We start from the raw sequence: 56,950 nt of genomic DNA, 5'->3' as shown, positions 1-56,950 counted from the left end.
GCAACAATCGCCTGCATTTGCGAGACGTCCGCGTACCGGATGCCAATGGTCTCGGAGATACGCCGATTTGTCATTCGCGAAGGGTTTTCTACGGCAATAGTCGTGAAGGTTGCGTTTGGTACATAGAGGGGGCGCTTATCAAAGGTCCGAATGGTTGTAAGCCGCCATCCGATTTGCTCCACAGTGCCTTCAATGTTGCGATCCGGTGAACGAATCCAGTCTCCGACCTTAAACGGCCGGTCCAGATGAATGATGAAACCACCGAAAAAGTTCGCCAATAGGTCCTTAGCGGCAAAGCCCACCGCAATACCACCCACACCACCAAAGGCAAGCACACCTGAGAGGCTATAGCCCAATGATTGCAGGCTGATCAGCACAGCCGTAATGATCACAACGGCCCGTAAAAGCTTACTGATCGCATTGACAGTGGTGAAATCCATGGGCTTTTTCATTTTTACCGGAGAAACAAGAATGCCCTCCACTTCTTTGACCATTCTGAGCAAGGTCCAAACGAAGATAAAAATGAAGCCGACTTTCAGTAAGGTCCCATTCGCTTTGAAAATCTCTGCGGACGAATAGTGATGAGCCACTTCGGCTGCCCAGTAAATCCCTTGCAGCCATACAAAGGCAACGGCCGGCGCGCGGGTGGCATGTAGCAGAGCATCGTCCCAGATATTATTGGTTTCAGAAAACTTGCGCTCCAGCGCACCGATGACATGACTGGCAATATAGGCAACCGTCGCTGTGCCAAGCACCAAGGCAAACACCACGATACTTACGCGCCATGCCTCAGACAGCACACCGAAGTTCTCGATCCAGCCATTAAGCGTGGACATCATTTCTCCGATCATCGGAACCCTCTAGTCAATCTTATTAATTTAGTTTCAACGAATAGTAACCGGCATACCCGTGCAGACACAGTCGAATATCTCAATAACATCCGAATTGCGCATACGAATACAACCATGGGAAAGCGCAAGCCCCATCGGCTCGGTATCCGGAGTACCGTGTATGTAGATAAAACGGCGGAAGGTGTCGACGCCAGAACCACGATTTTTGCCAGATTCCAGCCCGCAAAGCCATAGAATACGGCTCAGAATCCAGTCTCGGTTAGGGTGATTGGCCGCCAGCTCGGGAGAGTATACTTCGCCGGTAGGACGACGGGCGCGGAAAACCGTATTGGCGGGCAGCCCAGCGCCAATCATGGCGCGTATGTAGTGCCTGCCCCTTGGAGTGCAGCCACTACCGTCGCGCTCACCAGCGCCATTGAGACCAGTAGAAATGGCATAGCGCTCAATGACCCTACTATTTTCGTCAAGCAGCGCAAGGGTCTGGTCATCCAGACATACTTCAATCGAACAAACAGTACGGTTGTGATGGCTCACAAAGCTTATGGCTCCCTCCGAGGTATAGAGGGAAGCCTAACCGAGAGGGTCTTGCTCAGGCAACCGGGATGTGGGTTTCAGCGGGCGGAGCCAACAAGGTATCCTGAGCCTGCATCCCCGCTGCAAGGAAGGGCACCAAACGTGCCGCGATTTCCTGAACCGTGGTATCCACGCCCAACTTATTACGCAGTATGTCTTGCAAGGCATCACTGCTAGACATGGTGAAAGCCGTGGCTCCCAGCATAAACTGAATGCGCCAGTATCGGTCAACGGCCGAAAGTTGAGGCGTTGCTTCTTTCAATAGACGCATAAAACGCGCGAAAGGCTCACTGTACTCCTGCTCCAAAAATTTGCGTAAATGCCCCTGCGACTGGGTGTACGCAAGACCAAGCAACCGCATGAAGATTGAGATACCTTTTTCGTTGCGCTGCGGCATGCGCACTGCACTTTCCGTGAGCGCCCAAAGGGTTTGGTTCAGCGTTGGAGGGCTGCCATCGCAGCGAGCTTCAAGTTCATCAAATGCGCTTTCTAGGGTGGCTGAGAAAGGCGTGAGAAAGCGCCCAAAAACAGCATGGATCAGCGCGTTTTTAGAGCCAAAGTGGTAATTCACAGCGGCAAGGTTTACTTTAGCCTTGCTGGTAATCATGCGCAGTGAAGTCTCGGAAAAACCGCGCTCAGCGAAGAGTTCTTCTGCCGCATCAAGAATTCGGTCAACAGTGTCTGGCTGGGCCATTTTATTTTCAGTGCCTCTAACAAACGTCTGTTTGAAACATACGTTTGAAGCACATTTATGTCAAGTTCTCTCCTCCGGCTCCGCCGCAACCGTTTGCCAACCTTGGTCAATTGCCTCCTGATTACCTTCGAAGAATGCTGCTTGCACCCTGCTATAAGCTTTCTCCGCTTCAAGCAAATAGATCAGGTAAAGCCTTATATGGTCCCGGCGGGACAATGCCTGAGGCAGGGATTTCTGCTCCGACAAGCGCAACAGGCTACTGAACCGTGCACTTTTCAACGCAGGGTTAAAGTCGGCCATGCGGGCGCATTGCCAGATCAACCCTTCTTTGCCCTCAAGATGTTCTGCGTGTTTTCTGGCATCACGCATTAAGCGTTGGCGTTTGAGCAGCAAATCCAGATAGGAAGGCGCAGAAGTATAAATACGGCGAACCACCGGTACGCCTAACAGCAAAATAATCACAAAGGCACCAAAACCACCACCTGCAAGCCAGGCAGGCACAAAGCCGGTTAAACCACTGAGAAAAACGACAGCTGCTACAAGTGCGCTAAAAATCCACAAATCCCGGCTTCGGCGCGCCGCCGCAACACTGAAGTTATCCGGCCACTCATTCATGGCCAACAGTTCGAAGTCCATCAACAATACCCTGTCGCATTGGCGCAGCATCAACCTTAACTTGCGCTGACGGGACTCCGCTTGCACCGGCTCCGAATGCTCATACTCCTTAGCGTTTTCGTTTGGTGCTTGTTCTGGCCCGCTGGTGCTGTCTGATGCATGTTCACCAGTGTCGCCATCGCTAGCTGTCAGCGATTCTGCTGGGGATGCCGCTGAAGGAGCTCGTGGATCATTGTCACTTGGCGCTTTTACGGCTTCCGCAGGCACAGGGTCGGCCGCACGCCCGGGCCTTAAAACCGCCCCCTGAGCCGTTCCTGCTAATGCCTGTGCGGCGCTCTGATTCTGAGCCATGAAAATTCATCCAAATCGGTAGAGAGCCTCAGCACGCAAGGCCCTTGTGTCTACAGGGTATCGACAGCACTACCCATATCTTGAGTCCAGTTTTCCCTACATCTCCCAGCGCCTATGCTTGGCAACAGCAACCTCGCTCGCTATCCTTCCCTCCCTATGCTGCACTCCGCTCTCTAATGAGGTCTGCTTATGTTCACAGGTATTGTTCAGGGTATAGCTGTTGTTGAAGAGGTTACCGCAGCGACCGGGTTAAGCACCTTCGCGATTCGCTTGCCTGATAATAGCGCCGAGGGCGTTAGCATTGGTGCATCCGTGGCTATCAATGGCACCTGCCTGACAGTTACCAGACAAACGGGTAACACGCTGTTTTTTGATGCCATGCAGGAAACTCTTCGCCTCACAACACTGGGTGATTTGGAGCCGGGACACGCTGTTAACTTTGAAAGAGCTGCACGAATAGGCGATGAAATTGGCGGCCACCTTCTCTCGGGACACATCCACACCACAGCAAAAGTCATTGAGATATTTCGCCCCGAGAATAATGTAACTATCTGGTTTGAAGTGCCAGACGCGTGGGCTCGATATATCTTCCCGAAAGGCTATATTGCCATTAACGGTGCCAGCCTAACCATTGGCGAAGTAGAGGGCAGCCGGTTCAACGTTCACTTGATTCCTGAAACCCTGCGTGCCACAACCTTTGGCAAAATAGCTGAGGGCATGAAGGTCAACATTGAAATTGACAGTCAAACCCAAACCATTGTCGATACCTTGGCGCGATTGGGTTACGACCGCCCTGCTCCAGCACTGTAAGCTGGGCTAGCATTTGCTAGTGCCCAGCTTCAAAAACAACAAACTTTGGATTGGCATCCAACTGGCGGACCTGCGGAAAAAAATGCCGCAGACTTTTGTGGTAACCCAAATGTCGATTCCCCACCATGATCAGTCGGCCGGTATTCGATAGATTCTGAGCGGCCTGTTTAAACAGTCGCAAAGCAATATGATCTCCCACCACTCCACCTTCGTGGAACGGTGGGTTTAGCAGAATACGCTCGAACGGTCCCTCACCATCGGCAACACCGTCCGCATACAGAAAAACTGGCCGGGCTTCCGGGAACGCAACGCCGGTATTGTGACGAGCGCTTAAAACAGCCTGACTGGACACGTCGCTGAAGGTCATTTCGATATCAGGCCGCTGCGCTAAAGCTCTCAGGCCGAGAACGCCGTTACCGCAGGCGAGATCCAATACACGCGCCCCGGGTTGGCAAGATTCAAGCGCAAGCTTGAGATGGGGCAGCATCAGCCGCGTACCAATGTCCAGCTTCTCGCGGGCGAACACCGCAGGCATAGCTTCAATACGCATACCTTCGGCCTCCAACTCGTAGCCCTTCCAGACCCCCGGCCATGCATCCAACCTTGTCTCACCGCGACCACAGGTTATCAAACGCGCTTTTTTTACCGCTCGGCTTACTGCCTGAACTGTCACCGCTCCGGCAAACACATCCACGCTGCGATCGGGCAAATGTTTGATCATGCCCGCAGCCATTAGCGTTCCGTTGGGCTTGAGTACGCCATCGGCCCAGCGCAGAAGCCATGCTAAATAGTCCGTTTCGCGGGGAATTTTCAGCAAAACCAGATCATATGCGCCAACTGGAGGATTCAGCCAGCTAAAGACGTGCGCTGGTGTCGCATAATCGGGGTTTAAAGCCGCATTTTGCGCGAGTGCAGAACTAAGCTGGGCGCTGTCAGCCACTACCTCGGGAGCAAAAACGGATAACCCCAGCGTCAGCGCGCCGTACTGATCATCAACCACCAAAACACGCGAATCGGGCGAGTCATTTAAATACTCGAAGGCTTCCTGTAGCAGCAATTCATCAGCGGCACTCCAAGCGCGAAGGCTCGGATCCTTGGTGCCGGGACGAGTCAGGGTCAGGCTGCCACCAGAATATTCCAGCACTGCGGTTGTCATATCAGGCATCCAGAGAGGCATTCGTTAAAAAGATGCCATTTTAGGCTGATTACTCTAGAAAATAACCCTATTGTTCGTTTTGTTCACTCTAAAGAAGCTCTATCGGAAGAGAGTTTTCTTTAAATCCTTTCGCGGTTAGCTCCGTTTTTCCGGATGCCAACCTTTTGCCCCTCTACCCCAGGGGCTTTTTTCGTTATTGGCCCCGAAAAGCTCGATAGACAGTGAAGCGCCCGTCTTCGTGCAAGCGTTCCACGCGCCCTATATGGCGTTTAATCAAGGCCTCGTATGGCAGAAAACTATTGGCCACCAACCGCAACTCGCCCCCCGGAAGCAGGTGCCGTTTCACGTCCTGCAGGAACTGCTCGGTCATTGAAGTATCGGTTTTTACACCGCTATGAAACGGGGGGTTGCTGATAACAGCCGACCAATAGCCCTCAATTCCCGCAAGGCCATCCGAAGCGAAAATGGAGCCAGCGGCCTTGTTACTGCGATAGGTTTCTCGTGCGCAAATAACCGCCTGAGATTGAACGTCTACACCATCAACTCCAACAACCGGTAGCCCCCGGGCAGCCCGCCATGCTTGTACCCATGCACCAATAACACCCGCACCGCAGGCGAAATCGAGTACTCGGTCAGCTTTAACTGGGAACTCTGCCAAAGTCTCCAGCAACATCTGGGTACCCTTGTCCAAATCATTCCGGCTGAAAATGCCGGGTAAACCGGCAACCTCAAGGGCTATCCCCGCACACTCAACCTTGCTCCAGCCCAGCCAATCCTGAATCTGGAATCCGGAGGCTGACTCAATCGCGTCTGCACACCAAACCTGACAATGGCGCGCACTGTCTGCTTTTGATGCCTGCGGCGCAATTGCTTTCAATTGTTTGACGGCCCCTGCGATGCCCTCTTTTTTCTCACCGATCAGAAGCAAGCGTGCGTTTGGTTTTGCCAGTGAGCGGGCCAGCGCAAGCCGCATTTCCAGTTCCGCACGGGCTTTGGGTAAAAAAACAACCAGAGTGTCATAGCGGTTTTCGGTGAGTGCGGGGTCATCATAACCAAAGCAGGCCTGCCAGCTCTCATGACGCTCCAATGCACGGAAAACCCCTGCGTGTTCGCTCATGGCAAGGCCGCTGAGAGGAAGTTCGGACAGCAGATGTGCCGATGCTACACCTAAAAGCGCCAGCGAGCCGGATAGCAGGTGCTGGTTTTTAAGCAGCACCTGATGGGAATTAGGTAGGCCGGAGCCAGATATACTCATGGATTGGATGATGCCGTTTGCAGTGAAATCTAAGCTTTTTTCTGACGGCCGGAGCGCACAGGGCGCACAATCAACTCATCAATGCTGTTCTGCTTAACTTGTTCCCAGCTTTCGGCGCTGGATGCAGACAAACCCATATCCCGGAGTATGCCGTCGGCCAAGTCGTATACAAAGCCGTGAACATTCAACCTCTGGCCGCGTTTCCAGGCTTCTTGGACAATGCTGTTCTGGCATACATGCCCAACCTGCTCAATAACATTCAGTTCACACAGTCGATCAGCTTGATCATGTTCGTTCTCACAGTTGCTCAGAACGGACTGATGGCGATCTCGAACGTCCTGCACATGTCTCAGCCAGTTACCGATAAGACCAAAACCCTCGTTGCGCAAAGCCGTTCTGATGCCCCCGCAGCCATAATGACCAACTACAAGAACATGCTTAACCTTCAGCACTTCTATGGCGAACTGCAAAACGGAAAGACAGTTGAAGTCTGTATGCACTACAACGTTGGCCACGTTCCGGTGCACAAAAAGCTCGCCCGGAGGCATATCAACAATTTGGTTGGCAGGCACTCGGCTATCGGCACAGCCAATCCAAAGATATTCCGGCGCCTGCTGGTTCGACAGGCGTTGAAAAAACTGTGGATCATCGGCCTTGATGCCTTCGGCCCAAGCTCGGTTTTTCTCAAGAACGTGGTCAAGTTGCCCCATTCACAGACTCCATTTAGTGATTCCCGATCGCAATTGAACGGGAATCACGGCCTCAGCGCAATACTCAGTTTGTCTGAATCAAGTCAAAAGCCGCATCTGGCTACTCGCTATGAGGCTGATGCAACGTGCTTTGCGCTAGATCCAGCAACTCGCGCAGTGCCACCGAGAACATCGCATACTCCGGTTCCCCTACGCCTTTAAGCTCAGCCAGCATGGACTTCCAGCGCTGGATCATGTGTTCATGCCGTTGTTTCCAGCTTTCTATACACTCCGGCAAGTCCTCTGGCTTTTCCGCTAAATTCAATACGCCTGTAGTTAGTGCCCTTTGTTGCCAGCCCAAGTCTTCACGGAAGCTCTCCCGTGCCAGCGCCTGCCAATGTGAAGCTGGCGTGAGGCTCGCGATCGTAGAGCCAAACCAGTTGAGATCAAGCAGGTCGCCCAATTGGTAGTAAAGGTTTGCAACGGTTTTCAGCGGCATACCTGTGGCCTTCTGGGCCTCGGTAATACCCAGCGAGGAGTAGAGATACCCTGTACCAGCCAATACGGAGGCCAACTCCGCAGGCAGCCCGGCTTTTTCCAGTTCTTTGTTGCGCTCTTCCCATTCTGCCCGTGCTTGGCCCTCTAGGTAGTCTGGCAAGCCAGACGTTATGGCCCATACACTGTCGGCAAAGCGCTCCATGTGCCCTTCAATGCTCAGCTCCGCGCGGCGGTTGCGTAGTAACCATTGCACAGATCTGCGTATCAGGCGCATCAGGTCGCCCATCAGCTCTATTTGCAACTGAGCTGGAATGTGGAAATCCAGATCTTCGATCTTGTCCCACCAGCAGTCAATCCGAAACACGTCTCTGGCAATCAACCAAGCCAAGGCTATGGTTGCCGCATCGGCGCCGGTAGACTGGCTCAGGCGCTCCACAAAGGTAATACCCATGTGGTTGACCATATCGTTTGCAATCTGCGTGGCAATAATCTCCCGCCGTAGCTGGTGTTCTCCAAGCTCTTTCGAAAACTTCTGGGTTAACTCGCGGGGGAATACCTTGTACATCTCTCGGGCAAGTATTGGAATGTCCGGCAAGCTGCTGTCAATGAGCGTTTGCTTCAAATCACCTTTCACGTAGGCAATCATGACCGCCAGCTCTGGCCGGGTAAGCCCCTGCTTGTTCAACTTGCGCTCGTTCAGCGCTTCGTCGTCCGGCAGGAATTCCAGCGCCCTGTTTAGTTTGCCTTCGCTTTCAAAGGTATTCATCAATCGGCGATATTCTTCAAGGCGCGCAGCTGCGTCCTCATTGGCAATACTGATTGCCTGGGTTTGCCGATAGTTGTTCTTGAGCACAAGCGCAGATACATCGCTGGTCATGTCCTCCAGCATAACGTTCCGCTGCTTGGCGGTTAGATCGCCCATGGCAACGCTGCGGTTGAGCAGTATCTTCATGTTAACTTCGTGGTCCGAGCAATCGACACCACCGGAGTTATCAATAAAGTCGGTATTCAGGCGCCCGCCTTTTAGTGCGTATTCGATGCGGCCAAGTTGGGTCATACCCAGATTTCCACCCTCACCGACTATGGTGCAGCCCAAATCGCCACCGTTGATCCTCACACCGTCGTTGGCCTTGTCGCCCACATCACTGTGCGACTCACTACTGCTTTTAATGTAGGTGCCTATGCCACCCACCCAAAGCAAATCGACCTGAGCCTTCAGGATATGGGAGATAAGCATGTTCGGGGGCACCCGATCCGAGTTGATGCCGAGCAGTTTCTTCATTTCCGCGCTAACGGGTATGGACTTTGCGCTGCGGCTGAATACACCGCCGCCTTTGGAGATCAGCTTCTCGTCGTAGTCTGTCCAGGCTGAGCGGGGCATTTCGAACAGCCGCTTGCGCTCTTTGTAACTCTTGGCTGCATCTGGCGACGGATCTACAAATATATGAATGTGGTTAAACGCAGCTACCAGCTTGGTTTTCTCCGAGCTCAATAGACCGTTCCCAAAAACATCGCCAGCCATATCGCCGATACCAATGGCGGTAAACTCATCAACCGCCGGATTGATACCCACTTCACGAAAGTGTCGCTCAACAGAAACCCAAGCACCGGAGGCGGTAATACCCATCTTCTTGTGGTCGTAGCCATTACTGCCGCCAGAGGCAAAAGCATCCCCCATCCAGAAGCCATATTCCGCTGCCAGACCATTGGCAATATCAGAGAACGTAGCTGTGCCTTTGTCCGCCGCGACCACCAAGTAATGATCATCCGAATCATGGCGTACAACACGCTCAGGCGGCTGAATGCCAGCATCCACCAAGTTATCGGTAATATCGAGCAAGCCACGGATAAACGTTTTGTAGGCCGCAACACCTTCCGCTTGGAAGGCTTCACGATCAGAGGAATCCGGCAGTCGCTTGGCAACGAAGCCACCCTTTGCCCCTACCGGCACAATGACCGCGTTCTTAACTTGTTGGGCTTTCACCAACCCTAATACTTCTGTTCGATAATCTTCGAAACGATCTGACCAACGCAGGCCGCCTCGCGCAACTTTACCGCCGCGCAGGTGAACACCCTCCACTCGTGGTGAATACACGAAGATTTCGTAAACAGGCAGCGGCAGCGGCATGTCCGGAATCTTGGAAGGGTCAAACTTCACGCTGATATAAGGTTTTGGCCCGCCAGCGTCGTCCACTTGGTAATAGTTTGTCCGTAATGTAGCCTGCATCAACTCCAAATAAAGGCGCAAAACACGGTCTTCACTGAGGTTCGAAACCTCTTCCAACCCGGTATTGAACTCAATCTCTAGCTTTTGCTGTGCAGCCTCACACTTACCCATACTTTGAAAACGGTCGGGGTTAAATCGTACTTCGAAGTACTCCAACAGGATTCGAGTAAGCTCAACGTGATTTACCAATGTGTTTGAGATAAACGTTTGGCTGTTCGAAAAGCGAATCTGGCGCATATAGCGTGCATAGGTTCGCAGCAGCGCAATCTCCCGCCAGCTCATATACGAGGTTATGAGCATCCGGTTAAACGCATCATTTTCTGCTTCGCCGTACCAAACCCGATGGAACAGTTCTTCGAATATTGGCCGAATACGGTGAATATCAATGACCGTCCCGCCATGGGCGTAAAGCGTGAAATCGTGAATCCACACGGTTTTATTGTTGCGATCGATAACTTCAAATGGGTGCTCGCCCAACACTCGGAATCCCAAGTTATCAAAGATGGGCATAACGTCAGACAACGGTAACGGCTGATCCGGGTAGAACAGCTTGAAATGCAGCGTGCTCTCATCTTCCTCTAATGCCCGGTAGAAGCTCATCTTCAAGTCGTTGTTAACGGCCGATGCGGAGATGTGTTCTAAATCGATAGCAGCACGGCGCGGGGAGAAGGCTTCTGAATAGCTTGCCGGAAAACCGCTGGCCCAGTTCCGGTACAACTCGTTACCCTGCTCTTCGCCACAGGCTTCGGTGAGTGCGCCCGAGAGGCCGTCACGCCAGGACTGAGCCATTTCGATGACTTTTTGCCGGATTTCCGCAATTGGCAAAGTGCGGTTTTCAACTTGTGGCACACGAATGGTGAACTGAACTCGAGCCAGTGCAGATTCCGAGAAATGAGTAACAAATTCAATGTCCTCAGCTTCAAGGCTATCCATAAGCACCTTTTCAACCTTCAGACGAAGCTCGGTGTTGTAGATATCTCTCGGAAAGAAAGCGAGGCAGGTAACAAACTGACCGTAAACGTCTTCGCGCATGAACAGTTCAATGCGGCGCCGCTCCTGTATGTACAGGATATTTTTGGCGACTTTCAGTAACTCGCCCTCTTCTATTTGGAATAGCTCATCCCGGGGGTAGAGGGTAAGAATCTGTTCCAGCTCCTTACCGGCATAATCTTCACGCAAAAAACCGGAGCGTGTTATCACATTTTCAAACTTGCGCCGGAGTAGCGGAATTTCATCAGGGCGCTCGTTATAGGCGCGGGCGGTGTACAAGCCCAAGAACCGTCGCTCACCAACCACTTCGCCCTTTTTGTTGAACTTTTTAACGGCTATGTAGTCCGGGTACGCGGGCCGGTGGACTCTCGAACGCTGGGCGGATTTCGCAAAGATTAAAACATCTTCGGCACGGGTCATCTCGTTTCGCGTGCGCTGGGGCAACTCATCCAAGCGAACCCGGTCAGGACGTTCGTTATTTACCCGCAATATGCCCAGCTCGGAATTCTCAACCCGGCAGGCGGACAATCCCGCTTTGTCTTTTACGAAGTCGTACTCGTCATAACCAAGAAAAGTAAAGTGATCGCGCACCAGCCAGCCGAGGAAGGCTTTTGCCTCTTCCTTTTGCGCACTGTCGGCACCCACAGTGTTTGCATCCAGCTCTTTGATGATTTCGTTTACTTTATCGGTAACCACCGGGAAATCAGCCACGGCAATTCGCACTTCGTGCAACACCGTTTGCAGGGTCTGTTCAATACGGCGAAGGTCTTCGGGATTGCTGTGTTTGTCTATTTCCAAAACAATGAACGCTTCATAGGAGGAAGCAGACTGGTCTTTCTTTGTAGGCAGCAACTTTTTCAGTTTGCCTTGTTTATCACGCTCTACTTGCAGTATGGAGTGCTGGATAGAGTGGGTACCGATTTCCTGCTGATTGATCGCTATTCGCAGTGAGTCAATCAGGAACGGGATGTTCGGGTGCAGAATAAACACCACCGTGTGGGTAGATTGCCAGCCATCACTTTCCAACTCCGGGTTAAACACGGATACAGGCGTTTCTTCACTGGCGCGCTTTTGCATAAATTGCCAAGCAGCCAACACAGCACCGTATGTATCGGAAAACCGCCGACTCACCAGTTCTTCTAACGGAATGTGCGCGTAATGCTGTTTTGCAAATTCGCTGATTTTTCCGGCTTCGGCTTTGGCTATTTTTCTGGAAAACTCATCAGCCAAACGCTCGAAAAACTGATCTTTGCTAGCCATTGTCAGCGCATTCATGGGCGACCTCAGTTAGTGTGAAATAAACGTAATAGGGATATCGTGAGATAAGCATAGTCAAACCCTTGATTTTTGCCGGTCAGACACCAAAACTGCGGCAACTACTTACGCACGAGAGCAATCACTTCCTATGTCGTTACAGCATACGTTCGGTGAACTACGGGTACAGTTAGCCAAAAGGATCATAGGGCAAGAAAAGCTGGTTGACCGCCTTCTCATTGCTTTGCTGGCTGATGGGCATCTGCTGGTAGAAGGAGCGCCGGGTCTTGCTAAAACTACTGCCATCAAGGCTCTAGCGGATCACCTGACTGGTGATTTCCATCGCATTCAGTTCACCCCGGATCTATTGCCATCAGACGTTACGGGCAGCGAAATTTACCGCGCGGAAACCGGGCTCTTCGAGTTCCAGCGCGGGCCGATTTTCCACAATTTGGTTCTGGCGGATGAAATCAACCGCGCTCCGGCCAAGGTACAGTCTGCCTTACTTGAGGCCATGGGCGAACGCCAAGTCAGTGTTGGGATGCGCACCTTCCCGCTTGATCGCTTGTTCATGGTAATGGCCACCCAAAATCCCATAGAACAGGAGGGCACCTACCCTCTGCCGGAAGCCCAGCTTGATCGATTCCTGATGCACGTAGTGATTGGCTACCCCTCGGCCCAAGCGGAGCAGGCCATTCTTCACTTAGCCAGAAATGACTATCGCCAAGGGCAGCCAGCGGCTGAAGTTCGACTGACTGCCGATCAGGTTTTCGAAGCTCGTGCTCAAGCCGCCGATATTTATATGGCGGAGTCGGTTGAGCAATATCTGCTTGCACTGGTGCTGGCAACCAGAGATCCGGGTGCTCTCGACGGTACTATCAACCCCGAACTAGCGCGCTGGACAGCGTTTGGAGCCAGTCCGCGAGGCACGATTGCCCTTGACCGCTGTGCCCGTGCCATTGCATGGCTCAGCGGCCGGGATTATGTAACACCAGATGATGTGCGTGCGGTCGCCTTCGATGTGCTCAGGCACCGAATCCTTCTGACCTTCGAAGCCGAGGCGGAAGGCATAACGGCCGACACGGTAATACAGCGCTTGATTGAGCGCGTGCCTGTGAGCGCCTGAGGCTGGCCATGGATGTAAGTGCCAGTGACGCAATAACCTGCGTAAGCCTGCAAGCTCTCATTCGCCTGCAGGCTGATGCCCGCGCACTGAAGCTGCCCTCAGCACGGCCAGCACGAGCAAGGCAGGCAGGGCTGCAGCATTCTTCACAGCGTGGGCGAGGTATGGCGTTTGCGGAGGTGCGCTTGTACCAGCCCGGGGATGATATCCGCAGCATCGACTGGCGAGTTACCGCCCGGCGACAAGCACCTCACACCAAGCTTTACGAAGAAGAGCGCGAACGCCCGGTTTTACTCCTTTGCGATCTCGGCCCTACGCTCTTTTTTGCCAGTACCGGAGCCTTCAAACAGGTGCGCTGCGCGCAGCTTGCCGCCATCTTGGCTTGGCTCGCGCTCTCTGCCGGAGATCAGGTGGGCGGCATTGTATTTAATGGCAACACATTAAGCGTACAGCGCCCGGCGCGGCGGAAAAAATCCGTACTCCGGCTGCTAGATACCCTCGCCAGCCAACAGCGCAGTTCGCCAGACAGCTCCGCATCCGAAACTACGCTAGATACAGCTTTGGCAGAAGCCCGGCGCGTTGCCCACACCGGTAGCCGGATTTTTGTGATCAGCGACTTTTTGAATATCTCGGAGAACACGCCGTCATTGCTTGGCGCTCTGGCGCGACACAATAGTGTTAGCGCTCTTAGAGTTGTTGATCCTCTGGAACAGGAACTGCCGCACAGCGGCCGCTTTGCCATTGCGGGAAGCGAAGGCCCGGTATGGTTTGATGCCTCGAATACCAGCTTTCAAAAAGCCTGGCAGGACAAAATCGATCAACATGAGGCCAGGCTTGCAGAGTGCTTTCGCTTGTCCGGCATATGGGCCACAAACGTTTCAACCCAAGAAGCACCAGCGGTAAGCCTAAAAGCCATACTCGGGCCGGGAGGGCGAATCGGATGATGCCCAACGACCCACTGAGCCAGCTTAGGGATATCCACCTGCCACAAACCGGAGGTTTCTGGCCGCCAGCTCCGGGTTGGTGGGTTCTCGCCCTTGCCCTGATTGCTGCCGTGGCCATCCTGGTTTGGGCACTTCGCCGTCGTCATCTCAAAAATCGCTGGCTTAGGCAGGCTAGAGCCGAACTGGCTATCCTAGAGAACTCAGCGGCTAAAGAGCCCCAATGGTTTACGCAAATCAATGGTCTGCTGAAACGTGCCGCACGGGAGCGCTACCCGCATGAAAACCCGGAAGCACTATCGGGTGAGCAGTGGGCCTCATATCTGTTACGGCATCTCCCGAATGAGCGTATCGCCCAGCAACCTGTTGTACATGCTTTGGTAAACAGTGTCTGGCAGCCCCACCCAACAGCTGAGCCAGCTCAGGCTATAGAATTCGCCCGAATCTGGCTGGAGGCACAAAAATGCTGAGCCTCGCCTACCCCTGGCTACTGTTGCTGATTTTGGTGCCTCTACTTCTGCAGTGGAAAAAGCCAGCCGCCCACACCGTAGACGCTCCGGTTTTCCCGGTTGGGCATTGGCTTTCGGATTTGCCCGGCGTAACCCGTCAAGGCAATGGCGTGCCGCGCTGGCAAACGCTGCTGCTCTTGCTCGCCTGGTGTTTGCTGGTATTGGCGCTTGCACGGCCACAGCACGTGGGGGAACAAGTTCAAATGCCGGTGTCCGGGCGCGACCTCATGCTAGTGGTGGATATTTCCCCAAGTATGGAAGAACAAGACATGATTCTTCAGGGTCGTAGCATTAATCGTTTGCAGGCTGTAAAAAAAGTACTCAACGAATTCATTGCGCGCCGAGAGGGGGACCGACTCGGCCTCATTCTATTCGGTACGGAACCCTATGTTCAGGCTCCTCTAACCTTTGATCTCCAAACCCTAGAGACACTCCTTCAGGAATCGGGTATTGGCATGGCTGGGCGGGCAACGGCCATTGGTGATGCGGTCGGTTTGGCCACCAAGCGTTTAAGAGAGAGGCCCCAACAGCAACGCGTGGTGGTGCTGCTTACAGACGGAGCCAACACCGCTGGCGAAATATCGCCAGACAAAGCGACAGAAATAGCAGCCGCGGCCAGTGTACGCCTCTACACCATCGGTATTGGCGCCGACTCTATGGTTCGTCGAGGCCTGCTGGGCTCCCGCCGGGTAAACCCCTCCAGAGATCTGGATGAAAACCTGCTCACACGCATGGCGCAGCAAACCGGCGGAGAGTATTTTCGCGCCCGCAGCTTGCCAGAGCTGGAGTTGATATACGAAACCATCAACCAGCTTGAGCCCATTGAACTGGATGGAAAAACCTACCGACCCATTACCGATCTGTTCTTCTGGCCAGCAGGCATAGCCGTGGCACTCTGGCTGAGCATTTTTATGTTCAGGCATTTGGCTAGCACGCTAACACCGGTGCGCCATAGCACTAACAGCAAATCGGCCGACCATCGGGGGGAAGCGTAACTCATGGCTGACTTCCACTTTATCCGCCCGCTTTGGCTTCTATTATTGCTCCTTATACCGGTGCTTTACCGAGTGTTAAAACACAAAAGCTCCGGCGACAGTGGTTGGTCCGGATTCATTCCTGAGCGATTTTTGTCGCCGGTCATTCGCCGGTATGGCGGAGCTGCTGATAAGCGCGGATCAAAACTTGTACCCGCAATCAGCGCAGTGGTGATTCTGGCAGTGGCTCTCGCGGGGCCAGCCTGGCGCGAGGCACCAACGCCACTTAAAAAGCCGGGGGACGGCTTGGTGATCGTGCTAGACCTGTCGCTGTCCATGTTGGCAACGGATCTGGAGCCAGATCGTCTAACTCGTGCGAAACGCAAAATTCGCGACATTCTGGCTGTGCGCGAAGGCAGCCTTACCGGATTGGTGGTGTACTCCGGGGATGCCCACGTTGTGACACCCCTAACCGACGATAGCAATACCCTGACCGGCATGCTTAACGTACTCGAGCCTGTCATTATGCCGGTTCAAGGCAACCGTGCAGACCTCGCAATTAGCAGAGCCCGTGCGCTTCTGGAACAAGGCGCTCCCGGGCAAGGCCGCATTTTGTTGATCAGCGATGGCGTTGCAGATCAATATCAGGAGCCTATCCAAAGCGCACTCGAGGGCACCGGTTTTACCCTTAGCACGCTCGCCGCAGGCACTCCCAGTGGCGGCCCCATTCCCCTTGCCCGGCGCGGGTTTATTAGGGAAAACGGCAATGTTGTCATAACCCGCACCGACCCGGATAAGCTCGCGGAGCTTGCACGAACCACCGGCGGCACCAGTCATGAATTAACACTGGATGACAGCGACATAGCCGCCTTAAATCTGGGCCCCATCGAATCGGACGAGTGGCAGGACACCGACACCGGGCTCACCATAAATCGTTGGCAAGACGACGGTTATTGGCTGTTATGGCTGGCACTTCCTTTGCTGCTCTTGGGGTGGCGTCGCGGAGCCTTCACCGCATTGGCGTTGATACTGATGCCAGCCATACCGCAGCCAGCCGCTGCCATGGATTGGGACAGCCTTTGGCAACGGGAAGACCAGCGAGCCCCACAGTTAATCCGTGAAGACCCTGAAGCCGCAGCTAACACCCTGAAATCCCCGGAATGGCGAGGCTCGGCACTTTACAAAGCCGAGCGTTATGAAGAAGCCGCCAAAGCCTTCTCCAAAGCAAATACACCTGTCGCGGACTACAACCGCGGTAATGCCCTAGCCCGTGCCGGAAAGCTGGAAGAGGCAATAAAAGCTTACGACAGCGCTCTGGACCAAGCTCCTGACATGGACGATGCCCGTGTAAACCGAAAGCTTGTGCAAGACCTGCTCAACCAACAGGAACAATCCAGTCAGGGCGAAGCCGACGAGAACTCTTCAGATTCAAGCCAGAATGATAGCGGTAGTGAAGGTGAAGGTGACGGAGAGAGCGACGGCGATGGTCAGCAGCAAGGGAGTCCTTCGGATTCATCCGGTGATAGCCAGAACCAAGATCAATCTCAAAACTCGAATCAGGAGTCTGAGCAGTCCCCGAACGGCGACCAGACACAAGAGCAAAACGATACACAGGAACAATCTGGCGAGCAGGAGCCGGACGACACCCAAGAAAATGGCGAGACAAGTGCTCAAGCCATGGGGGACGAGCCCAGCGATGACGAGACGCAGGCACAAGCCCCAGCTCCCATATCTGAAACGCCCCTGACCCAGAGTCAGGAGCAATCGCTTCGACGGATACCAGATAATCCGGGCGGGCTTTTACAGCGCAAATTCCTGCAACAATATCAGGAGCGCCAGACACCATCCGATGAGGGCGATACACCATGGTAAAACGGCTGATCATTCCAACAATTTGGCTGGCGATTTTTATGGTACTAGGGCTCTCGGCACAGGCCGGGGAACTCTCAGCGGAGCCAGACAGAAACCGTCTTTATGAAGGCGAGGTGCTCACCTTTACTATCAAAGGCAGCACCAAGATTGATATCAATCTGAGCAACCTATTCGACTTTGATTTATCGAGCCTGCCGTCCCCGGACATCGAGAAAGTAGAACCTGACTTTGAAATACTGGCCCGCAACCAGCGCTACAGCGTTACCACTGTAAATGGCGAGATGGTGGGAGAAATAACTTGGACCTACCAACTTGCGCCAAAATCAACCGGGAAGCTGACCATCCCCGCCCTGATCTTCAAGGATTCCGTGTCCAAACCGGTGACCATTGAGGTTGTTGACGGCACCCCTCCGGACCAGTCTGGTAGCAATCGAGACAGCTTTATTGAGTTGACGACCGACAAAGCCGAAGTCTATGTACAGGAGCAACTGATCCTGACAGTTCGGTTGTTCTTCCGGGGCAACCTTATTCGCGGTGAACTTTCCGACCCGCAACACCCCAACGCCATCATTGAAACTCTGGGCAAACAACGCGAGTTTGCTACTGAACGCGATGGCGTGCGCTACCGGGTTGTGGAACGGCGTTATGCCTTGTTTCCCCAAAAGCCCGGCGTATTAAACCTCCCTCCCATCCGCTTTGAAGGGCAAGCCAGAAATACTGACGGCTCACTCCGTTTTCTCAGAGACAGTGCAGACTTGTTTGAGGTGCCAGTAAAAGAGGTGCCTGCAGAGTTCACCGGCACAACTTGGCTGCCGGCAAGCAGTCTCACTCTTGCGGAGGCTGGAATGCCCGCAACCTTGAACCTGAACACTGGGGACAACCTCACCCGCACCCTTAGCCTGCAAGCAACAGGGTTGCCTTCGGAAGCGCTGCCGCCATTGCCAGATTCGGTGCCCGACGGGCTTCGCAGTTACCCTGAAGAGCCTCAGCGCAACACGAATGTAGGCCCGGATGGCATCACGTCCACACTCACACAAACCAGCGCCCTAGTTCCGGTGAATGCCGGTAAGCTGACACTCCCGGCCATTCGAATCCCTTGGTGGGACACGGAATCCGACAGCCAAAAAGTTGCGATCATCCCGGCACAAACCCTTAACGTTGCCGTCTCGGAAGGCTCAGCTACAGGGGCCTCAAGCAGTGGCCAAAACACACCGCCAACAACCAGTAGCGACGGAGTCTCGGGCAACAACCCGATTCCCACTATTAGTCGATTCTGGCAATGGACCAGCTTTGCACTGGCAGGCATATGGGTTGTCACCATGCTGGCTTGGTGGCGTAGCCGCAAAATGGCTGCTGATGGCTCAGATCAAACGGTTTCTTCGGAAGGTGCGAACGAACAAGACGTGTTTGAGCAGTTGTTGAGCGCAGCCAAAAACGGCGATGCCACTACGCCCGGATTATTTGTACGCTGGTCTAATTTACGCTGGCCCGGCCATCACTTCGGCTCGACAGAAGATGTGTTTCGGGTCATTCCGGCCCCCGATTTGGAGTTGGAGCTCAGCGCCCTGCAAGCGCATCTGTTCAGCCGGGGTCCATCGGATAGAGACAACAGCAGCAAGCATTGGGATGGAACAGGTCTGGCGAATGCTCTCAGGCACATACGTAAACAGACACTCAAAGCATCTTCCGAAGCTGGCCTGCCGCCCCTCTACCCCAGCAACCTTTCCGTATAAGCGCGGGGTTGGCAACACCAGCTTGAAGATTTCCGAAGATTTGTTTTCGGCTAGGTGAGCCAACAGCAAGCGGCTCATCGAGTCCGTTTCGACTTAGTTGCCAGTCAATTGCTGGTCAATCACGAGGTCTACCGCCGAACCCTGATCTTCAGACACTGCAAGAGGTAAGTCTGTACTACCCTGCCAGTCCCCCGGTTGTGCATTGATGTTGCCTGAGAGCGTCAAGCGGGCCGTTACAACCACTTGCTCCGCTCCGGATATCACAGCTTGCGGCGCCATTGCATGGCTATCGTTCAGGCGAATGTCGATGGGCAAGGCGCTCGCGGTCAACCTCACAACGGCTAAAGGCGGCCCGCTTTGCACATTGGCCGCGCGAGCAAAGATAAATAGAGTAGTGTCTTCAGGGATATCTTGTTTGAATGCGTCATCCAAACTCACTCTCACAGATACGCCCAAGTTGCCTGCGCTGTCATCCGGAGCGGCAAAAGCGGGTTGTTCAGCCGGCGGCTGCTCCCCAAGGCGAGTATAGGCTTCTTGTATTCCTCCCTGAATGGAAGCCAGTTGCGGGTGATCTGGCGCAACCGTTTGGATGCGCTCCCAGTATTGGATCGCTTCGCGATAGCTTCCTTGACTGAACGCATGAATACCCAACAGCCCCAGCGAGTTGACCTCATCGGGGTTCAGCGCGAGCGCTTCTTCAATGGTAGAGGTTACTTTCTCAGTCATGGCGCCCTGAGAGCGGAAAAACTGCGCCTGCGCAGATAATCCCAGAGCGACAGCCCGGGAACCGTCATCAGATTTAACACTATCCGCCAGCTGCCGGAACGCCCAAGCTGCGTCGTCATAACGTTTCAAGCGCATGTAAGTCTGGCCCAGCATAGCCCAGCCGTCCGGATTATCAGGGCTGGCCTCCAGCCGCGCACGCAATTGCTCCGTGAGCTGGTTCATCTGTGCTGCACGGGCTTCGTCTGAGCTGCCAAGCTCCTGCATAGCAACAAAGGATTCCACACTGTCCATCGCGCCCCACTCCTCATAGAGCAGAACCGTTGCCGCAGGAAGCAAAAGTATTGATATTAGGCCCACGGCCATAGCAGCTTTACGCCCGGGAACGCTCTTTGCTGGTGCTTCGTTCTCGGGAACGTCATCGAGCATGGCTCCCGCAAGTTCGTCTCTCAGCTGCCGGTAAGTTTCCTCATCAATAATTCCGGCTTGGTGCTCCTTTTCCAGTTCGGCCATTCGGCTTCGATAGGCCACCAAGTTCTGGTTTCTGAGATCCGTTTGCTCCCGGGAGGCCTGACGGTGAAACATCACAGGGTAAAGTACAAATGCCAAGGCAAGAATGATCAATACCGTTGCGGCAATCCAGAAAGTTTGGGTCATGGAGATATCATCACAGGTTCAAAATGAATAAAGCGGTACGCATGTCTACGAAGCCAGCGGTTTGCACTATGTAAAGGTCAAGGGGCACGGTGTAGAAATCAGGCGCTACCGTTACGATTCTTTTCCGCAAGCATCTTATCTATCCGGGCCTGCTCCTCAGCACTGAGTGTTGGCGCTGCCGTGCCGGTCCGTCGAGAGCGAACAACAATCCCTACAACCACAATAAGGCCGCCCAGAACTGCTATTGCAGGTGTTGCCCAGAGCATAAAGGTGCGGCTGTCCAAATCGGGCTTATACTTCACAAACTCGCCAAAGCGCCCCACCAGAGAATCGACAATCTCTTGATCACTGGCGCCTTCCAGCATCATTTGATAAACAGCATTTCTCATATCTTTCGATATAGGTGAGTTCGAATCCGCAATGTTCTGGTTTTGGCATTTGGGACAACGCAATTCTGCAATTAAGTTCTGGTAGCGCTGTTCTTCGCTTCGATCATCAAAACCATAAACCGCAGATACATCCGCAAAGGTCATGCTGGATGCCACAGTTGCCACAACAAAACAAAGAATGCGCAGCATCAACCATTCTCCCGTGCGTCATTGATCACCGGCAATAGCACCCGTTCCCAAACGTCGCCGTTTACCACGCCCACATGGCGATAACGCACAACGCCAGAGGCATCTATAACAAATGTTTCCGGGGCTCCGTACACACCCAAATCGAAGCCCAGTGTGCCTTTGGGGTCGTATATCACCTTGCTATACGGGTCGCCCAACCGATCTAGCCAAACCAAAGCATCGTCGCGGTTGTCCTTATAGTTCAAACCGATAATCGACACCTTCTTTTCCCGGGCCAGCCACATGAGATCGTCATGCTCGTCTCGGCAGGACGGACACCAAGTACCCCAAACGTTCAGTAAGGTGATTTCCCCGCGAAACACGGCTTCATCGAGCGTGGTTTCCGGTTGTTTCAGATCCCGCAGGCTGAACGCGGGGACCGGCTTCCCTATTAATGCGGAATCCAGCTTGGTGGGATCTTTACCAATACCGGCGAATAGAACAACGCCCACTATGATAGCCGCCAACAACGGCAGGAACAGAAGAAAGCGCTTCATGAAATTGCTCCGGCCGTGCGCTGGGTACCGGCTTGCTCCGGCGACGCAGCTGCTGAACGTTCAACATCTCGCTCACGAATACGATAACGCCGATCAGATATAGCCAAGAAGCCACCGGCCGCCATAAACAGCGCACCTAACCAAAGCCAACGTATTAGCGGTTTATACTGTAAGCGGATAGCCCAAGCGTTATCTGAAATACGCTCACCGACTGCAACGAAGATGTCCCGGAACAGTCCTGCATCAATATCCGCTTCCGTCATAACACTCATGCCAACGGCATATTGACGCTTTTCAGGATGAAGATCAGCAACGAGTTTGCCGTCAAGCATTACATCAAAACTGCCGTATTGAGCAGTAAAGTTCTGGCCGCGGCGCTCGCCAATGTCTACAAACCGGAACTGGTAGTCACCAACCGTTGCAACATCGCCAGGCACCATGCGCACATCGCGCTCTATGCCATAGTTCGACACAACGGTAGCGCCTGCCATGGTAATAGCCAGACCAAGATGGCCAAGAACCATACCGTAGTAACTGCGAGACTGGCGCTTCAAGCCGTGAACTCGTCCCTTTTTGGACGAAGACTTATCCCACAAATCCCAGAAAGTTGCGGTGGTTACCCAAACCGCAGTGAACACGCCAAGGAAGGCCCATGGTTTGAAGCCACCATACGCAACCATAACCGCCGTACTGATCAATACACTAACCGCCAATGGCCACAACAGCTTACGAGCAAGCCAGCCGCCATCTGTTTTCTTCCAGCGGGAGAAAGTACCAACACCAAGCAAAAGGCCGGTCGCCACAGCCAGCGGGCTAAAAGTAAGATTGAAGAACGGCTCGCCAATAGAGATTTTGCCCAGCTCAAAGAAATCAAGAACCAGCGGGTACAGAGTACCTACCGCGACCAGTAGCGTTGCGGAAACCAGCAGTACGTTGTTTAACAGCAGGAATATCTCCCGCGACAGAGAGCCGTAGCGGGAGCGCACGTGAACCACAGGCGCCCTGAACGCATAAAGCATCAGACTGGCCAGAATGGTTATTGCCAGCAACGCCAGAAGAAAGGTACCCCGCTCCGGGTCAGACGCAAAAGCATGAACCGAAGTAAGCACGCCGGATCGAACTAGAAAGGTACCCAGCAAACTCAAGGAAAAGGTGACAATCGCCAAGAGTACCGTCCAGCTCTTGAAAACACCGCGCTTTTCGGTGACTGCGAGCGAATGCATCAATGCGGTACCCGACAACCATGGGAGCAGAGAAGCATTTTCTACAGGATCCCAGAACCACCAGCCACCCCAGCCAAGCTCGTAGTAAGCCCACCAGCTTCCAAGGGCGATGCCGATAGATAGAAACGCCCAGGCGACGGTGGTCCAGGGGCGAGACCATCTCGCCCATGCGGCATCAAGGCGACCGTTGATCAAGGCCGCAATGGCAAACGCGAAAGCCACAGCAAAGCCGACATAGCCCATGTAAAGCATAGGCGGATGCACTATCAGCCCAAAATCCTGCAACAGTGGGTTCAAGTCTGCCCCATCTGCCGGTACGTTGGGCAGTAAGCGGTCGAAGGGGTTAGAGGTAATAACAATAAATAGCATGAAGCCAACGCTAATCATGCCGAGAACCGACAACACTTGCGAAATCATTACAGATGGCAAGCGACGGCTGAAAATAGCAACGGCCATGGTCCAACCAGTGAGCATCAGAATCCAGAGCAAAAGGGAGCCCTCATGGCCACCCCACACAGCACTGAACTTGTAGTACCAAGGCAGCATGCTGTTGCTGTTGTTGGCAACGTAGGCTACCGAAAAATCATCCGTTAAAAACGCGTGGGTCAGCACAGCAAACGCCAGCCCGACAAACACAAACATCCCGGTGGTTAAAGGCCGTGCAAACGCCTGAAGATTGTCCCGGCCAGTGAGTGAGCCAACCAGTGGCACTACCGAAAGAAGCACTGCCAGCAACAGCGCGAGTATCAGTGCAAGCTGTCCGAGTTCGGGATACATCAAAGCTCTCCAGGAGTCAGGCTATTGGGTGTTTTGTGTTCAGTAAGTTGCAGGCTTGGCGTTTTCAGCGGCGGACTTCGTCTCGGCTTGTGATGCTTTCTCTAAGGCACCGGCAACTTCTGGAGGCATGTAGTTTTCATCATGTTTAGCCAAAACCTGATCGGCCACGAACCGCCCCTCATTGTTGAGTCTGCCCATGGCGACAATGCCCTGCCCTTCCGCAAACAGATCCGGCAGGATACCGACGTATTCAACTGGTACCGAGGCACTATAGTCTGTCACTAGAAATTCGACTTTTAGGCTTTCAGGGTCACGCACCACAGAACCTTCTTCGACCATACCACCTGCGCGGATTCGCACGTCAACCGGTGCCTCACCGGCAGAAATTTGGCTGGGGTCATAAAACAGGTTGATATTCTGGCGCAGCGCATAAGCTGTAAGTCCCACTGCAACAGAAAGGCCTACCAGCAGAAACAGAACGATGGTCAGCCGCTTTTTACGGATCGGGTGCATGTGCTTACCTGTCAGTCAGTCTTGGGAAACATTTACGCGTGCAAAGGACGCAGAAGTTGTGGGCGCCGCCGCCACTGTACTCTTTTCGGCCTGAAGCTCATAACGGCGACGGCAGGATTCGATAGTTGCGTCCCTACTGCGCACCGATCCGGCCATCAGCACAATCATCAGTACAAAAAACACAGCGTAACAAGCCCACACATAGGGGCCATGACCTTCCATTGATACAAATGCCGCAAAGGAATCAAATGCCATGGTTCACACCTTACCTTTCATTACGAATTCTTTTACCCAGCGGGTGCGTTGCTCCCGGGACAAAATTTCTGTCTGCATACGAATACACGCAAGCCAGCCAAAAATCAGATAAAGGCCCAACACCGAAAGCAACAATGGCACCCACATTTCAGCCGGCATGGATGGTTTTTCAGTAAGCTTGAACGTTGCGGGCTGATGCAGTGTATTCCACCACTCAACGGAGTACTTGATAATCGGGATATTCACTACCCCAACAAGCACAAGCACCGCGACTGCGCGGGCGGCAGACTTCTCGTCATTAATGGCACGATCCAACGCGATAACACCACCATAAAGAAACAGCAGTATCAGCATGGAGGTAAGCCGGGCATCCCAAATCCACCAAGTACCCCAGGTTGGCTTGCCCCAAACCGCGCCGGTAAAAAGTGCCAAAAACGTTAAAACCAACCCTACTGGCGTAACCGCTTTAACGAATACATCGGCCAGCTTCATGCGCCAAACCAGAGTAACCAGAGCCGCAGACGCCATCATGATGTAAACCGACTGCGCCATAAACGCCGTAGGAACATGAATAAAAATAATCCGGTAGCTATTGCCCTGCAGGTAGTCTTTGGGTGCAAATGCCAGCCCCCAAACAACTCCAGCCATCAGCAGCAGTATGCCGCTCATCAATAGCCAAGGCATGAACCGGGTGGATATCCCGAAAAACCATTTTGGGGAGCCCAGTTTATGAAAAAATTGCCACATCAGATGGTCACCGCCTTACCGTTTACCTTGTTTTAACCGTTCGACAAGCTGATTCTCAATGCTGCTGCCGCTGCAAACGGCGCCAGTGTCAGCGCCAACACCAGGAAAGCCCCCATCAGAGCCAGATAAGCACCAACAGATGCGCCCTCCACTGCTGCTGCAACGGTGCCTGTGCCAAATATCAGCACAGGAATGTACAGCGGAATGATCAGTAGGGACAAGAGCACACCTGCCGAACGCAACCCAAGAGTCAAAGCAGCACCAATGGCACCTATTAAACTCAGTACCGGTGTACCAATCAGCAGCGTTAGACATAAAACAGCGATAGAGTTCCCGTCCAGATGCACCATTACACCAAGAACGGGGGTCAATATGACCAAAGGCAGGCCTGTTAACATCCAGTGCGCCATGGTCTTTGCCAAAATCAACAAAAACAGGGGCTGCGGCTGGAGCACAAGCTGCTCGAGTGTGCCGTCATCAAAATCGTGACGGAACAAATGATCCAACGACAAGAGTACCGAGAGCAACGCCGCTACCCAGAGAATTCCGGCTCCAGCTTCACGCAAAAATGAGGCTTCCGGGCTGACGCCGAGAGGAAACAGGGTCACAACCATAATAAAAAACAAAAGTGGGTTTAACAGATCCTGACGCTGCCGGAATGCTACTTTCATATCCCGCGAGAAAACACCTTTCATAGCAGCCAGTGCACCAACACTGCTACTGGCAAGCGGGACAATAGGGCGAACTTCAGCGTTCATCGGTTACACCTCCCGCGCCAAGGGTCAGCCGTTGCATGCCCGGCAGTGCCAGGTCATGGTGGGTGGTAACCAACACGGCACCACCTTCGGCGGCCCGTTGTTGTAATAAAGTTTCTAGCGCTACTACACCATCGGCATCAATGGCGGTAAATACTTCATCGAGCAACCAAAGAGGTTCGTCTGCAATCAACAGCCTTGCCAACGCAACTCTGCGCTGCTGACCGGCCGACAAATTACGGCAAGGGACACCTTCAAAGCCGGCAAGGCCCGTTCCCTGAAGCGCCTGACTCAAAACCGCATCAGACACAGGCCTTCTGCCCGCCATCAATGCTCGAAGATTTTCCATAGGAGTAAGAAGAGGTTTGATTCCAGGGCGATGCCCAAGATAAAGCATGTTCCGCAGAAATACTTCACGCTGATTTGCAATTGGTGAGCCGCACCAATTCAGCTCGCCTGTCCAGGCATCATTCAAGCCTGCCAGCATTCTCAGCAGAGTGGTTTTCCCCGAGCCATTTGGCCCCTCGACACGGGTGACCGTACCGGGCAGTATGGAGAAGGATAATTCGCGGAAAAGTATCCGCTTGTCCCGCTCACACTGTAGGTTAACGGCCTGTAGTAACGGCTCGGACATCAGGGCCCCGTAATCAGGACGATGCGCAGATCGCATCGGGTGTATTCACGACAATAGTTGCCAGCGCGGCGTATTATAGCGAAAGCGTTTGCAGAATACTCTTGTCTGGAATCAAGTCAGCAGCGATGAAACTACCCAACGGCCAACAGTCTCCTAATCCTCCGGCTCCGGTTGCTCTCAGGTCGCCACAAGTCAATGGCGCCAATCAGCCGGGCCGCGAAACCCTGGCCCTGTCTGCCCGCCAGCAACTGGACCAAATCCAGCTTGCAAACCGGGAGACCATTCTGGCACGTGTGGCAGAAGTCATTAACCGGCAGGGCAGCCGCAATGCAGAAGTGCTATTGGATATAAGGGGAAAGCCGCTTCAAGTAAATGCCGCCATCGGCGCCACGGAGCTAACACCCGGCGACTGGGTAAAAGTGATGCGCGCGGGCAACGAACTGCAACTCATGGGTAAACTGGCGGCAACGCCGGAGGCTGCTATTTCCCGGGCGTTAGCACAGCGTATGCCCTGGCAGCAGAACATCGATAGCGGCTTGGCAAAGCTAATGACGGCACTCAACAAGGGCGTGATTCCAGAACTGACACCCGGCCAATTACCCACAGCCCGAGGTTTACAACCGCTACCGGAGGCGGCACGCCAAGCTCTAGAAACCCTACTGGCAAGGCTTCCGGCCAGTAGTACCCTGACGCCCGGCGCAGGCAGCCAAAACAACAGCGTACAGCAAATCCGACAGTGGATAGCCGAAAGCGGAGTGTTTGCCGAATCCCGCTTAACTCAAACTCCCTCTTCTACACTGCCCGATCTGAAGCTTGCCCTAGGCCGAATGGTAACCGGGCTTCTGGCTGAGCAAGGTGGCAACCCGGCAACCCTATTCAACCGTCTTACACCATTAGCAAGCCCCGGCCTGATGCAGGCACCCTTGCAATTCCCCCAGTTGACGGCACCACCGCCATCTGGCAGCGGCTCAGAGCCCACATCGGTAGGCCAGACCTTGCGAATGTTAGCGGGTATGTTGAACCGGATCACCGTCAACCAGCTCCACAGCCAAATACTCACAGCAAGAGGCGCTGGCGGCGACGCACCAGCTCCGGTTTCAACTATGATTATGGACTTACCTTGGGTGACCCCCCAAAACGAGCCCAAGCTGGCACAGCTGCGCATGGAACAGTATAAAGAAGAACCTTCAGCCAAGGATCGTAACGAAAAACGGGCAGCCATCAGCGAATGGCGCCTGAATCTCACCATTGATCTGGAGTTGGCCGGAGCGTTGAACTTTGAGGTTTCCTTGCGTCAGCAGGAGGTTAGTGCGCGGGTGTGGGCGGAAAAACAGGAAACCTTAAAGCAGGTTTACGAGGAACTACCGCTACTGAGACGAAGCTTGGTGGAGTTGGGACTGGAAGTAACCGATCTGGAGTGCAGGCGTGGCACGCCATCTTACCCTGCGACAAAGTTGGAGCACAGACTGGTGGACACCCGCGCATGAAAGAAAAAAACCAAAACCAACCGTCCAGCAGTGCCGCCGTTGCCTTGAAATACGACGGCGAAAAAGCTCCCACCATAACGGCAACAGGCACTTATGAGCTGGCCGATGAGATTATCCGAATAGCCAGAGAACACAATGTCCCCCTGTATGAGAACGCCGAGCTAGCAGGCATTCTTGCGCGTTTGTCCCTAAACGACGAAATACCAGAAAACTTATACAGGGTTATTGCGGAGATTCTTGCCTTCGCCTTCCACATACGCGGCCGCACGCCCGAAGACGCCGGCCGGGACACACCAGCGTCTTCAGTGGATGAGTGAACGCTGCGCCCATACTTGCGCCCAAACGTCTCCCTTGCGAGGCGCGATTGCGGTTTCAAAGTAATGTTTGAGACGGCGGCGGTCGTCTGGATGGTCTTTTAGGGCTGAGCCAACGATATGATGCATCAGTTGCTCAATGGTCATTCTGCCATCGCCGTAATACCAAGCATTCAGGCTCGCTGCATGGGCTACTGATACAGCCTCGGCGGTGGAAAGTGCAGCACCTGCTAAACGGTCAGTGCTTCGGCCATCCATGGTCTGGCCGTTGCGCAACTCGTGAAACATGGTTACCAGAACCTCTATCACAGCCTCGTCCAAGTCCACACGGATGCCTGCACGTTTGTTCGCTTTGTTCACTTCCCTTACAACAACGCCTATTTCGTCCGGCAGATTCTTAATCGGCCGAATTTCTTCGAAGTCCAGACGGCGCTTGAGAGCAGCACTCATCTCGTTAACGCCAGCATCCACGCTATTGGAAGTGGCAATCAGGTTAAACCCCTCCCGGGCCAATACTACGCCCTCGTCGTCGGGGATTTCCGGGATTACCACAACTCGATCGGACAAAACCGACAGGATTGCATCCTGCAGGGCCTGCGGGCAGCGGGCAATTTCCTCAAACCGCACCAAGCGGCCTTCCATCATGCCGCGCATGAGCGGGCTCGGCACCAAAGCATCAAAGCAAGGCCCTTTGGCGGCAAGTATTGACTCGTTCCAACCGTACAGGAGTTGCCGAACGTCGGTAACAGCCCCGCCTTGCAAAGCCAGAGTGGAATCACCCGAAATAGCAGCTGTAAGCAACTCGGAGAGCCAAGACTTAGCTGTGCCCGGTTCGCCAACCAACAAGCAGCCCCGGCTGGTGCATAAGGAAATGATAATTCGGGTAACCATGGCGCGGTCCGCCACAAACTTGCACTCAACACCTAAACTGTCATCACCCAGAACAAACTTCTCAACCGCTCGTGGCGACATACGCCAGCCCGGCGGAACCGGCCCGAGATCCATGGCGGCTATTCTTTCCAGTTCTTCGCGGAAAATAACCTCAGCCGGCTCTCGCTGTGCAGCCTTCTTTTGCTGACTTCCTGCACTCATAACGCACTCCTACGGCCGCCGCGAACTTCAGGTGCCATACGTTCCTGAGGCAGAATACGTGGCAGTTCAGACATGGGAATAACACCCTCAATCACGTGGTCCAACGCACTGTCGCGCATGGTTACCAAGCCAGAATCCAGTGCCCGCCAACGCAACTCTCCTACCGGCGGTTGGCTTGATATTGCATTGCGGATATCGGAGTCCACCTCCATGTATTCCACAATGGCTACCCTGCCCCGGGTTCCACGACCGCCGCACTTATCGCAGCCGGTACCTTCGAAGCACTGGAAATTATCCGGAGCTCCATTGGGAAAAAGTTCCTCAAGTATTACAGGGTCTGGCTTGGCTGGCTTGCGGCAATGCTTGCAGATTCGCTTGGCAAGCCGCTGGGCAATTACCGCCAATAGCTCACCGGCAATAGAATTGGGGTGAATACCCAAATCGTACAGTCGTTGCAGGGAGTCCACTGCATCGTTACTGTGCAACGTGGAAAGCACAACGTGACCAGTCTGGGATGCGCGGATCGCTTCCAAAGCCGTTTCTTTATCACGAATCTCGCCGACCATAATGATATCCGGGTCCTGACGCACGAACGCTCGCATGGCATCGGCAAAGTTAAAGCCAATATCACTTCGTACCGGCGTTTGCTGCACGTTATCGATGGAATATTCGATGGGATCTTCCACCGTAATAACCTTACGGCGACCGTCGTCTGCAAGCGTCTGCAGCCCGGCATACAGCGTGGTGGACTTGCCCGAGCCGGTAGGCCCAACAACCAGTACAAGACCCGCCGGGTTATCCAGAAGGCGCTCATAATGCGCACCAATCATCGGCGACATGCCCAGTTCGGCAATGGTCATGGCGCGGCCAGTTTGGGGTAACAAACGGATAACCGCATGCTCGCCGTGAAGTGACGGCTGGGTCTGCACTCGCAGATCATAAGCGATATCGCCAAGTTGCAAGCGCGAGCGCCCACCCTGAGGCAACCTACGCTCGGCAATATTAAGCTCAGCACGTAACTTTATAACGTTAATAACGCCTCTGAGCTCCCGGGGCGTGAGTTGATACTGAACCAAATCCCGCAGATCGCCATCTACCCGCAAACGAATCCGTATGCGCTCACCGTACTGTTCTATGTGAATGTCGCTCGCTTTTTCACTCACTGCATCCAGCAGAATTGCCTCGTATACAGATACCAGATAGGGGCTTACATGATCGGTTCCGGTTTCCTGACCTAGAGAGTTATCACGCTTGCCACCACTGCCGGCACCGGGGGTAGATAAGACAGCCTGATCTGCGGCAAACCGGTTGCCTTTGGCGGATAAATCCAGCGCTGACCAGATTCTTCGGAAGTCAGTGGGCGTAACCAGCCAGCACTCTATGGTGTGGTTAGGGCTCATGCGTTCCAGCTGATCTGTGCGAGCATCCGGGTCATCGGTAACAAACGTCACCTTGCCGTTCGCCTGTGCCACAGGAATGATTCGGGACAAATCCAGAAAGGTGCGCGAGAAGCGACGAAACAGCTCATCTTTCAAAGCTGGCAACAGCTCGTCGGCGTCAGCAAAGACCATCCCTCGCTGTTGCGCTAGCGAGCGATAAAGCTCGATTTCTTCAATGTTCAGGCTACGGCGCAAGACATCCAACACGCGGCAGTTTTCTAGTGCCGCCTCGGCCTTAGCTTTTGCCAGAGCGTGTTCATCTATCATGCCCAAATCGATCAGGATTTGCTCCGAGTTGCGATTAAAGTCTACCCAACCCAGCGTGCGCACCCGTTCAAGTTTATCGGCACGCTTCACGTACATCGCCATGCTTGGCACAGGTCCGGCCTTGCCTTCAAGGCAAATCAAATTGCCGCCTTCACAAAGATATCGCTTTAACGCATCGCGCTCAGCCATGAAGGTCGTGCACAACACAAAATCACACGGCTGATCGAGCTCAAATTGACTCTCGGCCGATTGCGCCAGAACATCTACATTATTTATTCCCAGCCGGAAAAACCGCTCTCTCGCCGCTTCCGCAACATTCTGGTTTTGTTCAATATAGATAACCCGCTGAGCGAGCTGCGACAACACAGCAGCGAGGTAGCCAGAGCCGCCTCCCACATGCATCACAACATCCGCTGGCATAACCTCGGGCATGATTGACAAGATATGGGCAACGGTTTCTTCTCGGGGGATAGAGTGCCCGGTTATGGAGGGAATCAGGTCCGAGCCAGTAACATAATCATTGCGGGATACAGCAAGAAGGGCCTCACGGCCCCTTGAGTAAACTTTCTTCATCCATTAACGTCCATAGCAGCGTAATATTAGGCCGCCTGACGTTTTTTCAGCGCTGATACCAGCTCGGCCTCGGGACGGGATATTCCACACGTATTCATAAGATCGTCTATATCTGCCCCAAGATCAACCAGCCGCGAGGCTTCATCATAAGAAATACGCAAAGGATCATTCTGGCGCATCTCGTCTAGAGTGGTCCGCAGCTCATGCAGTTGCCGCTCGCACACCACAAGCCGCTGGCCTACGCCCATGCTACCGCTGGCGGTGGCATGCAACTCCCTGCCAAGGGTATCGCATCGATCCTTGAGCATGGCTCTCAGCTGTCTGTTCTGACGCCCGAGCATAATACCCTGTGCAAAAACCAACGAAATCGCTGTGGCAGTCAGTACCCAGGGAAGATAGGAAGGAATTTCAGTAAACATAATGGACGTCTCCGGTTATTTGCCACGGGAGGCGTCCATCATCAGGCTTGGCCGGTATGGCTCCGGTCTATAGCCCTGCGATTTCAGCCCATTCGTGGTCTGTCAGCATTTTGTCGAACTCGACCAATATGATCAGTTCACCATCCTTGTTGCACACACCTTGGATAAATTTGGCGCTTTCTTCGTTGCCCACATTGGGCGCAGTCTCAATCTCGCTGGCCTTGAGGTACACGACTTCGGCCACGGAATCCACCAGAATACCCATCACCTGATCGGCAGATTCCATCACGACAATTCGGGTGGCATCTGTAATATCGGCATCCGCCAATCCGAACCTGCGGCGGGTATCGATAACCGTCACCACATTGCCACGCAAATTGATAATACCGAGCACGTAATCTGGAGCCCCCGGCACGGGTGCAATCTCCGTGTACCTTAGTACTTCCTGAATCTGCATAACGTTCAGACCGTAAGTCTCGTTATCCAGTCGGAAGGTCACATACTGCAAGACCTGATCATCATGGGCCTGATTTTGCTGTCCGCTTGGGGCTGCCATAGCCTGTATCTCCTATTCGGCTGCCCGGCGGGCAACCTGATCGTCAAAAAAACATCATCAGTGCCCAATACTATAGTTAAGGGCACAAACCGTGCCAGTACAGCACGGTTTCATTCCGTAACCGGGCCAGCCGGTCAGTTCAAATCTAGATGATGCTCCCGTTCTGCACGTACTAGCAAATCTGCCATGGTGCGCACATCAACCAGAGCACACATCTGCTCAATCACTGTTCCTGCCAACCAAGGCCGCTTGCTGCGAGCCGTGCGCCAGCGCACATCGTCTGGGCTTAGAGTAAACGACTGGGCTACATCATCACAGGCTAGCCCCCATTCGCTGTTATCCAAGCGAATAACAAACCGGTAGTTCTCGCGGGCATTGGCTGGCACTCTTCCAGACATTATCCATTCTGCGGTATCGACAACCCTCAAGTTCTGTTCCGAGCCTACTCGGATACCCATATACCAGCGGGGACTACCGGGAATGGGCCGAATATCTTCTTCAATCCGGTGAATAGCGCCTAACAGAACAAGCGGAACCGCAAGCTGTAAACCGGCGACGGTAAAAATTAAACACTCAAACGGTCGCTCTGACCACTCCGGGCGCAGTGCAGGCTCATCTCGCGCTGGTTCTGGCGTCAGTTTCGGTGTGGAAGTCGCTACTGCAACAGACTCCCGAACCTTTACGGATTGCGGCGCGGCCTTTACCAGAGGCGCAGGTTCGGGTTTAGGCGCCATCACCGGTTTGGGTGCAATTACCGGTTTGGGTGTAGCCACGGGCTTTCGAGCTGGAACCGGTTTGGGCTCTACAAGTTCCTCACGCAAAGCGGTGTCCGTTGCCGTATGCAGCAACTCGTCCAGATAACTGGCAATGGCCGTGGTCGGGTCGGCCAGCTTTGTCAATTTTTCGTCAGCCATGCTGACGCTCCTTCATCGCACCGGTTCGTGTTAACAAATCATCCAACAGGTGCCGGTACGCCCGAACACCGTGGGTTTGCGCATCCAGCTGCGATGGAATAACTCCAGCCTGACTGGCGTCACGAAACTTTGTATCCACCGGCACCGCGAACTTCCACAGGTTGTCCTGATAGGTTTTACGCAGCTGATTTAAGCTCTTTACCGAAGCCTGAGTGCGCCGGTCAAACATGGTAGGCACGATGGTATAAGGCAATTGGTTCTTCTGGGAGCGCATGATCATCTGCAGAGTGTGCAGCATTCGCTCAAGCCCTTTGATGGCGAGGAACTCGGTCTGTACGGGAACAACAAGATGCTGTGCTGCTGCCAACGCATTGACCATCAAAACACCCAGCGAGGGCGTGTTATCAAGAAGTACGTAGTCAAAATCGTCCCAAAGCTGGGTAAGAGCCCGGGAAATAATTAGGCCCATACCTTCAACTCCAACCATTCGGCGCTCCAAGGTTGCGAGCGCCGTGCTCGCTGGTAACAGGGCTAGCCCGGGACAACTGGTATCTGTAATAAGTTGAGCCGGAAGACCCTCAGGCACCTTGCCCTGATGCTGAAACAGATCAAAAACGCTGTGTGCGAGCGCATCTGGGTCATACCCAAACCAACTGGTTAGAGAGCCATGAGGATCAAGATCGACCACCAGAACGCGCTTGCCACGCTCCGCCAACAGGCCACCCAAAGTGACCACAGAGGTAGTTTTACCCACACCACCTTTCTGATTGGCTACTGCCCAGATTCGCACGTTTTTACTCCAGAAACTACGTTATTGCGACGCACTAAAATCACCTTGTATCAAGATATATCGGCCAGTTCCCATGCAACTTGAACGAGTTACGAACCGGCAGTCTGTTGCCGCTTAAATGAATATTGATGGAGTAATACAGAAACCGTGCCAGACATTACAAGACGGTTAAACACCTTAGCGCATAACGCCTCGGATGCTAGCCTCACGAGATATCAAGAGCACTACACGCCGGTTACGACGACGCCCTTCTTCTGTGTCGTTGCGGGCCAGCGGCTGGTGCTCGCCGTAGCCAACGGCTGCCATGCGCTCAGGCTCAATACCTTCCATATCCAACATACGTACAACGGCAGCCGCCCGGGCTGCAGACAGTTCCCAGTTCGATGGAAAACGCTGAGTGCGAATGGGCTGGTTATCGGTGAAACCTTCAACCTTTACTGCGTTATCGCGGTTTCTGAGAACCCGCGCCACCTTATCCATCACCTCAAACGCGTCATAATGTGGCTCAGCATTGCCACTGCCAAAAAGCAGGCTGTCTGGCAGGTTGAGGGAAAGCCAACGGTCATTGGTTTCAAGCGTAACCACTCCGCGATCAATAAGTTCGTCAAACTCCATGGCCAATTGGTTTGCCATAGTGCGTAGAGCTTCAGTACGTGCTGGCGTTTCCTGTTCCGGGTTTCTTGGCGCCTCTGTTACCTCCGGAGGAATAACGTCCTCCTCGACAGCAATCTCCGGGCGCGGAGGTTGATCACCGACTTCGATAGGCTGAAAGGATCGCTGGGGTGCGTTAAAAACACCGGTAAGGGTCTCGGATAGTACCTTGTACTTACCTTCATTTACCGAAGAGACCGAGTACATCACCACAAAAAAAGCAAACAACAGAGTTATGAAATCCGCATAGGAAATCAGCCAACGCTCTGTGTTGTGCAAATCGTCCTGAGGCTGCCTGCGACGCCGCATAATAAGAACCGGGTTTGCCTACTGCAGGAAGCCCCGCAGCCGCAATTCAATGGATTTAGGGTTCTCACCCTCCGCAATGGCGATTAGGCCATCGATCATCATGTCTTCGTACCTTGAGCGCTCTTTAACCAACCCACGCAGTTTATTGGCAATCGGAAAAAACAACAGGTTTGCCAAGGCCACACCGTAGATAGTTGCCACAAAGGCCGTCGCGATTCCGCTGCCGAGGGACTCCGGGTTTTCAAGATTGGTCATTACCTGAATCAGCCCCATGACCGCGCCAATAATGCCAATTGTGGGTGAATACCCACCCATGGCCTCAAACACCCGCGCCGCCTCCAGATTGTGCTGCTCCCGGCAATCCAAATCAATTTCCATAATGCTGCGAATGGTCTCTGTTTCAGCCCCATCTACCAGCAGCTGCAGACCTTTGCGAGCAAAGTTTTCCGGTTCGTTTTCCGCCAGCCCCTCAAGCCCCAACAAGCCCTGCTTGCGGGCCTTTACGCTCCAGTCGATCACCTTGCCTATGCCATCTTCAATGCTGATATACGGCGGAACGAACACCCACCGAACCTGAGAAAAGGCTCGTTTTAATACCGGCCAAGAGGTTTGAAGAATCGTTGCAGCCAAGGTGCCACCAATTACGATAATGGCAGCTGGGCCATTAAACAGTGAACTCAGTGCACCGCCTTCAAGCAGATTGCCGCCAAGGATGGCGGCAAATGCCAAAACCACTCCGAGAAGGCTTAGAATATCCATTAGCAAACGCCCTCAATCAATCGAGGGCCGACTTCGTCTAATGACAACACTTCATCACTTAGGCCAGCTTTTGCAACGGCCATAGGCATGCCATAAATGACCGACGTTTTTTCATCCTGCGACCAAATAGGCGAACCGCTTTGTTTCATCATTCGACAGCCCTCACGGCCATCGGAGCCCATACCGGTAAGAATCACACCAAGGGTTTTTCCAGGATACGCCCGAGCGAGAGAGCCAAAGGTAACGTCAACACACGGCCGGTAATTGAGCCTCTCGTCCCCCGGCAAAATCCGAACTCTGGGCTGGCCACTGCGATTTTCGATCATCATCTGTTTGCCACCCGGCGCAAGCAATGCCAAACCAGGGCGCAGACTATCGCCGTCTTCCGCTTGCCGGACTTCTATCTTACAAAGTTTATTCAGACGTTCGGCAAACGCTGGCGTAAAGCTCGCGGGCATATGCTGAACCAGCACAATCGGCGAGGGGAAGTTAGCTGGCAACACACTCAGCACACGTTGAAGCGCCACTGGGCCGCCAGTAGAGGTGCCAATGGCCACAACGGCATAATGCCGTGCGGGGCCTTTTCGCGCAGGCCGTTTGGGGGGCTCTTCCGGGAGTGGTTGCGCAGACTGACGGCCAGATGCCAAGGGGCGGCCCGGTGTAGAAGGCTTAGCCAAGGGTGTGCGTGCAGATGGCGAGGTAGGCCTTGGAGATGCTGGTGCCGGTGGTGCGGGGGGCTGCGACCGACCAGACGGACGACTGCGGGCAACATCCAGCACGCGATCAATCAGGATTTTTTGCAGCTGGCTGCCATCTCTGGCAATTTCCTCGAAGTTTTTCGGCAGAAAATCAACGGCGCCAGCTTCCAGCGCATCCAGTGTTATTCTGGCGCCTTCGTATGTAAGCGAAGAAAACATCAGCACAGGAGTAGGATGCTTTTGCATGATTTCCCGCACAGCCGAAATGCCGTCCATAATCGGCATTTCGTAGTCCATGGTGATAACATCCGGGCGCAGTGATGCCGCCAGATCAACACCTTCCCGACCGTTGGCCGCCACACCCACAACGCGGATCTGCCCCGACGAGGTCAATATCTCCGTCAGCCGCTTGCGGAAGAAGCCTGAGTCGTCAACGACCAGGACAGAAACCGTCATCCATTTCTCCTACCAGTGTGCAGTGTGCTTTGTTCCATAGAGCCTTCAGCCAGTCAGTGGAAAGCGCCATCAGCCACTACAGCATCCTTAACTGTATTGCTGCAGAAGACTAGGCACATCAATAATGAGCGCTATACGGCCGTCACCGGTAATCGTAGCACCAGCCATACCTGGCGTTCCCTGCAGGCCGCGTCCCAGCGGTTTGATAACCACTTCTTCCTGACCTACTAACTGGTCTACAACAAAGCCAACCTTGCGAGTGCCCATGGCAACAATGACAACGTGCCCGTTTTCCGGGCGGCCTGAGCCTACAGAGCTTTTAACCAACCAACGCTTTATGTGGAAAAGCGGGAACACATTGTCCCGTACAACAATACACTCACGCCCATCCACAATGTTGGTGCGGGTCAAATCCAAATGGAATATTTCCACCACATTTACCAGTGGCAGGGCAAAAGACTGGTCATCAAGCTTAATCATCAAGGTTGGCATGATTGCCAGAGTCAGGGGCACTTTTATGATGATGCGAGAGCCTTTACCCAAAGCTGACACAATGCTGAGCTGCCCGTTGAGCTGGTTGATTTTGGTTTTCACCACATCCATGCCCACGCCGCGGCCCGAAACGTCAGAAATTTGTTCCTTGGTTGAAAAACCAGCGGCAAAAATCAGATTAAAACACTCTGTATCAGTTAACCGATCAGCGGCATCTTGATCGTAAATTCCTTTTTCTACCGCTTTGCGACGGAGAACTTCCGGGTCCATACCGGCGCCATCATCATCGATGGACAAAAGAATGTGGTCCCCTTCCTGTTCCGCTGAGAGGGTGACCGTCCCCTGCCTTGGCTTGCCAGCTTTCTCTCGCACATCTGGCGCTTCGATCCCGTGGTCCACAGAGTTGCGAACCAAATGCACAAGTGGATCGGAAAGGGCTTCAACAAGGTTCTTGTCGAGATCCGTATCCTCGCCATGCATGACCAAGTTCACTTCTTTTTTCATACTGCGGGCAAGGTCGCGGACAACACGCGGGAAGCGGCCAAACACTTTCTTGATCGGCTGCATGCGAGTTTGCATCACCGCGGCCTGAAGGTCGGTTGTAACGACATCAAGGCTAGAAACCGCCTTGTGCATATGCTCGTCTTCGCTCTCAGAGCCCAATCTCTGAAGCCGATTTCTAACCAGCACCAACTCGCCCACCATATTCATGATGTCGTCCAACCGCTTGGTATCGACTCGAACCGTGGTTTCCGCTGCAGGCGCTTCTCTCGGGGGTGCGGCTTGTTTAGCCGGCTCTTTAGCCGCTGGCTTTGCTTCGGGTTTCTTTTCAGGCTTGGGCGCTGCTTTTGCGGGCTCGACATTCGCCTGCGGTGGCTGCGGCTTCACTGGTGCTTTATCAGAGTCGCTGGCTGTAGGGCTTCCGCCCTTGCCGTGAAGCTCATCCAAGAGATTTTCAAATTCGTCGTCAGTGATCAGCTCACCGGTATTACCTGCGTCCGGCGCATCAGCGCTTGTGGCCTCGGCATTGTCGTTTTCAACCGGTTTTGCGACAAACTTGCCTTTGCCGTGGAGCTCATCCAGCAAAGCTTCAAATTCATCATCGGTGATGTCATCGCCGGAGGCGCTATCGTTAGTCTCACTATTCGCAGAGGCCGCATGCTCGTCACTCGCTGGGCTGTTGTCCGGAGCCGAAACAGGCGCATCGCCGTGCAGTGCATCGAGCAACTGCTCGAATTCATCATCGGTAATATCACCGCCATCCTGAGCGCTTTCTACTGGGTTTTCAGCAGGGTCAGGCTCTTCGGCGACAGGCGCAGCAGCTTCGGTTTGGGGCTGTGCAAGTGCATCCAAGGCGGCAATCAGCTCATCGGGTGCGGGGGTCAGCTCTTCACCGTTACGCACCTGATCGAACATAGCATTTACATAGTCCAGAGCCTCCAGAACAACGTCCATTAGCTCGGAGTCCACCGACCGCTTGTGGTTGCGCAGTATGTCGAACACGTTTTCCGCAGAGTGGCAGCAGTTAACCAGCGCCTCCAGTTGCAGGAAGCCAGCACCGCCTTTTACGGTATGGAACCCACGGAATATAGCGTTGAGCAGATCACTGTCATCAGGATGTTGCTCAAGATCTACAAGCTGCTCAGAAAGCTTCTCGAGAATTTCCCCGGCCTCTACGAGGAAGTCCTGCAGGATCTCATCATCGGCATCAAACGCCATGGGCTAACCTCTCATATTCAGAAACCGAGACTCGACAACAAATCGTCTACGTCGTTTTGTCCCGAGACAACATCTTCACGCTCTTCAGCTTTCATCTGAGGCCCTACGCCTTGTTCGGCAGAGACTTCCTCACTATCGATTTGATGCACTGTACCGGTAAGTTGGTCAACGTGGCTGGCCATGACCACCAAACTGAGCATTTGCTCCTCAACTTCTTTAACCAAGGCAGTCACACGCTGAATTACCTGCCCGGTCAAATCCTGAAAATCCTGCGCCAACAGAATCTCTGAAAAATTGTTGTAGAGGGTGTCTGCGTCCTTGGTGACACTCAGAAAAAAAGCATCAACCCGGCCATACAGCTCGCGAAATTCGGCAGGCTGCATCTCGCGACGGCCCAACCGTTGCCACTCCTCTCTCAGTGAAGAAGCGTCTTCGCGCAATGTGTTGGCGACTGGCATGCTTTCTTCAACTAGATCCATAGTGCGATTGGCAGCCTGACTCGTCATCTGAACAACGTATGCCAGCCTGTCGGACGCATCTGTCATCAACGACAGCACTTCTTTCTGTTCCGGACTGCGGGGATCTATCTGGAAATTACGGATTGCCTCATGCAGCGACCGTGTTAGCCTTCCAACTTCACGATAAAGGCTCTGATCCCTGACTTCGCTCAACTGGTTAATCAGGTTCATGGCACCAGCATAGTCACCGCTCTCAACACATTGGGCGAGTTCTGCTGACTGCTGCCGGAGCTTTTCGGTCACTTCTGGCTCAAGATCCCGGTGGATCTTTTTGTCATTGCTCATACGACCCATCCGATTTTCGGTTACTGGATACGTTCAAAAATCTTCTCGATTTTTTCTTTGAGAACAGCTGCCGTAAAAGGCTTTACCACGTAACCGTTCACCCCAGCCTGAGCTGCTGCCACAATTTGGTCGCGCTTGGCTTCGGCTGTAACCATCAAAACTGGAAGGGTTTTCAAGTTCTCATCAGCCCGAACCGCTTTGAGCAGATCAAAGCCGGACATTCCGGGCATGTTCCAATCTGTCACCAAAAAATCGTATTTGCCGCTTTTAAGCATAGGTAAAGCGGTATTGCCGTCATCTGCTTCATCAGTATTGGTGAAGCCCAGATCGCGGAGCAGGTTTTTGATAATCCGCCGCATTGTGGAGAAGTCATCCACAATGAGAATTTTCATGTTCTTGTCCAAAGGGACCTCCAGTTAGTAAGACCCGGAATTCGTTTAGCCTATGTACTCAAAGTGTAGCAGGCCGCTGGTTTAACTATGTATTGTCTGGTCTTTATCACGCTTGTAAAGCACCGGTTACCAAATACTACACTCTAGTTGTGTTCCTCAAGGCGCCATTCGGAAAGTCTGCCGCGTAATCTTAACGCTGCCTGACTGTGTATTTGGCTGACCCGGCTTTCACTGACTCCCAGCACAGCACCGATTTCCTTGAGGTTCAGCTCTTCCTGATAATAAAGGCTCAACACAAGTTTTTCCCTTTCGGGAAGCTGCTCGATAGCCGCAGCCAAATTGCTACGAAACGAGTCAGACGTTAGACCATCCAACGGATTATCACTGGCTTCTGTCTCTTCTATCGGCAGCTCTCCGGATTCATTGAGCTCATCCAGGCTAAAAAGTCGACCGCTGTTAGAGTCAGCCAGAGTGGCGTGATATTCGGAAAGCTCCATATCGAGCTCTTCCGCCACCTCAAAGTCTTGCGCCTCGCGGCCCTCGCGATCTTCTACAGCCTTGATTGCCCGGGCAACCCGGCGGGCGTTCCGGTGAACAGAGCGCGGCACCCAGTCGCCTTTGCGGATCTCATCGACCATAGATCCGCGTATGCGGATTCCTGCATAGGTTTCAAAAGTTGCGCCTTTGGTTGAACTGTAGCGTTGGGCCGCTTCCAGCAACCCGATCATGCCCGCCTGCATAAGGTCGTCGAGCTGCACCGAGGCCGGTAAGCGTGCCATAAGATGAAGTGCAATTTTCTTAACCAGAGGGGCGTGAGTCTCAACTAGTTCTGAGGGGCTTTTCACGCCAGTCTGGTGGTAAATTCCCAGATTTTTCGCCAATGTCATGCATCCGGTGTTGTTAGACGGGATCCGTTTCAGACTTCGACGAGCCGCTCCACAAAAAACTCCAGGTGACCGCGGGGAGAAGTTGGCAGCGGCCAGCTTTCTACTTTCTCTGCCAGTGCCCTGATCGCAACCGAGGCTTTGGCCCTAGGGTAAGCATCCAGCACAGCCTTCTGGCGCTGAACCGCTTTTTTAACAGCCTCGTCGTAAGGCACCATACCTACGTATTGTAGTGCCACATCGAGAAATCGCTCGGTAACACGGGTCAGTTTTTCGAACAAATGACGACCTTCCTGCTCACTTCCCACTTGATTTGCAAGAATACGGAAGCGATTGGTGCCGTAATCACGGTTCATCAGTTTAATCAATGCGTAGGCGTCTGTGATTGAGGTTGGCTCATCGCACACTACCAGAAGTAGTTCTTGTGAGGCTCGCAAAAAGCTCACAACCGATTCGGAGATGCCAGCAGCTGTATCCACAATAAGCACGTCAATCTGGTCGCCCAACTCACTAAAAGCGTTGATCAGGCCTGCATGTTCCATAGGGCTGAGCTGGGTCATGCGCTGGGTTCCGGAAGAAGCCGGAACAATTTTGATGCCTCCGGGGCCGTTCACCAGAACGTCTCTGAGGTCACACTCCCCTGCCAAAACATCCTGCAAAGTATGGTTGGCGGTAACGCCGAGCAACACATCCAAGTTTCCCAGACCAAGGTCGGCGTCAAGCAGGACCACGCGCCTGCCTTTCTGTGCCAGTGCAATGCCAAGGTTAACCGAAATATTACTCTTGCCGACCCCGCCTTTGCCGCCGGAAACCGCTATCACCTGTACCGGATGTGCTTTGCTCATACTGTTTATTATCTCTCGCCAGATTTAACCGGACATGGTTCATAGCCGGATACAACTCAGGCCCTCACGACCTCATGCAGTTTCTCGCGGGCGCTCCGTATCGGGCACTTGCTCTGCAGCCATTTGCTGCTGAGATATCTTCAAACGTTCAACGGCCAAACGCACCAACGGGACCGCTTCAGCATGGTGCAAATCTCCCGGGATTTTTTGCCCGTCTGTGTAGTAGGCCACCGGCAAACCGGTTTCCATCACAAAGCCCAAAGATTCGCCCAGAGTTAGGGCTTCGTCAATTTTTGTCATCACGCAGCCCGAAAGACTTGCCATCTTATAGCAATGCCAGACGGATTTCATAATGCGTGGTTGGCTGGTGGCTGAAACAACCAAATGCGTACGAACCTTATGATGGCTGCGCGCCAACTCTGCCAACTGTTCCTGATAGCCCTTGTCTGAACTGGTCAAACCTGCAGTGTCGATCAGCACCATGTGGCGGTCTGATAGCTCATCAAGAATATCATCAAGCGTGTTGCTTTCATCCACAACCCGAACCGGAACGTTTAGTATGCGACCAAACACAAAAAGCTGCTCATGTGCTGCCACCCGGTAACGGTCTGTTGTGACCAGAGCGATAGAATCTGCTCCGTGTTTCAGCACATAACGCGCTGCAAGCTTGCCAATGGTGGTTGTCTTGCCGGAGCCTGTGGGGCCAACCAACGCGTACACCCCACCCTCGTCCAGCCACTCTTGGTGCGGAGTGCGCAGGCCCGCAACGAGCATTTTTAGAGACTGTTTCCAGCCGTCTTCCAGCTTGCCGCCTTTGTGCCGACGGGAAAGTGAACCGGCAAGGTTTTGACTCAGACCAAACTCCTGTAAGCGTTCTGCAAGCCGTTGCTGAACCGCGTTTACGCCCGGCTTTTCGGGCTCAGCACGTTGGCCATTCATAAGGTCCCGCAAGGAGCTGATTTCCGCACGCATGCGCGCAAGCTCATCGGAATAATTGGGGGTGTCGGCACCTTGTGAAGACGGCTCTATGTATTCGTCGCTCGCGGCCTCATGCAAATCCGCAAAGGAGGCTTCGGCATAGCTTTGACCGCGCGCGGCGCGGCTTTCACGCACGTCACGAATACGAGTGCGGGACCGGCTTAGTTCATCTTCCAGCCTACGATGGCGCTCTGCCTGCATTTCAGCAAGACGTGCTCCGTTGGTGGCTTCACTGGCTTGCTCGCCAAGGCTTTGGCGCGCCATGTTTTCGTCGTAATCCAGAGCCGTGACAATTTCAACGCCGCCATCTACCCGGCGGTTGGAAAGGATGACAGCATCCGGCCCCATTTGCTCACTAACCTGCTTCAGGGCTTCAGCCATGCTTTTGGCAAAAAAACGTTTCACTTTCATGATATTGCATCCTCCACCGGCAACGCATTTCCTGCGCTGTCCGTTCTTTCATCCGCTGGCTTACTGACCAACGGACGCCACGATCGTTATCTGCTTGTTATCCGGTATTTCCTGATAAGAAAGCACATGCAGCCGCTCCACACCGTAACTGGCAAACTTTGCGAGCACCGGCCGCAACGGCCCGGATACCAGCAAGATGGCTGGCTTACCCAGCATTTCCTGCCGCTGCACGCTGTCTTGTAATGAACGCTGCAGCTTCTCTACCATGTTCGGCTCCAACACCATGCCTATATCTTCTTGGCCGCCGGATTGTTGACTCTGCTGAACAGACTTAAGCAACAACTGTTCCAAATCTGGATCGAGAGTAATTACAGGGATCTCTTGATCATTGCCGCAGATGCTTTGAACAATCATCCGCCGCAAAGACTGACGCGCAAATGTGGTCAGCAACTTGGGGTCCTGACTCTTCGGATGCACATTCACTATGGATTCAGCAATGGAGCGCATATCGCGAATAGGCACTTCTTCTTTGAGCAGATTCTGCAGTACCTTTAGCAAGAGGCTGATAGACACAGTGGTTGGCACCAACTCTTCAGCAAGCTTGGGCGATGCTTTCTCCAACTGATCCAACCATTTCTGAACCTCTTCGTGCCCCAACAGTTCGTGAGCATGCTTTTGCAATACCTGGTTCAGGTGCGTAGCCACAACGGTGCTAGCATCCACCACGGTATAGCCCAGCGTCTGGGCCTGATCTTTCTTTTCAGGCTCAATCCAGCTGGCATCCAACCCAAAAGCCGGATCTTTACCTTCTATACCTTCTATTTTTCCGAACACTTGCCCGGGATCTATGGCCAGTTCACGGTCTGGGTGAATTTCCGCCTCTGCCAAAGTGACGCCCATCAGAGTGATGCGATACACATTGGGCATGAGATCCAGATTGTCGCGAATATGCACCGACGGCATAAGAAAGCCCATATCCTGCGACAACTTCTTGCGCACACCTTTTATACGGCTGAGTAGCTGGCCGCCCTGCGTCTTATCAACCAGCGGTATAAGGCGATAGCCCACTTCTAGCCCGACAATATCCACCGTTGCCACATCATCCCAGCCCAACTCGCGGGTTTCTCCCGGCGAGGGAAGCTGGCGACCCTGATCACTCCTTGCATCACCCCCTGCATCACCCCCCGCATCGCCGCTCAGGGGAATTCCGCGCCCACCGGCTCCCGAAGCAACACCCGCGCCGCCTCGGCCCGCAAACGCGCCACCCTCTTCAACCGTTTGCCGGTCTTTGTTCCAGATGTACCAGGCAGCTCCCGCCGCAAGCCCACCCAGCCCAAGAAAAGCCACATGGGGCATGCCTGGAATCAAGCCAAGTAAAATTAGGATGCCAGCAGCAATACCCAGCGCTTTGGGCGCGCTGAACATTTGTTGAAGAATCTGCCCGCCCATATCCTGGCTGGAGGTAACCCGGGTAACCATGATGGCAGCGGAGGTAGAAAGCAGCAGCGACGGAATCTGTGCAACCAGACCATCACCGATGGTGAGTAACGCGTAACGCTCCATAGCCAGTCCAAAATCAAGACCATGCTGAAGCATACCGATGGCAACACCACCAATAATATTGATGGCCAGAATCAATAGGCCTGCAACCGCGTCGCCCTTTACAAATTTGGATGCACCGTCCATGGAGCCATAGAAATCCGCCTCCTGAGCAATCTCCTCCCGCCGGTGCTTGGCCTCATCCTGATTAACCAACCCCGCGTTCAGGTCTGCATCAATAGCCATTTGCTTGCCTGGCATGGCATCCAATGTAAAACGTGCACTTACTTCAGAAACCCGGCCGGCACCCTTTGTTACCACCAAAAAGTTGATGATCATAAGAATGGCGAACACCACCAGACCAACCGCGTAGTTACCGCCGATCAGCACCGCACCAAAGGATTCAATAACCTTACCTGCGGCATCACCGCCCTCATGTCCCTCCAACAGAACAATTCGCGTAGACGCCACGTTAAGCGCCAAGCGCAGTAGTGTCGCCACCAACAATACCGTTGGGAAGGAAGCAAACTCCATCGGCCGCAGTGCGTACACGCACACCAGCAGAATGACAATCGAAAGCGTGATGTTGAAGGTGAAGAAAACGTCTAGCAAAAACGCTGGCATGGGCAGAATCATCATACCCAACAGCCCCATCAGCATAATGGGTACGCCGAGATTGCCCTGCGTCAGGGATTTGACGTTATTGAGGACTAAAGCTCTGTCCATGCCCTAAGCATCTCCGATTTACTGTTTCTGAAGGCGTTTTCAGGGTCGAGATTCTGACGCCAAAGTATCTTTAACCCTGTTACCGCAAGATCCATACCAGCGCGTTCAAATTTTCACTTGGCAGGTGGCTTTAGGTGCCTGACTCACCTTGTAAGATGCGGTATCCTTGCGCCACTAAATCGCGACATTGCCCCTCAAACCCAGACCCATAAAACAGGTGAGCCCATGCCAGTCCACGAGGTAAGACACCCCCTGATCAGACACAAACTTGGCTTGATGCGTCGTGCCGAGATCAGCACTAAAAATTTTCGTGAGCTGGCACAGGAAGTCGGTGCTTTGCTGACCTATGAAGCCACCAAAGATTTCAGCCTGCAGGAAAAAACCATTGAGGGGTGGGCAGGGCCGGTCAGCGTGGAGCAAATCCAAGGCAAGAAAATCACTATCGTCCCTATTTTACGGGCCGGGCTCGGCATGCTGGATGGCGTCCTCAGCCTAATCCCGGTAGCACGGGTCAGTGTAGTGGGCCAGATTCGAAACGAAGAAACGCTGGAAGCCAATACCTATTTGGAAAAGCTGGTGGGTGAGCTGGACCAGCGTATGGCCCTGATTGTTGACCCTATGGTTGCGACCGGCGGCTCAATGATTTCCACTATCGATGTGCTTAAGAAAGCCGGAAGTACGGAGATTCGCGCGTTGGTGCTGGTTGCTGCACCGGAAGGCATTAAAAATGTTCTGGACAAGCACCCGGACGTTTCCATTTACACTGCGTCTGTAGACGACGGCCTGAACGAGAAGGGCTACATCCTGCCGGGGCTTGGCGATGCCGGTGACAAAATCTTCGGCACCAAGCAAAAGGACAATTGATCATGCAGGATCACACTACAGATTCGGTCTGGAAGCAGGCTATCGCCGGCTCACAAATGCTACTTGTAGCCTTCGGCGCCTTGGTGCTGATGCCCTTGATCACAGGCCTTGATCCAAACGTTGCTCTCTTCACCGCGGGCCTTGGCACATTGATTTTCCATATTGTGACCGGCGGCCAGATTCCGATTTTCCTTGCCTCGTCTTTCGCATTTATCGCACCAGTTATCGCGTCCAAGGGCAAGTTCGGCCTTGAAGAAACTCTGGGCGGCCTGATGGCGGCTGGCATTCTTTATATTCTTCTCAGTGGCGCGATAAAACTGCGCGGCACCGGCTTTGTAACTCGCCTGCTGCCTCCCGTGGTCATCGGTCCGGTCATTATGGTGATCGGTCTTGGGTTGGCCCCGGTTGCTGTTCACATGGCTTCCGGCCGCACAGGCGATGGTGCCGTTCAATTGATCCCGCAGGATACCGCTCTGTGGATTGCTATGATCTCGCTTGCTGTGACGATTGTTGCGTCAGTCTGGTCCAAGGGCATCTTCCGGCTGATCCCTATAATGTTTGGCGTGATTGTTGGGTACGTGCTTTCTGCGTTTGCAGGCGTGGTTGATACGACACCCATTCAGCAGGCACCTTGGCTTGCGGTTCCCAACTTCGTGGCACCTGCATTCAGCTGGGGCGCCATTCTATTCATGATCCCGGTTGCCATTGCCCCGGCCATTGAGCACATTGGCGATATTCTGGCGATTGGTAATGTGACCCGCAAAAACTACCTTGAAAAGCCCGGTTTACACCGCACACTGCTGGGCGATGGTTTGGCCACTAGTGCCGCGGCTCTGTTGGGCGGGCCACCGAACACCACATACTCCGAAGTGACCGGCGCGGTGATGCTGACCCGTAATTTTAACCCGAAGGTTATGTGGTGGGCGGCCTGTACTGCCATCGTTTTGGCGTTTGTGGGCAAGTTTGGCGCGGTTCTGCAAACGATTCCGGTGCCGGTGATGGGCGGCATTCTGTGCCTGCTGTTTGGTTCTATTGCGGTGGTGGGTATGAGCACGCTAATCCGTCATCAGGTTGATCTTTCCCAATCGCGGAATCTGGTTATCGTGGGTGTCACACTGGTATTTGGCATCGGCGGCATGGTGCTGGGCCACCTTGAAGGTATCGCCTTATGTGCGGTGGCGGCCATCATCCTGAACCTGATTCTTCCGGGTAGCCGCGAGGCTTGGGGTAAGGCTATATACGAGCACAAAGAGAACTGATCTCAACGTTAAGTATTGCTCCACTGGTGCTTTCGGGCACTGGTGGTGACTTCTCCGTTTTAATTTCCCTTCTGCTACAAGCCTGCCGACTTAAATGTGAGCCTACGGGTGTGTGGACCTCCCAAAAACCGCTACGAGCACATCCATGTGCGCTTGTCTCCGGCCATCCTTGGCCTACGACATTTTTGGGAGGTCCACACACCCGTAGGCTATCCAACTTTTCAGATACCTCAACATGGCTCAACCAAAATAATCCAATCAAAATGATGTGTGCCAGCGATATCGTGGAGTTTGCCTGAGTGGTGGTGGGTGGCCTTTTCAGGACTGTCGGTGGCCAAGGACGGCCACCGTCAAGCGCCCAGGGATGGGCTCGTAGCGTGTCCTGAAAAGGCCACCCGCCGCCACTCCTCCACCAAACTTAAACAGGCTAGGAACCCAAGCTAACAGGTAAACTCTCAACTCAGATATCACGCCGCAAATCAGAAGGAATCGGAAGGTCAGGCATTCCAGGCTTAGGCCCACGCCCCTTACGGAATTGCCGGAGCTGGAACACATAAGCCAAAACCTGAGCTATGGCCATGTATAGGCCATCGGGGATTTCGTCGCCTATGTCGCTGTTGTGATACACCGCGCGGGTTAACGGCGGAGTACGCAGAATCTCGACTTTGTGCTCGCGGGCGATCTCCATGATTTTGAAAGCCGTCTGGTCATTGCCCTTCGCCACAACCATCGGCGCGCCCATAGAATCCGGATCGTACTTTAACGCCACCGCATAGTGAGTCGGGTTAGTGATCACCACATCCGCCGTAGGCACATCCTGCATCATACGGCGCTGGGCCATTTCCCGTTGGAGCTGGCGGATTTTGCCCTTAACCTCGGGCTTGCCTTCCGAATCCTTGTATTCATCTTTTACTTCCTGCTTGGTCATTCGCAGCTTTTTCTGGTGATCAAAAATCTGGAACGGCACATCGATAACAGCAATGATGATGGTGGCACAGGAGAGCAAGAAAAAACTCCAGCCCAAGGTCCAGAGCACGTGTTCCATGGCTGGCACAGCAGGCTCGTTGGCGATGGAGAGCAAGTCTTCAGTACGGACGTCCAATATGAGAACCGCCAAAGCCATAACCAAACCCACTTTTGCGATGGCTTTAACCAGCTCGATCAGAGAGCGCGCGGAGAACATTCGACCCAAGCCTTTGATAGGGTCCATGCGATTGAGCTTTGGGGCTATTGCCTTACCGCTGAATAGCAAACCACCAATACCGATAGAGCCTGCAATCGCTGCGATAAGTAGAAGCAGGAGAATGGGAGAAAGCGCCCAAGCGGCCGCTTTTGCGGAGGCTATCAACTGCACACTCATGTGCCGAGTGTCGAAGATGGCAGAGCGCTCCAGCGTGAAAGCGTCGCGCATGATAGCTTCTAGCGTGGCACCAAGATGCGTTCCGAAAATTAGCAATCCGCCAGCGCCAGCAATCAAAACCGCCATAGTAGCCAGCTCTTTTGAGCGCGCAGTCTGGCCATCCTCCTTGGCTTTTTCTAGCCTTCGGGGGGTGGCCTCTTCGGTTTTTTCCTGACTGTTGTCGTTTTCTTCAGCCATATTTTAACTCTTGGCCTTCCGTTAGGGTTGCCCTTGAAGGCCCCGCATAAATTCAAAGGTTTGCTCGGTGTATTCTTGAAAGTGTGGCAGAAAGTTGGCGTGCAACACCCAAATAGCAAACAATCCAAAAATCAGGCCAATTGGAAAGCCGAGAGCAAAGATGTTCATCTGGGGTGCGGCGCGAGTCATTACGCCAAAGGAAATGCTAACGATCAACACCGCAGTTACCGCTGGCAAGGCCAACAGCATGGCAGAGGCGAACATCCAACTTATTCTGTGGGCGAGCTCCCACACTCCTACCTGACCAAGCCCCTCCATCCCTATAGGCATGGTTCGGAAGCTTTCAATGAAGACTTCAAACGCCACAAGGTGGCCATTCATGGCAAGGAACAGCAATGTAATCGTAATAGTGTAGATCTGCGCCAGTACCGGCACGTTAACGCCATTAGCAGGGTCGACCATAGAGGCGAAGCCTAGACCCATCTGCATGGCAATCATTTGGCCAGCAACCACGAACAGCTGCCAGAGTGCGGTTAACGCAAACCCCATACCCACACCGATCAGGATTTGCTGGAGTGTAATAACAACCGCATCCGCACTCAGAGCTTCAACCCGCGGTACTTCCGGGATCAAAGGCACGATCAGAATTGTCATTAAGAGCGCTAGCCCCAACCGCACTCTGGCGGGAACCAGCTGGGTACCAAAAATGGGGATAACCATTAAAAAGCTGGCCAAGCGGAAGAGCGGCCAAAGGTGCTGCCCTACCCATTGGCCGAGCAAGTCAGCACTGAGTTCCATGGGAGTCATGGCTCAGCCAATCAGGTAAGGAATGCTGGATATCAGCCGGTGTGCGTGATCCAACAACTTGGTCAGCAGCCAGGGCCCCAAAGCAATGATCACGATAAGCGTTACCAGTAGCCTTGGGAGAAAGCTAAGGGTTTGCTCGTTAATCTGGGTGGCCGCTTGGAATGTACTCACCACCAAACCAATCACCAACCCCGGCCCGATAATAACGGAAGCAAAAAGCACGATCATCCATAGGGCTTCGCGCACTATGTCGATAACGGTTTCCGGAGTCATAAATTCCTCCTATATCCCATAACTGGCAGCGAGTGTACCCATGATCAGGGCCCAGCCATCTACCAGCACAAACAGCATAATTTTAAACGGCAACGAGATAATTATAGGCGACAGCATCATCATACCCATCGCCATCAACACACTGGCAACAACCATGTCGAGAACCAAAAACGGGATAAACAGAATAAACCCTATTTGAAACGCCGTTTTAAGCTCGCTAGTAACGAAGGCGGGCATCAATATCCAGAAAGAAACATCCTGAGCGGTATCGTACTCAACGTCTGCAATACGCATGAAAAGGGCGAGATCGTCTTCACGGGTCTGCCCCAGCATGAATTCCTTGAAGGGAGCACTGGCAAGCTCAACAGCTTCCAAAGACGTGACTTCTTCTTGCAGATACGGCTGCAACCCCACTCTATTTGCCTCTTCCAGCACCGGCTTCATGATGAAAATACTGAGAAACAAGGCCAAGCCAAGCAATATTTGGTTTGAAGGGGTGGCCTGCAACCCCAGCGCCTGACGCAGAATGGCAAATACCACGATAATGCGGGTAAAGGAGGTCATCATCATCAACATGGCGGGCAGAAAGGTCAGCGCGGTCATCAGCGCCAAAATCTGCAGGGTTACCGTGTATTCCTCAACACCCTCGCCCTCACCGGGCTGAACTGTAAACGCCGGAATACCGGGCAAGTCTGCAAACGCGAACGGCGCCCATAATAAGCCTGCAAGCACTATAAAAAGCGGAGTGAGTCGTTTGAGTGTGGCCACCACCATAGGGCTAATCATTCCTTATTCGGAGCCGTCCAGGATTTACCGATCATGCCTTGCAAGCGTTTGGCGAAATCTCCGGTGTTAGGACTACCCGCCTTAACCACCGGCTCTTCAAAGACTTGCAGAGTACGTATGGCCGAGGGGGTAATGCCCAACAGAATTTGCTGGCCACCCACTTCAATCAAGGCAATACGCTCACGGGCTCCGATGGCCATCACGGAGACTACCTTGATGGCATTATTGTTCATTCCGGTCATGCCGTTCATTCGGCGAATGATCCAAGCGCAGCCATATATAATCGCAATAACCGCCAGCAGGCCAGCGCCGAGGCTAAGCAGCGTGCCCAAGGTATCCGGCGCGTTGCCTGCCATTTTTGCAGGGGCACTCTGTGCGGCCTTGGCAGTTTCTTCTGCAATAGCAGGTGCGGCCAACAGGAACAGCGGCACAGCTACCGTTTTTATCCACATACTATTTTTGCAGCCGCTTGATGCGTTCGCCCGGGCTGATCACGTCGGTCAGTCGGATACCGAACTTCTCGTTAACCATAACAACTTCGCCGTGGGCTATGAGTGTGCCATTAACCAACACATCCAATGGCTCGCCAGCAAGTCGGTCCAGCTCTATCACCGAGCCTTGGTTCAATTGCAGCAAGTTACGGATAGGTATTTGGGTATTCCCGACCTCCATTGAGATGCTAACAGGAATGTCCAGAATCACATCCAGATCCGGTGGTGTACCGCTACCATGAGCCGCCATGGTGCCTTCATCAAACTCTTCCATGGGTGCAGCACGCACTCCACTATCTTCGCTCTCATCAGCACTGGCACCGGTTTCTCCGGCTTCTTCCATAGCCTGAGACCACTCATCATCCAGAGACTTTTCCGAGCCTTCATCACCGGACTCTTCCATGGCCGCTTCCCATTCGGCTGCCAGCTTTTCGTCCTCGCTCAGCTCCTGACCGTCTTTCTTGTCGTCAGCCATTGCGTTCTACCTTCAGTTGTTTTTTTACCTTGGGGCGTGTCGCCCGCTCGTGAATTCTCAGCGCCAGTTTTCCGTCTCGGGTTCCCATGGTTGCTTTATAAACAGGAATCCCATTGGCGGTTACCGTCAAATAGTCAGGCACCTCTACCGGAATAATATCGCCAGCTTTTAGCTTGGCAATTTCCCGCAAAGAAATTCTGCGCTTACACACAGTAGTATTTACCGGCACCTCAACTTCTTTAATGTCTTCCTGTAGGGCACCAACCCAGCGCTCATCGATATCATCAACGTCACTTTGTACACCAGCATCCAATACATCACGGATGGGCTCAATCATGGAATAAGGCAAAGCAAAGTGCAGCTCACCACCACCGCCATCGAGTTCAATATGGAAAGTGCTGACCACCACCACTTCGCTCGGGCTCACGATATTGGCCATGGCGGGGTTTACCTCGGAATTGAGGTATTCAAAGTTCACTTTGATAACTGCTTGCCAGGCTTCCTGCATGTCCGTGAAAACCTGATTGAGCACCATCTGTACAATTCGGTTTTCCGTGGGAGTGAATTCCCGGCCTTCGATTTTTGCGTGCCGACCCTCACCGCCAAAAAAGTTATCAACCAACTTGAATACCAACTTGGCATCCAGAACAAACAAGGAGGTGCCCCGCAAGGGGCGCACTTTGCAGAGGTTCAAACTGGTTGGCACATACAGCGTGTGTATGTATTCACCAAACTTCATGATTTGAACGCCGCCGGTAGAAACGTCTGCGTTGCGGCGCAAGAGGTTGAACAAGCTGATTCGGGTATAACGGGCAAAGCGTTCGTTAATCATTTCCAGCGTGGGCATCCGGCCCCGCACAATACGGTCTTGGCTGGCAAGATCGTATGACTTTACGCCAACCTCGTCGGTTTCTTCATGGGTATCAATGTCACCATCATCTACGCCATGAAGGAGCGCATCAATTTCATCCTGTGACAGTAAATCCTGCATACTTTGTCCTGCCGCTGAAAAGCCTTACCCGCTTGCGGGCTCTGTTGCTCTGTTTGCGCGAGCCTAAAACACTTTCTTAGTCTGGCTTGGCCTGCTCTGTAGCACTCTGTCCGTCGCGCTCTTAAACGTAAAGTTTATTGAACGACAAAGTTCCTAAAAAGCACCTTGCTGACAGCAGGCTCGCCTTCTTGCTTTAGTACCTCATTAACCGTAACCAGCATATTAGCCGCCAAATTCTGCCTGCCTTCTGGAGTTTGCAGCTCTGTAAAACTGCTGTTGCCAAGCACCATAACAAGCTGGCTACGAATCAGGGGTAAGTGCAGTTGTGCTGCCGTAAGCGCTTGCGGGTCGTCTGCTTCCAGAGCCACATAGGCTTGAGCATAGCGCTGGCGCCCCTCGCCCTGCACTGTCGTTACGAGTGCTTTTTCAATGGCAAGATAAACACTAGGGCTAAAGGTTTCATCGGCAACACTGGCTTCAGCTTTGGTGTCGTCCCCCATACCGGGTAAGCCACCGCCGAGGAACCACAAGGTTCCTGCAACCGACAAAGCAATCGCGAGAATCACCACCACAACCAGTAGGATGATAAGTTTTAGTTTGCCTTTTTTAGCCGGTGGTGCCGCAGGTGCGCTGTTTTCTGCCATAGTGTTTTTCGCCAAAAATCCGTCAATGAACGTTCATTTCGATGACTTTCATACAAGGTGTGCAAAGGGCGGGCCATAAGACCCACCTCTCCACTCAGAACCGCAGTTTAGCCTTGCATGGAGGGATGGGCAAAGTGGTTTGGTGCCTCACGCTGAGTATAAGGCGTGGACTTTCAGGCAAAAATATCAACGGCGCCGTTCCAGCTCAGATCCAGGCTGCCTGTTTGCATGTCTTCACTGGTGCCCTCCACAGATGAAAGTGCTGAACCAGAGCCTGCAGACGAGTCATCTCCTTCTTCTGAATTCTGCTGTCCGGACTGGTTTCGGGAATTATCCGAAACGTCGAACTGCGCCAGATCAAGCCCCTGCTCACCTAGCATGTCGCGCAGCCTGTGCGAATGCAATTCCAACTGCTCTCTTACCACAGGATTCGCAGAGTGCACGGTAATATTCGCCTGATCATTTTGCACCCGAACACGAACCTCCATGGGCCCCATGTCTGGCGGTGTTAAGTGAATCTCAGCAACCGATAGGTTTTTGGCTGTGAGCCAACTGAGCTTACCCATCAGTTTATCCCCCCACTCAGCGTGGTTTACGGGCACATCAACCGATGTTGCATAACTCCTAAGAGGCACCTGTGCCTCTGACACCAATTTACCAGTAGCGCTATTGGCGTTTTGCTGGGCAACCAACTCCACTGCGGATTCAAATCGGTTACCGGTTAATAAACTGGCGGGGTCCATGGCACTGGCTTTGTCACCCGCGGAGGGAACCAATGCTTCGGTCAGTTGTAGAGCAGTCACAAGACCACCGCCACTGCCAGAGGCAGCTTGTCCAGGCTGCGCACCTGCCCCTGCGAGACCGGCAAACAGCTCACCACCTTGTATGGGGGCCGGGGCTGCTGCCGCAACCGCCGCTGGATTACCTGTTAGCCCACCATCGGGGAGTAGCAACGCTTGCAGCTCGGCAAATGTAAGCGGGGTTGCGCTTACTTCCATATCCGGCAGAGTGGTGGCGCCCCCTTCGAGGCTTTCTTTTTCAGCTACCTTGCTTTCACCAACTGCCTTTTTCGAATCGGTCTTGCTTACCTTCTGGGCGCCCTCGCCGTTTCCAGAGGATTTTGCGTTGTTGTTGCGAGCATTATCGGGCGCATCGCTCCGCCCGGACTGTTGGCGATCGAGGCGCCTTTGTTCAGCACGAGATACGGATTCATATCGGCTTTCACCGGCGCCACTGTCGCGATCCGAGCTGGCTTTCTGCGCGCCAGCATCTTTCTGTATCCCCGGCGCGGGGGTCTGGGGGAGAACCATTTGAGTCATGGCAACCTCTTGCCGCTTTTAATCCGTAGGGGCCTGATTCAGCCATTTTTGTGGGGATCATCAGGCGCTTTTCCTAACTGAAGCAAAAGCGATGCCAGCAAGACATCCCAGAACCCATCGTTGCCTCAAATGCCTATTCAGCGCTTCCCGCCATCAAAGTTTCTAGGGCAGCTGTAACCTGCTGAAATTCCGCTTCTATAGCACTTAGCAACGTCGGCGCATCATTCAAGCGTTCCTCCAGGCCGACTTTCTCGATCTGTCGGCATAGCTCCCCAAGGTGCGGTGCTCCTATATTGATGCTGCTACCTTTGAAGCTGTGAGCCGTCTTCGCGAACGCATCTGCATCCCTGTGCTTCATGGCAGATTTTAAACTAGCTATTCGCTCTTTCGAATCATTGAGATAAGTGTGAATCAATGTTGCGAATTCATCTTCCATTACATCTTGAAGCTCTGCTAAAGCTTCTTCATCAAGGTGTGGTAAATCAGCCATGACCGACTCCCTTGTTTCCAATAAAAAAGTGGTGATTAAAAGAACCAATCATAAACAACTTCCACCTGGTTCCCTTCCCCATGAAACTGTATAGATTCTGTCAACCGCATTAACAAAGCCAAGCCTCGGCCACCATAGCGGGGACCGCTCTGGGCCACATCTATTGATTGTAAAACCGGATGATTTTGAAAATCGAACCCCTGACCGCTGTCTTCACATGTAACACGAAGGCGCCCGCCGGAAGGCATTAGATCGTGCTGAAAACTGAAGCGGATATAGTGACCACTCACTCTGTTAAGCCGCTTGGTGCGTTCGGAATAATAGCGGTCAAAGCCTGCTGGGGTGTATTTCCAATCCGAGGGCAGCCGAAGCACCCCGTGCTCCAGTGCATTGTTGTAAAGCTCTGAAAGTAGGGTATAGATTTCCCCGCTTTTACGCCGCAGCCCCGGCACTTCCATGCATATATGCAGCAAGAGTGGCAGAGGATTGAATTCCCCTAGTGTGTTATCCCGGATTTCATAATCACAATGCCACTGCGAAGGTCCGGCGAGAGTAGAAAGCCCGACCTCTTCTGTTAACGTTGCTTGGCCAGTCTCTTCCACCATTTCTACACAGCAAAGGGTAAGGTCGTCACCAAACTTTTGCTGACCGGTAAATTGTTTGATTGAACCCATTAATACATCAAAGGGGTGGCTGCCTGCGCTTGTGCTTTCAATGGCATTGCGAACACCTTGCTCACCAAAGAGCTGGCCTTCGCGGTTGGCGCACTCCAGAACACCATCCGTCATCAACAACAAGCGATCACCGGGCTGGGACCTAACAGCCTCCATTTCGGCGTTAAACTGATCAGCACTCAAAATTCCGAGCGGCAAATGCCGGGAAGGCAAAGCATACTGTTCCATGTTCGAGCGTATCAGCCATATATCGG

At 53.4% G+C, this 56,950-nt stretch carries 55 protein-coding genes (2 of these 55 only partly in view); 11 read left to right on the top strand and 44 right to left on the bottom strand.

Features of this window, described 5'->3' with window-relative positions; translation table 11 throughout:
- The 4 genes from MWU62_RS08305 to MWU62_RS08290 all read right to left on the bottom strand — a co-directional run.
- Positions 1 to 851: the 5' portion of a mechanosensitive ion channel family protein gene (locus tag MWU62_RS08305; protein ID WP_247114402.1), read on the bottom strand. Its footprint begins 454 nt before the window's first position; 851 of the gene's 1,305 nt are visible here — the first part of the coding sequence; its start codon is at positions 849 to 851; the stop codon falls past the left edge of the window.
- 33 nt (positions 852 to 884) lie between these two features.
- A complete protein-coding gene (locus tag MWU62_RS08300) occupies positions 885 to 1,343 on the bottom strand; it encodes a L,D-transpeptidase (RefSeq protein ID WP_247114462.1) in 459 nt (152 codons plus the stop codon).
- A 97-nt stretch (positions 1,344 to 1,440) separates the two neighbouring features.
- Positions 1,441 to 2,118, bottom strand: a complete 678-nt coding sequence (locus tag MWU62_RS08295; protein WP_247114401.1) for a TetR/AcrR family transcriptional regulator — start codon at positions 2,116 to 2,118, stop codon at positions 1,441 to 1,443.
- A 60-nt stretch (positions 2,119 to 2,178) separates the two neighbouring features.
- Entirely contained in the window at positions 2,179 to 3,084 is a 906-nt protein-coding gene (locus MWU62_RS08290; RefSeq protein ID WP_247114400.1) for a hypothetical protein, read from the bottom strand.
- A 189-nt stretch (positions 3,085 to 3,273) separates the two neighbouring features.
- On the opposite strand from MWU62_RS08290, the gene MWU62_RS08285 reads away from it, so the two are divergent.
- Positions 3,274 to 3,894: a riboflavin synthase subunit alpha gene (locus tag MWU62_RS08285; RefSeq protein WP_247114399.1), complete on the top strand. Its 621-nt coding sequence runs from the start codon at positions 3,274 to 3,276 to the stop codon at positions 3,892 to 3,894.
- 16 nt (positions 3,895 to 3,910) lie between these two features.
- Here the strand turns inward: MWU62_RS08285 and MWU62_RS08280 are convergent, their stop codons facing one another.
- From MWU62_RS08280 to MWU62_RS08265, 4 genes are all read right to left on the bottom strand, one after another.
- Entirely contained in the window at positions 3,911 to 5,050 is a 1,140-nt protein-coding gene (locus MWU62_RS08280) for a methyltransferase (protein ID WP_247114398.1), read from the bottom strand.
- Positions 5,051 to 5,243: 193 nt separating this feature from the next.
- Positions 5,244 to 6,305, bottom strand: coding sequence for a class I SAM-dependent methyltransferase (locus MWU62_RS08275; protein ID WP_247114397.1), 1,062 nt, complete (start codon positions 6,303 to 6,305; stop codon positions 5,244 to 5,246).
- A 29-nt stretch (positions 6,306 to 6,334) separates the two neighbouring features.
- Positions 6,335 to 7,015, bottom strand: a complete 681-nt coding sequence (gene can / locus MWU62_RS08270) for a carbonate dehydratase (protein WP_247114396.1) — start codon at positions 7,013 to 7,015, stop codon at positions 6,335 to 6,337.
- A 100-nt stretch (positions 7,016 to 7,115) separates the two neighbouring features.
- Complete coding sequence (locus MWU62_RS08265; protein WP_247114395.1) at positions 7,116 to 11,984, bottom strand: NAD-glutamate dehydrogenase; 4,869 nt, start codon at positions 11,982 to 11,984, stop codon at positions 7,116 to 7,118.
- A gap of 130 nt (positions 11,985 to 12,114) precedes the next feature.
- Here MWU62_RS08265 and MWU62_RS08260 point away from each other — a divergent pair, with 130 nt between their 5' ends.
- From MWU62_RS08260 to MWU62_RS08235, 6 genes are read left to right on the top strand one after another with little or no spacing between them, the layout of a single operon-like run.
- Positions 12,115 to 13,089, top strand: a complete 975-nt coding sequence (locus MWU62_RS08260) for a MoxR family ATPase (protein WP_247114394.1) — start codon at positions 12,115 to 12,117, stop codon at positions 13,087 to 13,089.
- A gap of 8 nt (positions 13,090 to 13,097) precedes the next feature.
- Positions 13,098 to 14,030: a DUF58 domain-containing protein gene (locus MWU62_RS08255; protein ID WP_247114393.1), complete on the top strand. Its 933-nt coding sequence runs from the start codon at positions 13,098 to 13,100 to the stop codon at positions 14,028 to 14,030.
- A complete protein-coding gene (locus tag MWU62_RS08250) occupies positions 14,027 to 14,497 on the top strand; it encodes a DUF4381 domain-containing protein (protein ID WP_247114392.1) in 471 nt (156 codons plus the stop codon). Before MWU62_RS08255 ends, MWU62_RS08250 begins: the two co-directional genes overlap by 4 nt.
- Positions 14,491 to 15,531, top strand: coding sequence for a VWA domain-containing protein (locus tag MWU62_RS08245; RefSeq protein WP_247114391.1), 1,041 nt, complete (start codon positions 14,491 to 14,493; stop codon positions 15,529 to 15,531). The genes MWU62_RS08250 and MWU62_RS08245 overlap by 7 nt, the downstream gene beginning before the upstream one ends.
- A gap of 3 nt (positions 15,532 to 15,534) precedes the next feature.
- On the top strand, positions 15,535 to 17,382 hold the full coding sequence (locus MWU62_RS08240) for a VWA domain-containing protein (RefSeq protein ID WP_247114390.1): 1,848 nt from the start codon (positions 15,535 to 15,537) through the stop codon (positions 17,380 to 17,382).
- Complete coding sequence (locus MWU62_RS08235) at positions 17,376 to 19,115, top strand: BatD family protein (RefSeq protein ID WP_247114389.1); 1,740 nt, start codon at positions 17,376 to 17,378, stop codon at positions 19,113 to 19,115. Before MWU62_RS08240 ends, MWU62_RS08235 begins: the two co-directional genes overlap by 7 nt.
- A 93-nt stretch (positions 19,116 to 19,208) precedes the next feature.
- Here MWU62_RS08235 and ccmI read toward each other — a convergent pair whose 3' ends face one another.
- The 9 genes from ccmI to ccmA form a co-directional block, all read right to left on the bottom strand.
- Positions 19,209 to 20,495 carry a c-type cytochrome biogenesis protein CcmI gene (ccmI, locus tag MWU62_RS08230; RefSeq protein WP_247114388.1) on the bottom strand — a complete coding sequence of 429 codons (1,287 nt, stop codon included), beginning with the start codon at positions 20,493 to 20,495 and terminating at the stop codon, positions 19,209 to 19,211.
- 98 nt (positions 20,496 to 20,593) lie between these two features.
- Positions 20,594 to 21,073 carry a cytochrome c-type biogenesis protein gene (locus tag MWU62_RS08225; protein ID WP_247114387.1) on the bottom strand — a complete coding sequence of 160 codons (480 nt, stop codon included), beginning with the start codon at positions 21,071 to 21,073 and terminating at the stop codon, positions 20,594 to 20,596.
- Positions 21,073 to 21,609 carry a DsbE family thiol:disulfide interchange protein gene (locus MWU62_RS08220; RefSeq protein WP_247114386.1) on the bottom strand — a complete coding sequence of 179 codons (537 nt, stop codon included), beginning with the start codon at positions 21,607 to 21,609 and terminating at the stop codon, positions 21,073 to 21,075. The genes MWU62_RS08225 and MWU62_RS08220 overlap by 1 nt, the downstream gene beginning before the upstream one ends.
- A complete protein-coding gene (locus tag MWU62_RS08215; protein WP_247114385.1) occupies positions 21,606 to 23,609 on the bottom strand; it encodes a heme lyase CcmF/NrfE family subunit in 2,004 nt (667 codons plus the stop codon). The genes MWU62_RS08220 and MWU62_RS08215 overlap by 4 nt, the downstream gene beginning before the upstream one ends.
- A 39-nt stretch (positions 23,610 to 23,648) precedes the next feature.
- Positions 23,649 to 24,122: a cytochrome c maturation protein CcmE gene (gene ccmE, locus MWU62_RS08210; RefSeq protein ID WP_247114384.1), complete on the bottom strand. Its 474-nt coding sequence runs from the start codon at positions 24,120 to 24,122 to the stop codon at positions 23,649 to 23,651.
- A 15-nt stretch (positions 24,123 to 24,137) separates the two neighbouring features.
- The gene (gene ccmD / locus MWU62_RS08205; RefSeq protein WP_247114383.1) at positions 24,138 to 24,377 is read right to left on the bottom strand and encodes a heme exporter protein CcmD; all 240 of its coding nucleotides are present in this window, start codon (positions 24,375 to 24,377) and stop codon (positions 24,138 to 24,140) included.
- A gap of 3 nt (positions 24,378 to 24,380) precedes the next feature.
- The gene (ccmC, locus tag MWU62_RS08200; RefSeq protein WP_247114382.1) at positions 24,381 to 25,124 is read right to left on the bottom strand and encodes a heme ABC transporter permease CcmC; all 744 of its coding nucleotides are present in this window, start codon (positions 25,122 to 25,124) and stop codon (positions 24,381 to 24,383) included.
- Between the two features lie 32 nt (positions 25,125 to 25,156).
- Entirely contained in the window at positions 25,157 to 25,882 is a 726-nt protein-coding gene (gene ccmB / locus MWU62_RS08195) for a heme exporter protein CcmB (RefSeq protein ID WP_247114381.1), read from the bottom strand.
- On the bottom strand, positions 25,872 to 26,513 hold the full coding sequence (ccmA, locus tag MWU62_RS08190; protein ID WP_247114380.1) for a cytochrome c biogenesis heme-transporting ATPase CcmA: 642 nt from the start codon (positions 26,511 to 26,513) through the stop codon (positions 25,872 to 25,874). Before ccmA ends, ccmB begins: the two co-directional genes overlap by 11 nt.
- A 125-nt stretch (positions 26,514 to 26,638) precedes the next feature.
- On the opposite strand from ccmA, the gene MWU62_RS08185 reads away from it, so the two are divergent.
- Both MWU62_RS08185 and MWU62_RS08180 read left to right on the top strand, forming a co-directional pair.
- Positions 26,639 to 28,000, top strand: a complete 1,362-nt coding sequence (locus tag MWU62_RS08185) for a flagellar hook-length control protein FliK (protein ID WP_247114379.1) — start codon at positions 26,639 to 26,641, stop codon at positions 27,998 to 28,000.
- On the top strand, positions 27,997 to 28,317 hold the full coding sequence (locus MWU62_RS08180; RefSeq protein WP_247114378.1) for an EscU/YscU/HrcU family type III secretion system export apparatus switch protein: 321 nt from the start codon (positions 27,997 to 27,999) through the stop codon (positions 28,315 to 28,317). The genes MWU62_RS08185 and MWU62_RS08180 overlap by 4 nt, the downstream gene beginning before the upstream one ends.
- On the opposite strand, the gene MWU62_RS08175 is transcribed toward MWU62_RS08180, so the two are convergent.
- The 16 genes from MWU62_RS08175 to flhA form a co-directional block, all read right to left on the bottom strand.
- Entirely contained in the window at positions 28,303 to 29,406 is a 1,104-nt protein-coding gene (locus tag MWU62_RS08175) for an AAA family ATPase (RefSeq protein WP_247114377.1), read from the bottom strand. The genes MWU62_RS08180 and MWU62_RS08175 overlap by 15 nt on opposite strands.
- On the bottom strand, positions 29,403 to 31,685 hold the full coding sequence (locus MWU62_RS08170) for an ATPase, T2SS/T4P/T4SS family (protein ID WP_247114376.1): 2,283 nt from the start codon (positions 31,683 to 31,685) through the stop codon (positions 29,403 to 29,405). Before MWU62_RS08170 ends, MWU62_RS08175 begins: the two co-directional genes overlap by 4 nt.
- A 26-nt stretch (positions 31,686 to 31,711) precedes the next feature.
- Complete coding sequence (locus MWU62_RS08165; RefSeq protein ID WP_247114375.1) at positions 31,712 to 32,104, bottom strand: DUF2802 domain-containing protein; 393 nt, start codon at positions 32,102 to 32,104, stop codon at positions 31,712 to 31,714.
- A 67-nt stretch (positions 32,105 to 32,171) separates the two neighbouring features.
- A complete protein-coding gene (locus tag MWU62_RS08160) occupies positions 32,172 to 32,660 on the bottom strand; it encodes a chemotaxis protein CheW (protein ID WP_247114374.1) in 489 nt (162 codons plus the stop codon).
- A 134-nt stretch (positions 32,661 to 32,794) separates the two neighbouring features.
- Positions 32,795 to 33,574, bottom strand: a complete 780-nt coding sequence (locus tag MWU62_RS08155; RefSeq protein WP_247114373.1) for a chemotaxis protein CheW — start codon at positions 33,572 to 33,574, stop codon at positions 32,795 to 32,797.
- Positions 33,567 to 34,364, bottom strand: coding sequence for a ParA family protein (locus MWU62_RS08150; RefSeq protein ID WP_247114372.1), 798 nt, complete (start codon positions 34,362 to 34,364; stop codon positions 33,567 to 33,569). Before MWU62_RS08150 ends, MWU62_RS08155 begins: the two co-directional genes overlap by 8 nt.
- Before the next feature lie 177 nt (positions 34,365 to 34,541).
- Positions 34,542 to 35,324, bottom strand: coding sequence for a flagellar motor protein MotD (gene motD / locus MWU62_RS08145; RefSeq protein ID WP_247114371.1), 783 nt, complete (start codon positions 35,322 to 35,324; stop codon positions 34,542 to 34,544).
- 18 nt (positions 35,325 to 35,342) lie between these two features.
- The gene (locus MWU62_RS08140; protein WP_247114370.1) at positions 35,343 to 36,083 is read right to left on the bottom strand and encodes a flagellar motor protein; all 741 of its coding nucleotides are present in this window, start codon (positions 36,081 to 36,083) and stop codon (positions 35,343 to 35,345) included.
- Positions 36,083 to 37,237 carry a chemotaxis response regulator protein-glutamate methylesterase gene (locus MWU62_RS08135; RefSeq protein WP_247114369.1) on the bottom strand — a complete coding sequence of 385 codons (1,155 nt, stop codon included), beginning with the start codon at positions 37,235 to 37,237 and terminating at the stop codon, positions 36,083 to 36,085. The genes MWU62_RS08140 and MWU62_RS08135 overlap by 1 nt, the downstream gene beginning before the upstream one ends.
- An 87-nt stretch (positions 37,238 to 37,324) precedes the next feature.
- Positions 37,325 to 39,448, bottom strand: a complete 2,124-nt coding sequence (locus MWU62_RS08130; RefSeq protein ID WP_247114368.1) for a chemotaxis protein CheA — start codon at positions 39,446 to 39,448, stop codon at positions 37,325 to 37,327.
- Between the two features lie 17 nt (positions 39,449 to 39,465).
- A complete protein-coding gene (locus tag MWU62_RS08125; protein WP_247114367.1) occupies positions 39,466 to 40,251 on the bottom strand; it encodes a protein phosphatase CheZ in 786 nt (261 codons plus the stop codon).
- A gap of 20 nt (positions 40,252 to 40,271) precedes the next feature.
- A complete protein-coding gene (cheY, locus tag MWU62_RS08120; protein ID WP_008173086.1) occupies positions 40,272 to 40,655 on the bottom strand; it encodes a chemotaxis response regulator CheY in 384 nt (127 codons plus the stop codon).
- 131 nt (positions 40,656 to 40,786) lie between these two features.
- Positions 40,787 to 41,530 (bottom strand): RNA polymerase sigma factor FliA, encoded by a 744-nt coding sequence (locus tag MWU62_RS08115; RefSeq protein ID WP_247114366.1) that lies wholly within the window; start codon positions 41,528 to 41,530, stop codon positions 40,787 to 40,789.
- Positions 41,531 to 41,559: 29 nt separating this feature from the next.
- The gene (locus tag MWU62_RS08110) at positions 41,560 to 42,372 is read right to left on the bottom strand and encodes a MinD/ParA family protein (protein WP_200361562.1); all 813 of its coding nucleotides are present in this window, start codon (positions 42,370 to 42,372) and stop codon (positions 41,560 to 41,562) included.
- A gap of 72 nt (positions 42,373 to 42,444) precedes the next feature.
- Positions 42,445 to 43,761 (bottom strand): flagellar biosynthesis protein FlhF, encoded by a 1,317-nt coding sequence (gene flhF / locus MWU62_RS08105; RefSeq protein ID WP_247114365.1) that lies wholly within the window; start codon positions 43,759 to 43,761, stop codon positions 42,445 to 42,447.
- Between the two features lie 60 nt (positions 43,762 to 43,821).
- On the bottom strand, positions 43,822 to 46,026 hold the full coding sequence (gene flhA / locus MWU62_RS08100) for a flagellar biosynthesis protein FlhA (RefSeq protein WP_247114364.1): 2,205 nt from the start codon (positions 46,024 to 46,026) through the stop codon (positions 43,822 to 43,824).
- A 225-nt stretch (positions 46,027 to 46,251) separates the two neighbouring features.
- Here flhA and upp point away from each other — a divergent pair, with 225 nt between their 5' ends.
- Positions 46,252 to 46,890: a uracil phosphoribosyltransferase gene (gene upp, locus MWU62_RS08095; RefSeq protein WP_200361565.1), complete on the top strand. Its 639-nt coding sequence runs from the start codon at positions 46,252 to 46,254 to the stop codon at positions 46,888 to 46,890.
- 2 nt (positions 46,891 to 46,892) lie between these two features.
- A complete protein-coding gene (locus MWU62_RS08090) occupies positions 46,893 to 48,149 on the top strand; it encodes a uracil-xanthine permease family protein (RefSeq protein WP_247114363.1) in 1,257 nt (418 codons plus the stop codon).
- Between the two features lie 460 nt (positions 48,150 to 48,609).
- On the opposite strand, the gene flhB is transcribed toward MWU62_RS08090, so the two are convergent.
- The 11 genes from flhB to MWU62_RS08035 all read right to left on the bottom strand — a co-directional run.
- Complete coding sequence (gene flhB, locus MWU62_RS08085) at positions 48,610 to 49,746, bottom strand: flagellar biosynthesis protein FlhB (RefSeq protein WP_247114362.1); 1,137 nt, start codon at positions 49,744 to 49,746, stop codon at positions 48,610 to 48,612.
- A 21-nt stretch (positions 49,747 to 49,767) separates the two neighbouring features.
- Positions 49,768 to 50,553 carry a flagellar biosynthetic protein FliR gene (fliR, locus tag MWU62_RS08080; protein ID WP_247114361.1) on the bottom strand — a complete coding sequence of 262 codons (786 nt, stop codon included), beginning with the start codon at positions 50,551 to 50,553 and terminating at the stop codon, positions 49,768 to 49,770.
- Between the two features lie 3 nt (positions 50,554 to 50,556).
- On the bottom strand, positions 50,557 to 50,826 hold the full coding sequence (gene fliQ, locus MWU62_RS08075) for a flagellar biosynthesis protein FliQ (RefSeq protein WP_200361569.1): 270 nt from the start codon (positions 50,824 to 50,826) through the stop codon (positions 50,557 to 50,559).
- 9 nt (positions 50,827 to 50,835) lie between these two features.
- Positions 50,836 to 51,600, bottom strand: coding sequence for a flagellar type III secretion system pore protein FliP (gene fliP / locus MWU62_RS08070; RefSeq protein WP_247114461.1), 765 nt, complete (start codon positions 51,598 to 51,600; stop codon positions 50,836 to 50,838).
- 8 nt (positions 51,601 to 51,608) lie between these two features.
- Positions 51,609 to 52,064, bottom strand: a complete 456-nt coding sequence (gene fliO / locus MWU62_RS08065; RefSeq protein ID WP_247114360.1) for a flagellar biosynthetic protein FliO — start codon at positions 52,062 to 52,064, stop codon at positions 51,609 to 51,611.
- 1 nt (position 52,065) lies between these two features.
- Positions 52,066 to 52,578: a flagellar motor switch protein FliN gene (fliN, locus tag MWU62_RS08060; protein WP_247114359.1), complete on the bottom strand. Its 513-nt coding sequence runs from the start codon at positions 52,576 to 52,578 to the stop codon at positions 52,066 to 52,068.
- Positions 52,571 to 53,569: a flagellar motor switch protein FliM gene (fliM, locus tag MWU62_RS08055; protein ID WP_247114358.1), complete on the bottom strand. Its 999-nt coding sequence runs from the start codon at positions 53,567 to 53,569 to the stop codon at positions 52,571 to 52,573. The genes fliN and fliM overlap by 8 nt, the downstream gene beginning before the upstream one ends.
- Positions 53,570 to 53,703: 134 nt before the next feature.
- Positions 53,704 to 54,213 (bottom strand): flagellar basal body-associated FliL family protein, encoded by a 510-nt coding sequence (locus tag MWU62_RS08050; RefSeq protein ID WP_247114357.1) that lies wholly within the window; start codon positions 54,211 to 54,213, stop codon positions 53,704 to 53,706.
- Between the two features lie 173 nt (positions 54,214 to 54,386).
- Entirely contained in the window at positions 54,387 to 55,532 is a 1,146-nt protein-coding gene (locus tag MWU62_RS08045; RefSeq protein ID WP_247114356.1) for a flagellar hook-length control protein FliK, read from the bottom strand.
- Positions 55,533 to 55,665: 133 nt separating this feature from the next.
- On the bottom strand, positions 55,666 to 56,022 hold the full coding sequence (locus MWU62_RS08040) for an Hpt domain-containing protein (protein ID WP_247114355.1): 357 nt from the start codon (positions 56,020 to 56,022) through the stop codon (positions 55,666 to 55,668).
- A gap of 35 nt (positions 56,023 to 56,057) precedes the next feature.
- Positions 56,058 to 56,950, bottom strand: partial view of a fused response regulator/phosphatase gene (locus MWU62_RS08035; RefSeq protein WP_247114354.1) — the 3' portion only. Its footprint extends 835 nt past the window's final position; 893 of the gene's 1,728 nt are visible here — the last part of the coding sequence; its start codon lies beyond the right edge, outside the window; it ends in the stop codon at positions 56,058 to 56,060.

The sequence above is a fragment of the Marinobacter sp. S6332 genome, from assembly GCF_023016045.1.
In the GTDB taxonomy this organism is placed as follows: domain Bacteria; phylum Pseudomonadota; class Gammaproteobacteria; order Pseudomonadales; family Oleiphilaceae; genus Marinobacter.
Note: the sequence above shows the minus strand (reverse complement) of the source record. Positions and strands in the feature narration are given on the sequence as shown.

What these genes read in the sequence shown, in the direction of transcription:
- MWU62_RS08295 (WP_247114401.1), bottom strand. Translation starts at nt 2,118, where the DNA reads ATGGCCCAGCCAGACACTGTTGACCGAATTCTTGATGCGGCAGAAGAA.
- MWU62_RS08290 (WP_247114400.1), bottom strand. Translation starts at nt 3,084, where the DNA reads ATGGCTCAGAATCAGAGCGCCGCACAGGCATTAGCAGGAACGGCTCAG.
- MWU62_RS08285 (WP_247114399.1), top strand. Translation starts at nt 3,274, where the DNA reads ATGTTCACAGGTATTGTTCAGGGTATAGCTGTTGTTGAAGAGGTTACC.
- MWU62_RS08280 (WP_247114398.1), bottom strand. Translation starts at nt 5,050, where the DNA reads ATGACAACCGCAGTGCTGGAATATTCTGGTGGCAGCCTGACCCTGACT.
- MWU62_RS08275 (WP_247114397.1), bottom strand. Translation starts at nt 6,305, where the DNA reads ATGAGTATATCTGGCTCCGGCCTACCTAATTCCCATCAGGTGCTGCTT.
- can (WP_247114396.1), bottom strand. Translation starts at nt 7,015, where the DNA reads ATGGGGCAACTTGACCACGTTCTTGAGAAAAACCGAGCTTGGGCCGAA.
- MWU62_RS08265 (WP_247114395.1), bottom strand. Translation starts at nt 11,984, where the DNA reads ATGAATGCGCTGACAATGGCTAGCAAAGATCAGTTTTTCGAGCGTTTG.
- MWU62_RS08260 (WP_247114394.1), top strand. Translation starts at nt 12,115, where the DNA reads ATGTCGTTACAGCATACGTTCGGTGAACTACGGGTACAGTTAGCCAAA.
- MWU62_RS08255 (WP_247114393.1), top strand. Translation starts at nt 13,098, where the DNA reads ATGGATGTAAGTGCCAGTGACGCAATAACCTGCGTAAGCCTGCAAGCT.
- MWU62_RS08250 (WP_247114392.1), top strand. Translation starts at nt 14,027, where the DNA reads ATGATGCCCAACGACCCACTGAGCCAGCTTAGGGATATCCACCTGCCA.
- MWU62_RS08245 (WP_247114391.1), top strand. Translation starts at nt 14,491, where the DNA reads ATGCTGAGCCTCGCCTACCCCTGGCTACTGTTGCTGATTTTGGTGCCT.
- MWU62_RS08240 (WP_247114390.1), top strand. Translation starts at nt 15,535, where the DNA reads ATGGCTGACTTCCACTTTATCCGCCCGCTTTGGCTTCTATTATTGCTC.
- MWU62_RS08235 (WP_247114389.1), top strand. Translation starts at nt 17,376, where the DNA reads ATGGTAAAACGGCTGATCATTCCAACAATTTGGCTGGCGATTTTTATG.
- ccmI (WP_247114388.1), bottom strand. Translation starts at nt 20,495, where the DNA reads ATGACCCAAACTTTCTGGATTGCCGCAACGGTATTGATCATTCTTGCC.
- MWU62_RS08225 (WP_247114387.1), bottom strand. Translation starts at nt 21,073, where the DNA reads ATGCTGCGCATTCTTTGTTTTGTTGTGGCAACTGTGGCATCCAGCATG.
- MWU62_RS08220 (WP_247114386.1), bottom strand. Translation starts at nt 21,609, where the DNA reads ATGAAGCGCTTTCTTCTGTTCCTGCCGTTGTTGGCGGCTATCATAGTG.
- MWU62_RS08215 (WP_247114385.1), bottom strand. Translation starts at nt 23,609, where the DNA reads ATGTATCCCGAACTCGGACAGCTTGCACTGATACTCGCGCTGTTGCTG.
- ccmE (WP_247114384.1), bottom strand. Translation starts at nt 24,122, where the DNA reads ATGCACCCGATCCGTAAAAAGCGGCTGACCATCGTTCTGTTTCTGCTG.
- ccmD (WP_247114383.1), bottom strand. Translation starts at nt 24,377, where the DNA reads ATGGCATTTGATTCCTTTGCGGCATTTGTATCAATGGAAGGTCATGGC.
- ccmC (WP_247114382.1), bottom strand. Translation starts at nt 25,124, where the DNA reads ATGTGGCAATTTTTTCATAAACTGGGCTCCCCAAAATGGTTTTTCGGG.
- ccmB (WP_247114381.1), bottom strand. Translation starts at nt 25,882, where the DNA reads ATGAACGCTGAAGTTCGCCCTATTGTCCCGCTTGCCAGTAGCAGTGTT.
- ccmA (WP_247114380.1), bottom strand. Translation starts at nt 26,513, where the DNA reads ATGTCCGAGCCGTTACTACAGGCCGTTAACCTACAGTGTGAGCGGGAC.
- MWU62_RS08185 (WP_247114379.1), top strand. Translation starts at nt 26,639, where the DNA reads ATGAAACTACCCAACGGCCAACAGTCTCCTAATCCTCCGGCTCCGGTT.
- MWU62_RS08180 (WP_247114378.1), top strand. Translation starts at nt 27,997, where the DNA reads ATGAAAGAAAAAAACCAAAACCAACCGTCCAGCAGTGCCGCCGTTGCC.
- MWU62_RS08175 (WP_247114377.1), bottom strand. Translation starts at nt 29,406, where the DNA reads ATGAGTGCAGGAAGTCAGCAAAAGAAGGCTGCACAGCGAGAGCCGGCT.
- MWU62_RS08170 (WP_247114376.1), bottom strand. Translation starts at nt 31,685, where the DNA reads ATGAAGAAAGTTTACTCAAGGGGCCGTGAGGCCCTTCTTGCTGTATCC.
- MWU62_RS08165 (WP_247114375.1), bottom strand. Translation starts at nt 32,104, where the DNA reads ATGTTTACTGAAATTCCTTCCTATCTTCCCTGGGTACTGACTGCCACA.
- MWU62_RS08160 (WP_247114374.1), bottom strand. Translation starts at nt 32,660, where the DNA reads ATGGCAGCCCCAAGCGGACAGCAAAATCAGGCCCATGATGATCAGGTC.
- MWU62_RS08155 (WP_247114373.1), bottom strand. Translation starts at nt 33,574, where the DNA reads ATGGCTGACGAAAAATTGACAAAGCTGGCCGACCCGACCACGGCCATT.
- motD (WP_247114371.1), bottom strand. Translation starts at nt 35,324, where the DNA reads ATGCGGCGTCGCAGGCAGCCTCAGGACGATTTGCACAACACAGAGCGT.
- MWU62_RS08140 (WP_247114370.1), bottom strand. Translation starts at nt 36,083, where the DNA reads ATGGATATTCTAAGCCTTCTCGGAGTGGTTTTGGCATTTGCCGCCATC.
- MWU62_RS08135 (WP_247114369.1), bottom strand. Translation starts at nt 37,237, where the DNA reads ATGACGGTTTCTGTCCTGGTCGTTGACGACTCAGGCTTCTTCCGCAAG.
- MWU62_RS08130 (WP_247114368.1), bottom strand. Translation starts at nt 39,448, where the DNA reads ATGGCGTTTGATGCCGATGATGAGATCCTGCAGGACTTCCTCGTAGAG.
- MWU62_RS08125 (WP_247114367.1), bottom strand. Translation starts at nt 40,251, where the DNA reads ATGAGCAATGACAAAAAGATCCACCGGGATCTTGAGCCAGAAGTGACC.
- MWU62_RS08115 (WP_247114366.1), bottom strand. Translation starts at nt 41,530, where the DNA reads ATGACATTGGCGAAAAATCTGGGAATTTACCACCAGACTGGCGTGAAA.
- MWU62_RS08110 (WP_200361562.1), bottom strand. Translation starts at nt 42,372, where the DNA reads ATGAGCAAAGCACATCCGGTACAGGTGATAGCGGTTTCCGGCGGCAAA.
- flhF (WP_247114365.1), bottom strand. Translation starts at nt 43,761, where the DNA reads ATGAAAGTGAAACGTTTTTTTGCCAAAAGCATGGCTGAAGCCCTGAAG.
- flhA (WP_247114364.1), bottom strand. Translation starts at nt 46,026, where the DNA reads ATGGACAGAGCTTTAGTCCTCAATAACGTCAAATCCCTGACGCAGGGC.
- upp (WP_200361565.1), top strand. Translation starts at nt 46,252, where the DNA reads ATGCCAGTCCACGAGGTAAGACACCCCCTGATCAGACACAAACTTGGC.
- MWU62_RS08090 (WP_247114363.1), top strand. Translation starts at nt 46,893, where the DNA reads ATGCAGGATCACACTACAGATTCGGTCTGGAAGCAGGCTATCGCCGGC.
- flhB (WP_247114362.1), bottom strand. Translation starts at nt 49,746, where the DNA reads ATGGCTGAAGAAAACGACAACAGTCAGGAAAAAACCGAAGAGGCCACC.
- fliR (WP_247114361.1), bottom strand. Translation starts at nt 50,553, where the DNA reads ATGACTCCCATGGAACTCAGTGCTGACTTGCTCGGCCAATGGGTAGGG.
- fliQ (WP_200361569.1), bottom strand. Translation starts at nt 50,826, where the DNA reads ATGACTCCGGAAACCGTTATCGACATAGTGCGCGAAGCCCTATGGATG.
- fliP (WP_247114461.1), bottom strand. Translation starts at nt 51,600, where the DNA reads ATGGTGGTGGCCACACTCAAACGACTCACTCCGCTTTTTATAGTGCTT.
- fliO (WP_247114360.1), bottom strand. Translation starts at nt 52,064, where the DNA reads ATGTGGATAAAAACGGTAGCTGTGCCGCTGTTCCTGTTGGCCGCACCT.
- fliN (WP_247114359.1), bottom strand. Translation starts at nt 52,578, where the DNA reads ATGGCTGACGACAAGAAAGACGGTCAGGAGCTGAGCGAGGACGAAAAG.
- fliM (WP_247114358.1), bottom strand. Translation starts at nt 53,569, where the DNA reads ATGCAGGATTTACTGTCACAGGATGAAATTGATGCGCTCCTTCATGGC.
- MWU62_RS08050 (WP_247114357.1), bottom strand. Translation starts at nt 54,213, where the DNA reads ATGGCAGAAAACAGCGCACCTGCGGCACCACCGGCTAAAAAAGGCAAA.
- MWU62_RS08045 (WP_247114356.1), bottom strand. Translation starts at nt 55,532, where the DNA reads ATGACTCAAATGGTTCTCCCCCAGACCCCCGCGCCGGGGATACAGAAA.
- MWU62_RS08040 (WP_247114355.1), bottom strand. Translation starts at nt 56,022, where the DNA reads ATGGCTGATTTACCACACCTTGATGAAGAAGCTTTAGCAGAGCTTCAA.